The 57,671-nt window shown below is 38.4% G+C and carries 50 protein-coding genes, 3 tRNA genes, 1 rRNA gene and 1 pseudogene (1 of these 55 running past the window's edge); 41 read left to right on the forward strand and 14 right to left on the reverse strand.

All coding sequences use genetic code 11. The annotated features are described in order from the left end of the window. The 8 genes from M3182_RS20675 to dnaA form a co-directional block, all read right to left on the reverse strand. Positions 1-258 (reverse strand): 16S ribosomal RNA (locus M3182_RS20675); the annotation flags it as partial. A 395-nt stretch (positions 259-653) separates the two neighbouring features. Beyond that, positions 654-3,203, reverse strand: coding sequence for a DNA gyrase subunit A (gyrA, locus tag M3182_RS20680; RefSeq protein WP_251428453.1), 2,550 nt, complete (start codon positions 3,201-3,203; stop codon positions 654-656). A gap of 215 nt (positions 3,204-3,418) precedes the next feature. Continuing rightward, complete coding sequence (gene gyrB / locus M3182_RS20685) at positions 3,419-5,347, reverse strand: DNA topoisomerase (ATP-hydrolyzing) subunit B (RefSeq protein ID WP_251559846.1); 1,929 nt, start codon at positions 5,345-5,347, stop codon at positions 3,419-3,421. A gap of 53 nt (positions 5,348-5,400) precedes the next feature. Beyond that, positions 5,401-5,655 carry an extracellular matrix regulator RemB gene (gene remB, locus M3182_RS20690; protein ID WP_251428448.1) on the reverse strand — a complete coding sequence of 85 codons (255 nt, stop codon included), beginning with the start codon at positions 5,653-5,655 and terminating at the stop codon, positions 5,401-5,403. A gap of 9 nt (positions 5,656-5,664) precedes the next feature. Beyond that, positions 5,665-6,783: a DNA replication/repair protein RecF gene (gene recF, locus M3182_RS20695; protein WP_251559848.1), complete on the reverse strand. Its 1,119-nt coding sequence runs from the start codon at positions 6,781-6,783 to the stop codon at positions 5,665-5,667. Positions 6,784-6,802: 19 nt separating this feature from the next. Further along, positions 6,803-7,018 carry a S4 domain-containing protein YaaA gene (yaaA, locus tag M3182_RS20700; protein WP_251428442.1) on the reverse strand — a complete coding sequence of 72 codons (216 nt, stop codon included), beginning with the start codon at positions 7,016-7,018 and terminating at the stop codon, positions 6,803-6,805. Positions 7,019-7,125: 107 nt separating this feature from the next. Beyond that, a complete protein-coding gene (dnaN, locus tag M3182_RS20705) occupies positions 7,126-8,262 on the reverse strand; it encodes a DNA polymerase III subunit beta (RefSeq protein WP_251428439.1) in 1,137 nt (378 codons plus the stop codon). A gap of 188 nt (positions 8,263-8,450) precedes the next feature. Then, positions 8,451-9,797 (reverse strand): chromosomal replication initiator protein DnaA, encoded by a 1,347-nt coding sequence (gene dnaA / locus M3182_RS20710; RefSeq protein ID WP_251428436.1) that lies wholly within the window; start codon positions 9,795-9,797, stop codon positions 8,451-8,453. A gap of 599 nt (positions 9,798-10,396) precedes the next feature. On the opposite strand from dnaA, the gene rpmH reads away from it, so the two are divergent. From rpmH to M3182_RS20765, 11 genes are all read left to right on the forward strand, one after another. Continuing rightward, positions 10,397-10,531 carry a 50S ribosomal protein L34 gene (gene rpmH, locus M3182_RS20715; RefSeq protein ID WP_066059809.1) on the forward strand — a complete coding sequence of 45 codons (135 nt, stop codon included), beginning with the start codon at positions 10,397-10,399 and terminating at the stop codon, positions 10,529-10,531. Between the two features lie 104 nt (positions 10,532-10,635). Further along, positions 10,636-10,998 carry a ribonuclease P protein component gene (gene rnpA / locus M3182_RS20720; protein WP_251428433.1) on the forward strand — a complete coding sequence of 121 codons (363 nt, stop codon included), beginning with the start codon at positions 10,636-10,638 and terminating at the stop codon, positions 10,996-10,998. A 185-nt stretch (positions 10,999-11,183) separates the two neighbouring features. Further along, the gene (spoIIIJ, locus tag M3182_RS20725) at positions 11,184-11,975 is read left to right on the forward strand and encodes a YidC family membrane integrase SpoIIIJ (protein WP_251428430.1); all 792 of its coding nucleotides are present in this window, start codon (positions 11,184-11,186) and stop codon (positions 11,973-11,975) included. Continuing rightward, entirely contained in the window at positions 11,972-12,595 is a 624-nt protein-coding gene (gene jag / locus M3182_RS20730; RefSeq protein ID WP_251428427.1) for an RNA-binding cell elongation regulator Jag/EloR, read from the forward strand. The genes spoIIIJ and jag overlap by 4 nt, the downstream gene beginning before the upstream one ends. Positions 12,596-13,098: 503 nt before the next feature. Beyond that, complete coding sequence (mnmE, locus tag M3182_RS20735) at positions 13,099-14,484, forward strand: tRNA uridine-5-carboxymethylaminomethyl(34) synthesis GTPase MnmE (protein ID WP_251428424.1); 1,386 nt, start codon at positions 13,099-13,101, stop codon at positions 14,482-14,484. 27 nt (positions 14,485-14,511) lie between these two features. After that, positions 14,512-16,404: a tRNA uridine-5-carboxymethylaminomethyl(34) synthesis enzyme MnmG gene (mnmG, locus tag M3182_RS20740; protein ID WP_251559850.1), complete on the forward strand. Its 1,893-nt coding sequence runs from the start codon at positions 14,512-14,514 to the stop codon at positions 16,402-16,404. Between the two features lie 237 nt (positions 16,405-16,641). Continuing rightward, a complete protein-coding gene (gene rsmG, locus M3182_RS20745) occupies positions 16,642-17,358 on the forward strand; it encodes a 16S rRNA (guanine(527)-N(7))-methyltransferase RsmG (RefSeq protein ID WP_251559906.1) in 717 nt (238 codons plus the stop codon). A 106-nt stretch (positions 17,359-17,464) separates the two neighbouring features. Continuing rightward, entirely contained in the window at positions 17,465-18,322 is an 858-nt protein-coding gene (gene noc / locus M3182_RS20750; protein WP_251428418.1) for a nucleoid occlusion protein, read from the forward strand. Positions 18,323-18,485: 163 nt separating this feature from the next. Continuing rightward, the gene (locus M3182_RS20755) at positions 18,486-19,247 is read left to right on the forward strand and encodes a ParA family protein (protein ID WP_251428415.1); all 762 of its coding nucleotides are present in this window, start codon (positions 18,486-18,488) and stop codon (positions 19,245-19,247) included. Then, positions 19,240-20,085, forward strand: a complete 846-nt coding sequence (locus M3182_RS20760; protein WP_251428412.1) for a ParB/RepB/Spo0J family partition protein — start codon at positions 19,240-19,242, stop codon at positions 20,083-20,085. The genes M3182_RS20755 and M3182_RS20760 overlap by 8 nt, the downstream gene beginning before the upstream one ends. Positions 20,086-20,164: 79 nt before the next feature. Then, positions 20,165-20,869, forward strand: coding sequence for a DUF554 domain-containing protein (locus tag M3182_RS20765; RefSeq protein ID WP_251428409.1), 705 nt, complete (start codon positions 20,165-20,167; stop codon positions 20,867-20,869). A gap of 234 nt (positions 20,870-21,103) precedes the next feature. Here M3182_RS20765 and yyaC read toward each other — a convergent pair whose 3' ends face one another. Then, positions 21,104-21,721 carry a spore protease YyaC gene (gene yyaC / locus M3182_RS20770; protein WP_251428407.1) on the reverse strand — a complete coding sequence of 206 codons (618 nt, stop codon included), beginning with the start codon at positions 21,719-21,721 and terminating at the stop codon, positions 21,104-21,106. Positions 21,722-22,177: 456 nt separating this feature from the next. Between yyaC and M3182_RS20775 the strand changes: the two genes are divergently transcribed. The 27 genes from M3182_RS20775 to rlmH all read left to right on the forward strand — a co-directional run bounded on the left by M3182_RS20775 (position 22,178) and on the right by rlmH (position 49,909). Further along, complete coding sequence (locus tag M3182_RS20775) at positions 22,178-22,375, forward strand: DUF951 domain-containing protein (protein WP_251428404.1); 198 nt, start codon at positions 22,178-22,180, stop codon at positions 22,373-22,375. A 263-nt stretch (positions 22,376-22,638) separates the two neighbouring features. Continuing rightward, positions 22,639-24,642, forward strand: coding sequence for a molybdopterin-dependent oxidoreductase (locus tag M3182_RS20780; RefSeq protein ID WP_251559852.1), 2,004 nt, complete (start codon positions 22,639-22,641; stop codon positions 24,640-24,642). 175 nt (positions 24,643-24,817) lie between these two features. Continuing rightward, positions 24,818-25,918 carry a redox-regulated ATPase YchF gene (gene ychF, locus M3182_RS20785; protein ID WP_251428398.1) on the forward strand — a complete coding sequence of 367 codons (1,101 nt, stop codon included), beginning with the start codon at positions 24,818-24,820 and terminating at the stop codon, positions 25,916-25,918. 222 nt (positions 25,919-26,140) lie between these two features. Continuing rightward, positions 26,141-26,428 carry a 30S ribosomal protein S6 gene (gene rpsF, locus M3182_RS20790; protein WP_251559854.1) on the forward strand — a complete coding sequence of 96 codons (288 nt, stop codon included), beginning with the start codon at positions 26,141-26,143 and terminating at the stop codon, positions 26,426-26,428. A gap of 75 nt (positions 26,429-26,503) precedes the next feature. Beyond that, positions 26,504-26,998, forward strand: a complete 495-nt coding sequence (gene ssb, locus M3182_RS20795) for a single-stranded DNA-binding protein (RefSeq protein ID WP_251428379.1) — start codon at positions 26,504-26,506, stop codon at positions 26,996-26,998. Positions 26,999-27,048: 50 nt separating this feature from the next. Then, a complete protein-coding gene (gene rpsR / locus M3182_RS20800) occupies positions 27,049-27,285 on the forward strand; it encodes a 30S ribosomal protein S18 (RefSeq protein WP_251428484.1) in 237 nt (78 codons plus the stop codon). Positions 27,286-27,535: 250 nt separating this feature from the next. After that, positions 27,536-28,480, forward strand: coding sequence for a YybS family protein (locus tag M3182_RS20805; protein WP_251559856.1), 945 nt, complete (start codon positions 27,536-27,538; stop codon positions 28,478-28,480). A gap of 30 nt (positions 28,481-28,510) precedes the next feature. Further along, a complete protein-coding gene (locus M3182_RS20810) occupies positions 28,511-30,484 on the forward strand; it encodes a DHH family phosphoesterase (RefSeq protein WP_251428373.1) in 1,974 nt (657 codons plus the stop codon). Next, positions 30,481-30,930 (forward strand): 50S ribosomal protein L9, encoded by a 450-nt coding sequence (gene rplI, locus M3182_RS20815; protein ID WP_251428370.1) that lies wholly within the window; start codon positions 30,481-30,483, stop codon positions 30,928-30,930. Before M3182_RS20810 ends, rplI begins: the two co-directional genes overlap by 4 nt. Positions 30,931-31,275: 345 nt before the next feature. Continuing rightward, the gene (gene dnaB / locus M3182_RS20820; protein WP_251559857.1) at positions 31,276-32,640 is read left to right on the forward strand and encodes a replicative DNA helicase; all 1,365 of its coding nucleotides are present in this window, start codon (positions 31,276-31,278) and stop codon (positions 32,638-32,640) included. Between the two features lie 411 nt (positions 32,641-33,051). Beyond that, positions 33,052-34,236 carry a galactokinase gene (locus M3182_RS20825; RefSeq protein WP_251559859.1) on the forward strand — a complete coding sequence of 395 codons (1,185 nt, stop codon included), beginning with the start codon at positions 33,052-33,054 and terminating at the stop codon, positions 34,234-34,236. A gap of 18 nt (positions 34,237-34,254) precedes the next feature. Continuing rightward, the gene (gene galE, locus M3182_RS20830; RefSeq protein ID WP_251559861.1) at positions 34,255-35,244 is read left to right on the forward strand and encodes a UDP-glucose 4-epimerase GalE; all 990 of its coding nucleotides are present in this window, start codon (positions 34,255-34,257) and stop codon (positions 35,242-35,244) included. Positions 35,245-35,255: 11 nt separating this feature from the next. After that, positions 35,256-36,743 (forward strand): UDP-glucose--hexose-1-phosphate uridylyltransferase, encoded by a 1,488-nt coding sequence (gene galT, locus M3182_RS20835; protein ID WP_251559863.1) that lies wholly within the window; start codon positions 35,256-35,258, stop codon positions 36,741-36,743. 81 nt (positions 36,744-36,824) lie between these two features. Continuing rightward, positions 36,825-37,811 carry a LacI family DNA-binding transcriptional regulator gene (locus M3182_RS20840; protein WP_251428355.1) on the forward strand — a complete coding sequence of 329 codons (987 nt, stop codon included), beginning with the start codon at positions 36,825-36,827 and terminating at the stop codon, positions 37,809-37,811. Between the two features lie 396 nt (positions 37,812-38,207). Then, positions 38,208-39,500 carry an adenylosuccinate synthase gene (locus M3182_RS20845; RefSeq protein WP_251428352.1) on the forward strand — a complete coding sequence of 431 codons (1,293 nt, stop codon included), beginning with the start codon at positions 38,208-38,210 and terminating at the stop codon, positions 39,498-39,500. A gap of 176 nt (positions 39,501-39,676) precedes the next feature. Continuing rightward, positions 39,677-39,752, forward strand: a tRNA-Lys gene (locus tag M3182_RS20850). A gap of 11 nt (positions 39,753-39,763) precedes the next feature. Further along, positions 39,764-39,835 (forward strand) — tRNA-Glu (locus M3182_RS20855). Positions 39,836-39,864: 29 nt separating this feature from the next. Then, positions 39,865-39,937: transfer RNA gene (locus tag M3182_RS20860), tRNA-Phe, on the forward strand. A 470-nt stretch (positions 39,938-40,407) separates the two neighbouring features. Continuing rightward, a complete protein-coding gene (locus M3182_RS20865; RefSeq protein WP_251559864.1) occupies positions 40,408-41,877 on the forward strand; it encodes a peptidoglycan DD-metalloendopeptidase family protein in 1,470 nt (489 codons plus the stop codon). Between the two features lie 210 nt (positions 41,878-42,087). After that, the gene (yycF, locus tag M3182_RS20870) at positions 42,088-42,798 is read left to right on the forward strand and encodes a response regulator YycF (protein ID WP_251428481.1); all 711 of its coding nucleotides are present in this window, start codon (positions 42,088-42,090) and stop codon (positions 42,796-42,798) included. Positions 42,799-42,807: 9 nt separating this feature from the next. Beyond that, positions 42,808-44,646: a cell wall metabolism sensor histidine kinase WalK gene (gene walK, locus M3182_RS20875; RefSeq protein WP_251428347.1), complete on the forward strand. Its 1,839-nt coding sequence runs from the start codon at positions 42,808-42,810 to the stop codon at positions 44,644-44,646. Further along, a complete protein-coding gene (locus M3182_RS20880; RefSeq protein WP_251559867.1) occupies positions 44,643-45,950 on the forward strand; it encodes a YycH family regulatory protein in 1,308 nt (435 codons plus the stop codon). The genes walK and M3182_RS20880 overlap by 4 nt, the downstream gene beginning before the upstream one ends. Next, entirely contained in the window at positions 45,950-46,753 is an 804-nt protein-coding gene (locus M3182_RS20885) for a two-component system regulatory protein YycI (protein WP_251428341.1), read from the forward strand. Before M3182_RS20880 ends, M3182_RS20885 begins: the two co-directional genes overlap by 1 nt. Before the next feature lie 6 nt (positions 46,754-46,759). Next, the gene (locus M3182_RS20890; RefSeq protein WP_251559869.1) at positions 46,760-47,554 is read left to right on the forward strand and encodes an MBL fold metallo-hydrolase; all 795 of its coding nucleotides are present in this window, start codon (positions 46,760-46,762) and stop codon (positions 47,552-47,554) included. A gap of 253 nt (positions 47,555-47,807) precedes the next feature. Continuing rightward, the gene (locus tag M3182_RS20895) at positions 47,808-49,037 is read left to right on the forward strand and encodes a S1C family serine protease (RefSeq protein ID WP_251428335.1); all 1,230 of its coding nucleotides are present in this window, start codon (positions 47,808-47,810) and stop codon (positions 49,035-49,037) included. Between the two features lie 139 nt (positions 49,038-49,176). Beyond that, on the forward strand, positions 49,177-49,338 hold the full coding sequence (locus M3182_RS20900; protein ID WP_251428330.1) for a CxxH/CxxC protein: 162 nt from the start codon (positions 49,177-49,179) through the stop codon (positions 49,336-49,338). Positions 49,339-49,429: 91 nt separating this feature from the next. Beyond that, positions 49,430-49,909: a 23S rRNA (pseudouridine(1915)-N(3))-methyltransferase RlmH gene (rlmH, locus tag M3182_RS20905; RefSeq protein ID WP_251428329.1), complete on the forward strand. Its 480-nt coding sequence runs from the start codon at positions 49,430-49,432 to the stop codon at positions 49,907-49,909. Positions 49,910-50,015: 106 nt separating this feature from the next. On the opposite strand, the gene M3182_RS20910 is transcribed toward rlmH, so the two are convergent. The 4 genes from M3182_RS20910 to M3182_RS20925 all read right to left on the reverse strand — a co-directional run bounded on the left by M3182_RS20910 (position 50,016) and on the right by M3182_RS20925 (position 54,309). Then, positions 50,016-50,267: a hypothetical protein gene (locus tag M3182_RS20910; RefSeq protein WP_251428326.1), complete on the reverse strand. Its 252-nt coding sequence runs from the start codon at positions 50,265-50,267 to the stop codon at positions 50,016-50,018. Positions 50,268-50,592: 325 nt separating this feature from the next. Further along, a complete protein-coding gene (locus M3182_RS20915; protein ID WP_251428323.1) occupies positions 50,593-51,720 on the reverse strand; it encodes a Ger(x)C family spore germination protein in 1,128 nt (375 codons plus the stop codon). Positions 51,721-51,724: 4 nt separating this feature from the next. Next, positions 51,725-52,819 (reverse strand): GerAB/ArcD/ProY family transporter, encoded by a 1,095-nt coding sequence (locus M3182_RS20920; RefSeq protein ID WP_251428321.1) that lies wholly within the window; start codon positions 52,817-52,819, stop codon positions 51,725-51,727. A gap of 8 nt (positions 52,820-52,827) precedes the next feature. Then, on the reverse strand, positions 52,828-54,309 hold the full coding sequence (locus tag M3182_RS20925) for a spore germination protein (protein WP_251428319.1): 1,482 nt from the start codon (positions 54,307-54,309) through the stop codon (positions 52,828-52,830). Positions 54,310-54,885: 576 nt separating this feature from the next. Here M3182_RS20925 and tnpB point away from each other — a divergent pair. Both tnpB and tnpC read left to right on the forward strand, forming a co-directional pair. Next, positions 54,886-54,981, forward strand: a complete 96-nt coding sequence (tnpB, locus tag M3182_RS26530; protein WP_432806589.1) for an IS66 family insertion sequence element accessory protein TnpB — start codon at positions 54,886-54,888, stop codon at positions 54,979-54,981. Positions 54,982-55,155: 174 nt separating this feature from the next. Beyond that, positions 55,156-56,728, forward strand: a pseudogene (tnpC, locus tag M3182_RS20935) (IS66 family transposase). A 254-nt stretch (positions 56,729-56,982) separates the two neighbouring features. Here tnpC and M3182_RS20945 read toward each other — a convergent pair. Beyond that, positions 56,983-57,501, reverse strand: a complete 519-nt coding sequence (locus M3182_RS20945; RefSeq protein WP_251428308.1) for a DJ-1/PfpI family protein — start codon at positions 57,499-57,501, stop codon at positions 56,983-56,985. 135 nt (positions 57,502-57,636) lie between these two features. Between M3182_RS20945 and M3182_RS20950 the strand changes: the two genes are divergently transcribed. Next, positions 57,637-57,671 carry the 5' end (the start) of a winged helix-turn-helix transcriptional regulator gene (locus tag M3182_RS20950; RefSeq protein ID WP_251559871.1) on the forward strand. The gene runs 346 nt beyond the window's last position, so 35 of the gene's 381 nt are visible here — the first part of the coding sequence; it begins with the start codon at positions 57,637-57,639; its stop codon lies off the right edge, out of view.

The raw sequence follows: 57,671 nt of genomic DNA on the forward strand, positions 1-57,671 counted from the left end.
ACTAGCTAATGCGCCGCGGGCCCATCTGTAAGTGACAGCCGAAACCGTCTTTCAGCATTTCCTCATGAGAGGAAATGAATTATCCGGTATTAGCCCCGGTTTCCCGGAGTTATCCCAGTCTTACAGGCAGGTTGCCCACGTGTTACTCACCCGTCCGCCGCTAACCTCAGGGAGCAAGCTCCCATTGGTTCGCTCGACTTGCATGTATTAGGCACGCCGCCAGCGTTCGTCCTGAGCCAGGATCAAACTCTCCAATAAAGAGTATGAGTTAAGCTCATAAAATAAAACGTTGGCTCATGTTCTTCATAAGAAGACATGATAATATTGTTTGTTGACGCTTGTTTGTTTAGTTTTCAAAGAGCAATGTTTGTTCGCTTGTAAGCGACTTTTATAATATATCATTGTTTGATTTCATTGTCAACACTTTATAAAATAAATTTTATCGAAATACTATTCTTTGTTGCTGACTTTTAAGAGTATACCAGTCTCATTTGTCTTTGGCAAGACTTTTTTACCATTAACACATAAAATGTTGTTATCCTCCTATACTAGTACGAGTCATGTGCTCTTATTAAATTAATCAGCTTTTCAAATAGGAAATGATAAAGAGTAAAAAAAGAGAAGCATATTGCATGCTCCTCTCTTCTTTTACTTCACTCATCGCTTGGGTTTGCATCTTGTTCTTCAGTAGATTCAATCTGATCTTCAGAAACTGTTGAATCATTTTCTGGTGAATCATCAGTTTCTTCATTTTCCTCTGGAGTTTCTTCTTCCTTCTCCACAACTGCAACAGTAGAGACAAACTCTTCTTTTTCATTATCTAGACTAATAAGCTTAACACCTTGTGTATTTCGCCCTGTGATTGAGATGCTGTCAACCGGGATTCGAATGATTACTCCACCAGTCGTAATAACCATTAAGTCTTCTTCTCCTTGGACGACTTTCATTGCCACAAGGTCACCATTCTTTTCCGTGATGTTAATAGTTTTAATTCCTTTTCCTCCACGGCCTTGTCTTCGATATTCAGTTGCATGAGTTCGTTTACCGAATCCATTTTTTGTAACAACAAGAATATCAGCACCTTCCTCAAGCACTTCCATGCCAACAACGACATCATCTTCAGCTAGAGTAATTCCTTTAACCCCCGTCGCTGTTCGTCCCATTGATCGCACATCTGTTTCAGGGAAGCGTATCATCAAGCCATTCTTAGTTCCGATAATAATTTCTTTTTCGCCATCTGTATGTTGAACAGAAATTAATTCGTCCCCTTCACGGAGATTTAACGCAATCAAACCGTTATTTCGGATATTTGCAAAAGAGGTAAGTGGAGTACGTTTTACAACTCCCTCTTTTGTAGCAAAGAAAAGACTATGATCCTCAATAAATTCTTCAACGTGAATGATAGCATTTACCCATTCATCCTTTTCAACTCCTAAGAGATTGATGATTGGGATTCCTTTAGCTGTACGGCTAAATTCTGGTACTTCATACCCTTTCGTACGATAAACCTTCCCTTTATTTGTAAAGTAAAGAATTGTATCATGAGTGGAAGTAGTGATTAAATGCTCAACAAAGTCATTTTCATTTGTTCCCATTCCCTGTATACCACGACCCCCACGTCTTTGGGCACGATAGGTTGAAACCGGAAGTCGCTTAATATACCCATTGTGAGTTAAGGTAATCACAACATTTTCGCGTGGAATTAAATCTTCATCTTCTATGTTTTCAAGACCCGCTGAAACGATTTGAGTCCGACGCTCGTCATTAAAGCGTTCTTTTACCTCGAGAAGCTCTTCACGAATGATTTCTAGAATCTTTTCATCATCAGCAAGGATTGCTTTAAGTTCACTGATTAATTCAACTAGTCCTTGGTATTCTTCTTCAATTTTCTCACGTTCTAAGCCTGTTAAACGTTGTAAACGCATATCGAGAATCGCTTGCGCTTGTTTCTCTGATAAGTTAAATTCAGTCATTAAACCTTCGCGCGCAATGTCCGTTGTACGGGAGCCTCTAATAAGGGCAATCACTGCATCTAAATGATCTAGTGCAATTCTTAAGCCTTCTAAAATATGGGCTCTTGCTTCTGCCTTGCGAAGTTCAAACTCTGTTCTACGGCGAATGACAACTCGCTGGTGATTTAGGTAATGCACTAAACATTCTTTTAAGTTTAAAACTTTCGGTTGACCATCAACAAGTGCAAGTGTATTAATCCCAAAACTTGTTTGAAGTGCTGTTTGTTTATACAAATTGTTTAATAAGACATTTGCATTAGCATCTTTTCGAACTTCTATAACGATTCGCATACCATCACGGTCAGATTCGTCACGTAAGTCGGTAATACCATCAATTTTCTTATCACGAACTAAGTCAGCAATTTTCTCAATTAGACGCGCTTTATTTACCTGGTAAGGAAGTTCATTAACAATGATAACCTCTTTACCATTTGTCTTCTGCTCAATTTCAACTTTCGCTCGAACCGTTATTGAACCACGGCCAGTTTCATAAGCCTTCCGAATTCCACTGCGACCAAGAATAAGACCGCCAGTTGGGAAATCTGGCCCAGGAACAATCTCCATTAGTTCTGGAATGGTTATTTCTGGGTCCTTACTTACCGCTAAGACCCCATCAATGACTTCTCCAAGTTGATGGGGTGGGATGTTAGTTGCCATCCCAACGGCAATTCCAGACGTACCATTAACAAGAAGGTTTGGAAATCTGGCCGGTAACACAACTGGTTCTCTTTCAGAACCATCATAGTTATCTTGATAATCAATCGTATCTTTATTAATATCACGGAGTAATTCCATTGATATTTTTGACATCCGTGCCTCTGTATAACGCATCGCCGCCGCTGAATCTCCATCGACTGAACCAAAGTTTCCATGGCCATCCGCTAACATATAGCGATAGTTAAAATCCTGAGCCATTCGGACCATTGTTTCATAAACAGCTGAATCTCCATGTGGGTGATATTTACCGATTACTTCCCCAACAATACGAGCTGACTTTTTATAAGGTTTATCAGCATGCATTCCAAGGTCGTGCATTGCATAAAGAATTCTACGGTGTACAGGTTTTAAACCATCACGGACATCTGGCAATGCCCTTGCCACAATAACACTCATTGCATAATCCAAGAAGGATGATCGCATTTCTTGACTAATATTTATTTCTTTCACACGAGGATTAGGCGTTTCTGCCATTTATTTGGAACCTCCTTTAATTAGAAAGCGAATGCACCACACTTTCATACGTTCCACAATGTTTCATCAAGATGTAAAAGACTAAAGAAGTCTTTTTACTGGACTCGAAGAACTAGGTGCATAGACTGAACTGTTTGTAGAAAATACAAGCGCCTTCCAGCACTTTGTGCATAGAACCAAAAACAGCAAAGCAGGATAGATGAACATCTATCCTGTTAAATATCTAAGTTTTTAACGTAAACAGCATTTTCTTCAATAAATTGACGTCTTGGTTCGACTCGGTCCCCCATTAACATCTCGAAGGTTTCATCTGCCTCAATCGCATCTTCAAGACTTACTTGAAGCAACAAACGATTATCAGGACTCATAGTTGTCTCCCAAAGCTGTCCTGGATTCATCTCTCCAAGACCTTTATAACGCTGAATACCAGGCTTTGGACTTTCTGAAAGTTGTCCTAAGATTTCCTCCAGTTGCCTGTCATTATATGCATACTCAATCCGTTTTCCTTGTTGGACTTTATATAAAGGTGGCTGAGCAATATATACATACCCTGCCTCAATAATTTGTCTCATATAACGATAGAAGAATGTCAATAATAAGGTTCGAATATGCGCACCATCGACATCGGCATCTGTCATGATGACAACCTTATGGTAACGAGCTTTGGTGATATCAAAATCCTCTCCAATTCCCGTTCCGATTCCTGTGATGAGAGCTCTAACCTCATTATTTGATAGAATCCGGTCAAGGCGGGCTTTTTCCACGTTCAATATTTTACCGCGAAGTGGGAGTATTGCCTGGAAGTGGCGGTCACGTCCTTGCTTAGCTGAACCACCTGCAGAGTCACCCTCAACGATGTAAAGTTCACTAATCGAAGGGTCCTTTGAAGAGCAATCCGCTAACTTCCCTGGTAAATTTGAAATTTCTAAAGCGCTTTTCCTTCTAGTTAACTCACGTGCTTTCTTAGCAGCAAGTCTAGCTCTAGCAGCCATTAACCCTTTCTCGACAATCTTACGAGCGACAGAAGGATTTTCAAGCATAAAGCTTTCAAACCGTTCCGAAAATGCAGCATCGGTTACATTTCGAACTTCTGAATTCCCCAACTTCGTTTTCGTTTGTCCTTCAAATTGCGGGTCGGGATGCTTAACAGAAATAATTGCTGTTATCCCTTCACGAACATCATCACCAGACAAATTCGCATCATTTTCTTTAAAAATACCACTTTTTCGTGCGTAATCATTGATCACCCTTGTGAGCGCGGTTTTAAACCCTGACTCATGTGTTCCACCTTCATACGTATGAATATTATTAGCAAAAGAATATATACTGCTAGTAAAGCCGTCATTGTATTGAATCGCTACTTCAACACTAATCCCGTCCTTTTCACCCTCAATATAAATTGGCTCTTCATGCATGACCTCTTTCGTTCGGTTCAAGTGCTCAACGTATGACTTAATTCCACCCTCATAGTAGTACTCATTCTTTTTTCCATTCGGTCGCTTATCCTCAATTGTGAGTTTTAATCCTCTGTTCAAAAATGCCAGCTCACGAATACGAGTCGCAAGGGTTTCAAAATCATATTCCAAAGTTTCTGTGAAAATTTCACCATCAGGAATAAAGTGGACGATTGTCCCTGTTTCTTCCGTTTCCCCAATTACTTTTAATTCTGATTTAATTGCGCCACGTTCAAAGGAAATGTAATGGACTTTTCCATCACGGTGCACAAACACTTCCAGTAAAGTAGATAAGGCGTTCACTACAGAAGCCCCTACACCATGAAGACCTCCAGAGACTTTGTAGCCGCCGCCGCCAAATTTCCCTCCAGCATGAAGCACAGTCATGATGACTTCAACAGCAGGTCTTCCCATTTTTTCATGCATACCAACTGGAATTCCACGTCCGTTATCCTTGACTGTAATACTATTATCCTCTTCAATAATTACTTGAATTTCATCACAGTAACCAGCAAGTGCTTCGTCTATACTGTTATCGACAATTTCCCAAACGAGGTGATGAAGGCCTTTTACACTCGTTGAACCGATATACATCCCCGGACGCTTTCTAACTGCCTCCAAACCCTCGAGGACTTGTATTTGGTCTGCCTCGTACGATTGTCCTTGCATGGCTTCTTGTTCCAATGCCATATCAATCACCCACACTTTCCATTTTGCAATCAATTTATCGTGACATTAGCAATTTATAAACCCAACTCATGTGCAGATAGTTTCTGCGTACGTTTACTCAATGTGCCTGCTGCTAAAGGCGAATAATAAACTTGGTCCTTTGTAATAACAATGGATTTGTACTCTTTCTTTGATAGATTCACAACATCCCGTTTTCGATGGATGAGAAATTCCTCTAGTACGTCTGAGAAACCAGCGCTCTCCTTGTCCAAAATCGCAATGATTTCACTCGTCCGGACTAAGGTATCTTCACCAATATGCAAATACATATTTTCACCTCATTGAATTTTAGTCATTACTCCGGATTGTACGTGATACGTAGCAGCTTCCTTAAGCGTTCTATGATCAATCCCATCAACACTTGTGGTGGTTACAAAGGTTTGAACCTTTCCCTGGATGGTGTTTAATAAATGGGATTGACGATAATCATCAAGCTCGGATAAGACATCATCCAAAAGCAAGATGGGATATTCGCCTATTTCTTTATTGATTAACTCAATTTCAGCTAGTTTTACGGATAGAGCCGTAGTTCGTTGCTGACCTTGAGATCCAAATGTTTGTACATCGCGACCGTTGACTATAAACTCTAAGTCATCGCGATGAGGTCCAAAAAGCGTCGTTCCCCGCTCAATCTCTCGAGTTTTCACTTTATGAAATTTATTTTCATAGACTTCTATCATTTTCGACAAGTCTTGGTCTTCTGATACCTCTGCGGACGGTTTATATTGAATTTTTAACGTCTCAAGACCTCGAGAAATCCCTTCATGGATTGGAAAAGCCCATTGTTCAAGCAACTGGATAAACTCATATCGTTTAAAGATAATTTTTGCCGCCATTTGAATGAACTGATCGGTTAAAATATCAAGCATCGTTAAATCAGTTTGTTTTTTAATTTGCAATTGCTTCAAATAATGATTTCGCTGCTGAAGTATTTTTTGATATTGGCTAATATCATGCAAATAGACAGGGGATACCTGTCCAATTTCCATATCAATAAAACGGCGCCTTACTTGCGGACTTCCTTTCACAAGGTTTAAATCCTCAGGCGCAAACATAACAACATTCATATTTCCAACATATTGGCTCAGTTTCTTTTGCTCAATATGATTATACTTTGCTCGTTTTCCTTTTTTGGAAACCACAAGTTGCAATGGGACCGAGCCATGGGTTTTCGTAATCCTACCTTCTATTTTAGCATAATCTTCGTCCCAGCGAATAAGTTCTTTATCATTTGATGTGCGATGAGACTTTGCCATTGCTAAAACAAAGATGGATTCCATCACATTTGTTTTCCCTTGTGCATTTTCTCCAAGGATCACATTAACTTTATTTTCAAAACTGGCCTCTAAATGACCATAGTTCCGGTAGTTTTTTAACATTAACTCTTCAATATGCATGAAAAGGACCATCCTTTAATCACTGAGTGACAAGGAATTTGCCAAACCCAGGGATATTGATTTCATCTCCGTTCCGAAGCTTTCTTCCTCTTCTCTGATCTTGTTCTCCATTGACATAGACTTCATTTTCACTAAGAAACCATTTAGCCATTCCGCCGGATTGGATTACATCAGCTAACTTAAGAAACTGGCCCAATGTAATGAACTCGGTATCAATTTTTATTTGTTCGCTCATTTTTTCACCATTTCTTTAAAAGGATTTAATACTTAATTTTACTAAATAAACTCTAAAGATACAAGTAAGGAAACCCCTTGCCAAGACTGACAAGGGGTTAAGTGTTGTTAATACGTTCGTACAGGCAAAATTAATTGTAGGATACCCTCATCATTTAGTGGACGGATGACAAAAGGTCTCATGGCTCCAGTAAAGGAAATTTGGATTTCGCTTCCTTCGATGGCTTTTAATGCATCCATCATATATTTTGCGCTGAAAGATATTTTTAATTCTTCGCCTTCAATTGACTGAGTTGAAATTTCTTCAACAACTTTCCCAATTTCAGGTGTGTTGGAAGAGATTTCAATGGAGTTGTTTTCAATTGTCGAGAATTTGACTACGTTGTTTTTCCCTTCTTTCGCAAGTAAGGAGGCACGATCAATGGCATGCAAGAATTCCTTTGTATTGACTATTACATCTGTTTTGCGTTCTGTTGGAATCAATCTTGCTGTATCTGGGTAATTTCCTTCAAGCAATCTAGAAAAGAATAATAAATGCTTTGTTTTGAATAAAACTTGATTTTCAGTAATAACGATATCAACCATCGTTGACGAGTCATCCAGTATTTTGCTTAATTCGGTTAAACTCTTACCAGGGATGACTACATTATGTTTCGTTTCTGAGTCTGTTTCTAACCGCGCTTTACGTAAAGCCAATCTGTGACTATCTGTTGCAATACAGATGAGTTCGTTGTTTTCAACCTTCCAGTTTACACCTGTCAAGATAGGGCGTGTTTCTGAGGTGGACACTGCAAACACAGTTTGACGAATAAGTGATTTTAGAAGGTCTGTAGGAATTCGAAAAACGTTCTCTTCAACGATCTGTGGTAAATGCGGATATTCTTCAGCATCTAACCCGTTTAAATTAAACTCTGAGTTTCCAGACCGAATTACGGTTTGTAAATGGTTTTCAACATCAATTTCAACTGTAGCAGTCGGCAACTTTCTTACAATTTCACTAAAGAATTTTGCTTGAAGTACAATTGAACCAGGTTGTTTGATCTCTACAATTTCATTGCCTTCTTCTTCTTTAGGAATAAACGACTCAATCGAAATATCTGAGTCACTTCCAGTCAATGTTACTCCGTCCTCTGAAGCAACAATTTTAATTCCTGTTAAGATTGGAATTGTTGTTCTGCTGGTAACTGCCTTCATAACATCTTGGACACTTTGCAATAAAGCATCCCTCTGGATGACAAACCTCATGTTAAAAAATCCTCCAATTTGGTATAAGTTTCGAGCTTAAAGCATATATATATTTATTTTAAAAAAATAATAAAAGTACTAATAGGGCCTGTGGATTTGTGGATAACTTAGTATTCGACAAGGAAACACAGCCTATCCACATGTGGACAGACTGTGTGTAAACTAGTTGAAGTTATTCACATTATTCTTTAAACCTTAAGCTGCTCATGAATTTCTTTTAACTGTTTTTGGAGAGCTGAATCTGTCGCAAGGAGTTTCGAAATCTTCTCATGAGCGTGAATCACAGTCGTATGGTCACGACCTCCGAACTCTTCCCCAATTTTCGGAAGGGAAAAATCAGTTAACTCACGTGAAAGATACATAGCAATTTGGCGCGGAAAAGCAACTGATTTTGTTCGCTTTTTAGCCTTAAAGTCCTCTAATTTTACATTATAATGTTGGCCAACAATCCTTTGTATATCAAGAATTGTAATGACTCTAGGTTTCGAGCTAGGAATAATGTCCTTCAAAGCCTCTGCAGCCAAATCTGCATTTATATCCTTATTGATTAACGATGAATATGCAACAACTCTTATTAATGCCCCTTCGAGCTCTCTGATGTTCGAGTCAATTTGGTTCGCAATGTAAAGCATAACCTCATTCGGAATATCCAATCCTTCTGCCTTGGCCTTTTTCTTTAAAATCGCAACCCTAGTTTCGAGATCCGGAGGAGTAATATCTGTTATCAAACCCCATTCAAATCGTGATCGTAGCCGGTCCTCAAGTGTAGGAATTTCCTTTGGAGGCCGGTCACTTGAGATAATGATCTGTTTACTTTCTTCGTGAAGCGTATTAAAGGTATGGAAAAATTCTTCTTGAGTTGATTCTTTTCCAGCTAGGAACTGAATATCATCAATAAGAAGAACATCTACTTTCCGATATTTATTGCGAAATTCAACGGCTTTATTGTCCCGAATCCCGTTAATAAACTCATTTGTGAACTTCTCGGAAGTTAAGTAGACAACTTTCGCGGAAGGGTTATGTTCTTGTACATAATGGCCAATTGCGTGCATTAAATGCGTTTTCCCAAGTCCAACTCCACCGTAAATAAATAGCGGGTTATATGCTTTCGCAGGGGCCTCCGCAACAGCTAAAGATGCAGCATGAGCAAAACGATTACCCGAACCAATAACAAAGGTATCAAAAGTATACTTTGGATTAAGCATATTGTTAGGTAAGTCATGCTGGTCCTCATCTTTGTTTACCTTTCTTGGTGGTACGGGTAAATTGATTTCTTCTTCACTTTGGTTTTGCGGAATAATGAACTTTATCGCAAGATTTTCTCCTGTTATGTCATATAAAATTCCGCTTATCAGCTGAGAATATCGTTCCTCGAGCCAATCGCGGGCGAATTCGTTCGGGGCTGTAATGGTTAATGTGTCTCCCTGGAGTGAGTGGGCCTTGGTAGATTTCAGCCAAGTGTCATAACTAGGTTTGCTGATTTTTTTTTCAATTTTCGACAAAGCCGTATTCCAGAGATCCGCGATATTTTCCAATCCATAACCCTCCTTTTGCATGATTTACAACGATGCATAACCATTGCATAAGCCTATTTGTGGCAAAGTTTATAATTATACAAGTCTATTAATGTGGAAAAATATATAATAGGAAATAAAGCGGATTTTCGACAATATCCACGGATTGTGGACAAAGTTTAAATCACAGGTCTGAATAACCTATCCACACGTTATCCACATTTTGTGGATAAGTGGAATTATCTACACTAGTTGTTAAGAGTGAAAACACAAATATAATATCAGATAATCCATTATGGTGCAACGGTTTTTAATACTTTATCCACAATGCTGTCTTCATGTGGGTAATATTTGTCCACAGGATATGTTATTGTGCAAAAACTGTGAGTAGAGGATGTGGATAAAAAAATCATGTCGATTTTTGTCCACAGTCGGGCTGTAGATAGGATTATTATGTTAAATAAAGAAGAAAATTAGTCACAAATGAAATTTAACTGGGAAAATCTACACAAGAGAGATAAGGTAGATTTCTGGTAGCTGCTATTGACATTTTCCTAACTCACTCTTTATAATTAGTAGGACTGTCTGATAGCAGCTAATTCCTCAGGGAGGTGTCATATATGAAAAGAACTTATCAACCAAATAAGCGTAAGCATAGTAAAGTTCACGGCTTCCGTAGCCGCATGAGTAGTGCGAACGGCCGCAAGGTACTTGCTCGTCGTCGTCGTAAAGGAAGAAAAGTATTATCAGCTTAGGCCACTGAACTGTCAGTGGTCTTTTTTCTCTTTAAGCTGTTTTATAGAAGAGATTATGTGAAAGAATAATGAGGTTCGTACCACTGAGTTGAAGGTGTGTTTAAATGAAAAAGGAATTAAGGATAAAAAAAAATAAAGAGTTTCAGGAAGTTTTCCAAAAAGGAAAATCTTTTGCGAACCGCCAATTTGTTGTTTATGTCTTGAAGAAGGAAGACCAGCCATGTTTTCGAATCGGTTTATCTGTTAGTAAAAAGCTAGGAAATGCCGTAAAAAGGAATCAAATTAAACGTTATATTCGCCAATCATTTCTAGAATTAAAGGATCAGGTCAAGCAAGGGCATGATTATGTTATTATTGCACGAAAACCTACGGCCGAGATGGACATGCACGATGTTAAGAAAAGCCTCGAACATGTTCTTAAAGTGGCACGCGTTTTGAAAAAAAAGAACTATGGTCATAATGAATAGAAGAAAATTGGTTGAAGCGTATATTTTTTAAAGCGCTTTTTTATGAAAGATGATAAAATACACTTGGACTAGCCACTCAGCATGAAATTTTCTTTACTTTTCTGGAATTTACATAGAATAGTCGAGAATTGCTTATAAACATAACAATAGAAACGAAGTGTGAACAGGTTAGGAGGAAACAGGGATTGAAAAATAGAATGTTATTAGTAGTAGGTCTAATCTTACTAGTGACCTTACTAACGGGTTGTACAGAGTACGACCAGGCCATTACAGCTGAAAGTGAAGGATTTTGGAATGAATATATTGTTTATCCACTTTCATGGTTGATCGTTAGCATGGCCGGCTGGCTTGGAGGCAGCTACGGATTATCCTTAATTGCTGTTACAATTTTAATTCGTTTAGCTATTTTGCCACTGATGATTAAGCAAACAAAAAGTTCAAAAGCGATGCAAGCCATTCAACCTGAATTGAAAGAATTACAAGCAAAGTACAGTTCAAAAGACCAAAAAACGCAACAAAAACTCCAACAAGAAACAATGGCATTGTTCCAAAAGCATGGAGTTAATCCACTTGCAGGATGTTTACCGATTTTTGTGCAAATGCCAATTTTGATTGGTTTTTACCACGCAATTGTTCGAACAAGAGAAATTGCTGGACATAACTTCTTATGGTTTGACTTAGGTTCTCCAGACCCAATCTTCTTGTTACCGGTATTAGCCGGAGTGACGACTTTCTTACAACAGAAAATCATGATGATGGGAATGCCTGATAATCCACAAATGAAAATGATGCTTTGGATGATGCCAATTATGATTCTTGTATTTGCAGTTACACTTCCTTCAGCATTGTCATTATACTGGGTTGTCGGAAATCTTTTCTCTATGGCACAAACCTATTTTATCAAAGGGCCGGACTTAAGAAAGCAATCTGAGCCAGCAGCAGCTACCGGCAAAGCGGGAGGAGCAAAGAAAAAGTGAAACAGATAACTGCTACAGGACAAACTGTCGAAGAAGCAGTAGAATCAGCACTAGCTCAATTACAAACAACTAAGGACCGCACCGACATTCAGATTATTGATGAGGGGAAAAAAGGGATCTTTGGAATATTTGGTTCCCGTCCTGCCGTCATTAAAGCTACTTTAAAAATTGATCCTTTTGAAGAAGCGATTAACTACTTGAAAATGGTATCGAAACAACTCGGTGCTCCAGTGGACATAGAAGTAAAGCAAGAGGGGAAACAAGTTCATTTTCTATTATCCGGCGAAAAATTAGCTTTACTAATTGGAAAACGAGGACAAACACTAAACTCCCTTCAATATTTAACACAACTTGTCATTAATCGACATTCACGTCAATTTTATACGGTTTTGTTAGACGCTGCGGATTATCGGAAACGTAGGTATGATACACTGGTTCAGCTTGCTGAACGCCTAGCTGAAAAAGCAGTACGCACAGGGAAAGAAGTTGCATTAGAGCCAATGCCTTCATATGAACGAAAAGTTATCCATACCGCATTGATGGCAAACAAACAGATTAAAACTTATTCTGATGGCAGTGACCCACATCGACATATTGTGATTTCGCCTGTCAAAAGATAACAACAAGCCAATCTCTTTAGAGGTTGGCTTGTTTGTTTTTAGAAGCCTACTTGCCTTTTAGTAGGTAGGTTGAAGAGTAAAGGACAAAAACTTCTGCGTAGAAGGTAAGGCGAAAGGAGCAGAGAGGAAAGAAGTAAGATTCTTTCAGGTGAAGTTAGAGAGGCTTCAAGGACTGTCGGCTATAAGCGGAGTGCTTGGAGGGGAAATGAACATCCATGTACTTTTTACAATTTAGGTAGATTGGATCTAGCTCTAGGTATTATTATACATTTTTTTATAAAACGTTAGAAAAAGCTTGGATTTTAAATGTTTTTTGAAGCATCTGCGAGAATTTGTTTTATTGTTATTCACATGTGGATAAGTTAAAATAGTAAATACTTGATTTTACGTGTGGATAAGTTAAACCTGAAAGATATTTTTTTCATAATAGATGTGTTAGTCTATAAAATTGGTGAACGATATTCGAATATAGATTGTGATGATAGAAGAAATGAGGTGAAGGCATGGAGTTTGATACAATTGCAGCGATATCTACTCCAATGGGAGAAGGAGCCATTGCAATTGTCCGCTTAAGTGGAGATGATGCATTTAAAATTGCGGACAAGTTATTTAAAGGGGTAGGAAATAAAAAAATTGTAGACGTAGCTTCTCATACCATTCATTATGGACATATAATCGACCCGAAGACAGGAGAAATTGCTGAAGAAGTGATGATTTCTGTTATGAAAGGGCCTAAAACTTTTACTAAAGAAGACGTTGTTGAAATTAATTGTCACGGGGGACTCGTTTCAGTGAACAGGGTATTGCAACTTGTGCTAAATGAAGGTGCGAGATTAGCTGAACCAGGTGAGTTTACTAAACGGGCATTTTTGAATGGTCGAATTGATTTGTCTCAAGCTGAGGCCGTAATGGATTTAATCCGTGCCAAAACAGATCGGGCAATGAACATGGCGCTTGGCCAAATGGACGGTCGGTTATCACGTTTAATCCGCAAACTTCGACAAGAAATCCTAGAAGTGTTGGCACATGTAGAAGTGAATATTGACTATCCTGAATATGATGATGTCGAGGAAATGACCCATCAAATGCTTCTTGAAAAATCTAGTTATGTCGAAAAAGAAATTGGGAAACTGTTGCAAACATCGCAACAAGGAAAAATTCTACGTGAAGGCTTGTCAACGGTAATTGTCGGTCGGCCAAACGTTGGAAAATCTTCGCTTTTAAATAGTCTTGTTCAAGAAAATAAGGCAATTGTTACAGATATCCCTGGGACAACTAGGGATGTAATTGAGGAATATGTAAATGTACGTGGAGTTCCATTAAGGCTGTTAGATACAGCTGGGATACGTGAGACAGAGGATATTGTCGAACGAATTGGGGTTGAAAGGTCACGTCAGGTTCTTAAAGAGGCAGACTTAATTCTTCTCGTCTTGAATTATTCAGAAGCCTTGTCAGAGGAAGACCGCAATTTATTTAAAGCGGTTGAGGGTATGGATGTAATCGTCATTGTCAATAAAACAGACTTGCCGCAACAGCTGGATCTCGTAGCGGTGACGGAACTAGCAAAAGACGCAAAAGTCGTGACAACTTCATTAAAGGAGGATCAGGGTGTCGATGAGCTTGAGGAAGCTATTTCATCCTTATTCTTTACTGGCGCGATTGAAGCTGGCGATATGACTTATGTTTCAAATAGTCGTCATATCGCGCTTTTAACTCAAGCGAAAAATGCAATTGAAGAGGCTATTAATGGGGTAGAAGCAGGGACACCAATTGATATCGTCCAAATTGATTTAACACGTTCTTGGGAGCTTCTTGGTGAAATCATTGGGGATAGTGTTCATGAAAGTTTAATTGATCAGTTATTTTCACAGTTTTGTTTAGGAAAGTAATTTTTAACAATAAAAGGAGGCAGCCAAATGCCATTTGAAGCCGGAAATTATGATGTTATTGTGATTGGCGCAGGTCATGCCGGCAGTGAAGCCAGTCTTGCGGCGGCACGCATGGGTGCCAAAACATTAATGATCACCATAAATTTAGATATGATTGCATTTATGCCATGTAACCCTTCGATTGGTGGTCCAGCTAAAGGTATTGTCGTAAGAGAAATTGATGCTCTAGGCGGCGAGATGGGACGGAATATCGATAAAACGTATATTCAAATGCGGATGTTAAACACAGGAAAAGGGCCTGCGGTGCGTGCCTTGCGTGCACAAGCTGATAAATTCGCTTATCAACATGAAATGAAAAAGACGATGGAAGAAGAGCCTAATTTAACCATGGTTCAAGGAATGGTTGAAAGGTTGATTGTTGAGGATGATGAATGTAAGGGAGTTGTCACAATGACAGGAGCAGCATATCGCTCCAAAACGGTCATTATCACAACTGGAACCTTTCTACGAGGAGAAATCATCCTTGGCGAGTTAAAGTACTCAAGCGGTCCTAATAACCAACAACCATCTATCAAGCTTTCAGAACATCTTGAAGAGTTGGGGTTTGACCTAGTTCGCTTTAAAACTGGAACTCCTCCTCGAGTTCATAGTAATACAATTGATTATTCTCAAACAGAGATTCAACCTGGTGATGATGTGCCTCGAGCATTTTCGTACGAAACGACGAAATACATTACCGATCAGCTTCCTTGTTGGTTAACATATACGAATGAAAACACTCATCAGTTAATTGACCAAAACCTGCATCGTTCTCCGATGTTTTCCGGTATGATAAAAGGAACAGGTCCACGATATTGTCCGTCTATTGAGGATAAAGTTGTTCGCTTTAACGATAAACCTCGTCATCAAATTTTCCTTGAGCCAGAAGGGCGTAATACCCAGGAAGTATATGTTCAAGGTTTGTCTACAAGCTTACCGGAAGATGTTCAACATCAAATTTTAAAGACGATTCCAGCGCTCGAAAACGCAAAAATGATGCGCCCTGGTTATGCAATTGAATATGATGCGGTTGTTCCTACTCAATTATGGCCAACATTAGAAACAAAGGTAGTAAAAAACCTTTATACTGCTGGGCAAATTAATGGTACTTCTGGATATGAAGAAGCAGCTGGTCAAGGATTAATGGCAGGGATCAATGCCGGTAGACGTGCGTTAGGCAAAGATGAAGTCATCCTAAGCCGCTCCGAAGGGTACATTGGTGTTATGATTGATGACCTTGTAACGAAAGGAACCAATGAACCGTACCGCCTTTTGACTTCAAGAGCAGAATACCGTTTGTTGCTTCGCCATGACAATGCAGATTTACGTTTGACTGAAAAAGGATATGAACTCGGATTGATTCCTGAAGATCGTTATCAGCGATTCATGCAAAAGAAGGAAGCGATTGAGGCTGAAGTGAAAAGGTTAAAGACTGTAATCATAAAGCCTTCGGAACAAGTTCAGAGCTTAATCCGTTCTCTTGGTGGAAGCGAGCTCAAGGACGGTATTCGTGGCGCTGACTTCCTAAGACGTACTGAGATTTCATATGACCATATAAAGCAAATTATTCCATCTGAGTTTGAGTTGGATTCTGAAGTGGAAGAACAAGTTGAAATCCAAGTGAAATATGAAGGATATATTGAAAAATCATTGCAGCAAGTCGATCGTTTAAAGAAAATGGAGGAAAAGAAGATCCCAGAAAATATTGATTATGATGCGATTACGGGAATTGCGACAGAAGCGCGTCAAAAGCTTAAAAATGTCCGTCCACTCTCGATTGCACAAGCATCGCGTATTTCTGGGGTTAACCCGGCTGATATTTCCATTTTACTTGTTTATATTGAACATGGGAAAATTGCCCGAGTATCCAATGAAGGATAGAGTGAAAACTTCTTCAATGGTTTTTTCATCCGCAACTGAATGTTAGTTGCGGATAGCCTGATTGATTTTTCAAAAGGCTAGTGCCCTAAGAAAAACCTTATTTCATCAATCGGGCTTTTGACTTTCAGTTGAACCCCCACTTATCCTTTTCGGGTCTTTCTCAACTTTAAGTAGGGGGCATACTGCCAGTTAATGCGGGATAAAGAAATTTTTGCAGTTTGCAGAAAGGAAAAGCCTATGAATCCAGAGCAATTTCAAGCTGCTTTATTGGAAAAAGGAATTGAATTAACAGAACAACAAATGAAACAATATGAAATGTATTTCAATACGCTTGTTGAGTGGAATGAAAAAATGAATTTAACCGCTATTACAGAGAAGGAAGAAGTGTATTTAAAGCACTTTTATGACTCTATATCAGCTGCTTTTCATTTTGATTTTTCTCAATCCACAGCAATTTGTGATGTCGGTGCTGGGGCAGGTTTTCCAAGTATCCCATTAAAAATCGCATTTCCTGATTTGAATGTTACAATTGTTGACTCGCTAAACAAGCGAATTACATTCCTTGACCATTTAGCAAACAAACTTGAGTTGGAGAATGTCCAATTCATTCATGACCGTGCGGAAACCTTTGGGAAAAATCCAAATTATCGTGAACAGTATGATCTTGTTATGGCACGAGCAGTTGCCCGCTTATCCGTCTTAAGTGAGCTTTGTCTACCATTAGCAAAAGTTGGTGGCAATTTTATTGCGATGAAAGGTGGACAAGCGGAAGAAGAGGTCCAAGCTGGAAAAAAGGCAATTAGTGCTCTAGGTGGTAAGTTAACCAATGTGTATTCTTTTCTTTTGCCAGTTGAGGAAAGCGAACGAAACATTTTGGTGATTGAAAAAGTGAAACCAACACCTAAAAAATATCCGAGAAAACCAGGTACTCCGAATAAGAGTCCAATTGAATAGGGGTACCTTCTCTCTAAAATTAGGTTATAATAATACTTAGTAGCAGGAACTTGTCTTTAAATAGAGAATAGGTTAAAAGGGAGTTTCATAAAGGTGGTGCAGGGGAATGAAGCCTTCTTTTTCACGCTTTTTTGGTCTGGGTGAAAAGCAGGAACAGGAACAGATAGAAGCAGAGAAACCTGAAGAACGAGATGAAATAAAAAAAATCCCAATTGATGATATCGTTCCAAATCGATTTCAGCCAAGAACGGTATTTGACGATGAAAAAATTGAGGAACTAGCCCGTACAATCCATATCCACGGAGTAATTCAGCCCATCGTCATTAGGGAATTTGAGGGTGGAAAGTACGAAATCATCGCTGGAGAACGCCGTTACCGAGCGATGAAAAAACTTGGATGGGAAGAAGTTCCGGCCATTATAAATAATTTAGATGATGCAGAAACCGCGTCTATCGCTTTAATTGAAAACCTTCAACGTGAAGAACTATCCCCAATCGAAGAAGCGATTGCTTATGGAAAACTATTAGAAATTCATAGTTTAACTCAAGAAGCATTGGCCCAGCGTTTAGGAAAAGGCCAATCCACGGTTGCGAATAAACTTCGACTTCTTAAGTTGCCTCAAGAAGTTCAAGATGCACTTCTAAATAAAACGATTTCTGAACGACACGCAAGATCACTGATTCCTTTAAAGGATCCTGAAAAACAAGTTCAGCTCCTAGAAGAAATCATTGAAAAATCCTTAAATGTGAAGCAGACAGAGGCAAGAGTTGAAAGAATTCTTAATCAATCAAATGAAAAGCCAAAACCAAGACGCAAAGCGTTTAGCAAGGATATGCGAATTGCCGTTAATACGATTCGACAATCTTTGTCTATGGTTTCTGATTCAGGGATTAATTTAAAGTCGGAAGAAGAGGAATTTGATGACTTTTATCAAATTACGATTCAAATACCGAAAAAGAAATAACTAGAAAATGTGAGGAACTAGAGTTTCTCACATTTTTTGTAGATTTTTATATAGCTAGTTTATGTTTATGATAAAATAATAGACATGGTTATTTTTTTTGAAAATCTATGACGAGTAGTTCATTTTTTTACTAGAAGTTAAAGGTTTGAAGGTAGGTGACAATGTGGGCAAAATCATTGCAATTGCGAACCAAAAAGGGGGAGTTGGCAAGACGACAACTTCTGTTAATTTGGGTGCCTGCTTAGCATATATCGGGAAAAGGGTATTAATGGTTGATATCGATCCCCAGGGAAATGCAACAAGTGGCGTAGGAATAGAAAAGGCAGACGTAAACCAATGTATTTATGATGTCCTTGTGGACGATGTGGCAGCAAACGATGTTATTCTCCCAACATCTGTTGAAAATTTATTTGTGATCCCGGCGACCATTCAGCTAGCAGGAGCAGAAATTGAATTAGTACCGACTATTTCCCGGGAAGTTAGACTGAAAAGGGCTCTTGAAGAGGTGAAACAGGACTTTGATTATATCCTCATTGATTGTCCACCTTCACTTGGGTTGCTGACACTTAACTCATTAACGGCATCGGATGCTGTATTGATTCCTGTACAGTGTGAATATTATGCACTTGAAGGGTTAAGTCAGCTATTAAACACAGTCCGTTTGGTTCAAAAACATTTAAATCATGACTTGAAGATCGAAGGAGTTCTGCTTACCATGTTAGATGCACGAACAAACTTAGGAATTCAAGTCATTGAAGAAGTGAAAAAATATTTTCAAGACAAGGTGTACAAAACCATTATTCCTCGCAACATTCGGCTGAGTGAAGCTCCAAGTCACGGAGAGCCGATCATTATCTACGATCCAAAGTCTAGAGGCGCTGAGGTTTATTTAGATCTTGCAAAGGAAGTGCTTTCACATGGCTAAAGGGTTAGGAAAAGGCTTAAATGCTTTCTTTAATATGGAAGTTGGTAAAGAAGAAAGCGTAAAGGAAATTACGATTTCGGAACTACGTCCGAATCCTTACCAACCACGTAAAGTATTTGAAGAAAAGGCGATTGATGAGTTGAAGGAATCAATTATTGAACATGGTATACTTCAGCCGCTAATTGTAAGGAGAAGCATTAAAGGATATGAAATTGTTGTTGGTGAGCGGCGATATCGTGCTGCCAAAGCAGCGAAATTGGAAACTGTTCCAGCTGTTGTGCGTGAATTAAATGAACAACAAATGATGGAACTTGCGGTTTTAGAAAACTTGCAACGAGAAGACTTAAATCCGATTGAAGAAGCGGCAGCTTACCAAACATTAATGGAGAAGCTGGGATTGACGCAAGAGGAGTTATCGAGGCGTTTAGGGAAAAGTCGTCCTCACCTTGCCAATACGATTCGTCTATTAAGTTTGCCACCTAAAATTCAAGGATTCATTTCTGAAGGAAAAATCTCGATGGGGCACGGCCGTGCTTTATTAGGGTTAAGAAATAAGGATCAGCTTCAAGCTGTTGCAGAAAAGGTATTGAGAGAAGGTTTAAATGTAAGACAGCTAGAGTTACTAATTCAAGAGTTGAATAATAAGGCTCCAAAAGAGAAAAAGAAAAAACCTGTTAAAGATTTGTTTATTCGCGAACAAGAAACACACCTGCGGGAACGGTTCGGAACAACGGTTACGATTAAACAAGCGAAGAACAAAGGGAAAATCGAGATTGATTTCTTTTCAAAAGATGACCTTGAACGGATTCTTGAATTAATTGGGAAATCCCAGTCTTAAGCTATCTTTGCAGATGGCTTTTTTTTTCGATAAATTTACATTTTAAAGTGTAAAATCCAGTTAAATAAAGGTGAAAAGTATGTTTTTATTAGGAACGATTGTTAATGGTTTATTGATTATCGTCGGAACACTTCTCGGTAAATGGTTACACCGGATTCCAGAAGGTATGAAAACGACGGTTATGCATGGAATTGGATTATCTGTTATTGTTTTAGGTTTACAAATGGGTTTTAAAAGTGAGAACTTTTTAATTGTCATTATCAGTCTTGTATTTGGTGCAGTGATTGGAGAGTATCTTCAATTAGATGATAAATTAAATGCGGTTGGGCATTGGTTGGAGAAGAAAATTGGCAATACCGGGGAAGGTAGTATTTCACAAGGGTTTGTGACGGCTACTCTGATTTTTGTGATTGGAGCAATGGCAATTATTGGTGCACTCGATAGTGGGATACGAGGAGATCATGATGTTCTCTATACAAAAGCAATGATAGATGGCTTTACTGCCCTTATTTTGACCACTACTTTAGGAATCGGGGTTTTATTTTCAGCTATACCTGTTGTTCTATATCAAGGACTAATTGCCACATTTGCCACCCAAATCGACCGTTTCGTGCCAGCTGCACTAATGGATAGCTTTATTTTGGAGCTTACTGCATCAGGTGGTGTAATGATTTTTGCAATTGGCTTGAATTTATTAGGGGTTACCAAAATTAAAGTGGCGAACCTTTTACCTGGAATTCTTGTAACAGCTATATTGGTCACAGGGGTATATTTATTTGCTTGATTGATAGGAGTGGCGCTGGGTAGAAGGACAGAAAAGTGGGAAAGGCTGTTTAAACTGTCTAAGAACGGGCGATTGAGGGACAGAAAAGCGTGAAAAGCAAGTTAATCTGTCTATCAACGTTTTGTTGAAGGACAGAGAAGCGATTGACAAATAGCAAAACCTCCCCAAAGTGACTGTATTGGAAAGCAGTGGGGGAAAAGACATCACCTTGACTTCCTTTCGCCCCTTTGAAGTTTAATTCGTTTGTTCTTGATCTAAGTTCCATTTGATTTCTGACCATGTTGGATTCTCCGGGAAATGGGTGCTAGTTTCATGGAGACCATTGGCGATTGTTTTTGCCATATTCAAAACAAGGTTTAAGCGGGTGTTTTGCAGTACGAAAAATTCCATAAAACCACTCACATTGACGATGCCTGTAATGTGAATATCCCCTACTTCTGGGAGGTCCTTATTTACGCCTGCGCCAGGCTTAACTGGTCCAGTGCCGACTTGGATATAACCAACGCTCTTCATGCGTCCAAGGCAGGCGTCAATGGCAATAATAAAAGGATTAAAATGAACTTCTTTAATTTCGCGCAATTTCTCTTCAAGGTTAACTGCATGGATAGGATGCTCCAAGGTACCGTAAACATGGAAAGGAGCTGTATCCTTCTCTTTAAGAAAAGTTCCGATAAGTGGGCCTAATGAATCTCCAGTGGATCGGTCAGTTCCAATGCAAACAATAACAATCGGGCGACTCGTGACAGGTGGTAGCAACGTAAGGATATTTTTGGACAACTTTGAAGCTGCTTGTTGGTCCTCATGGTTCACTTTAAAATCGCTACCTTTTCGATCAAAAAAGTTAAGATTCATTGACTCCACTCCCTTAAATTCATAATAACAGTATACGGAAAATCAAGCGATTCTATACATTGAATGAAAACTCATGTCTGATGAGCATGAAGGAGAGTGACAAGGTCTGATTAATTAGCTATGAGCTTTGTTCTTTAAGGCTGTTTTCGTAGCGATTGTTGTAAAAATCTTAAAGCGAAGAATCAGCCATTTTGTGTGTCCGTACTAAGTTTGCTGGCCCTTTTCTCTTAATCTAAAAAGTCCTTTCAAGTGGAAATAAAGTGATTTCTCTTCAATTTATCTCGAAAAATAACAAAGTTTGAGAAAAGGGCCTTCTTTAACAACTGGAGTCATTTACTTTTGAATTGAGCCGAAACTTGTTAAAATAAAACAAATGCAATCAGTGGACGTTTGCTCACATGTTTGGAAAGGTCACTTAGTAGAAAGAATTTGATTGCTAAGTAGGAGGTCAGATTGTTGGAACAAAAAGAATTTCAACTTAATGATATTGTCGAAATGAAGAAGCCTCATCCATGTGGCACAAATCGGTGGAAGGTTATTCGGCTAGGAATGGACATAAGGATTAAGTGTGAAGGTTGCGGCCATAGTGTGTTAATCCCACGTCGAGATTTTACACGTAAACTGAAAAAGGTTTTAGAGAGGCAGGAGGATTAATCCTGCTTCTTTTTATAAAGGTTGTTTTTTCGTAGAGTTGTTGTTAAAATCCTAAGCCGATTTTAACAAAATAGTAGTCATTTCGTTTGTTTAAAATTATTTTGCAAGCTCTTTTCTCATAAATGTAGTTATTTTTTAAATAACTTAGCTTATTCAGACGTATTTTTTGGCCAAAAGCAACATGAGAAAAGGACCTTATAAAAAAACATTTATAGTTTATATGGATAAAGAGAGTCGGAAAAAGATAAAAAGGGATGAGGAGATTGGCAAAAGTTGTACATGCAGCATGCCCATTAAACTGTTGGGACAGTTGTGGGTTTAAAGTGACCATTGAGGATGGGCGTGTCACTAAGGTTGAAGGTGATGACGAGCATCCGATCACAAAAGGGAAAATCTGTGGCCGTGGTCGGATGCTGGAAAAGAGAATCAACTCAGGGGAACGAATCCTACATCCACTAAAAAAGATAAATGGTGAATTTCAGCAGATTTCTTGGGAGCAAGCACTTGATGAGATTGCTATCAAGTTAACAGAATATAAAGAGCAGTATGGAACAACCTCCGTCCTTCACAGTCATGATTATGCCAATGGAGGCTTGTTAATTAATCTCGACCAACGATTTTTTAATTGTTATGGTGGCGTGACGGAAGTAACTGGTTCTATTTGCTGGGGGAGTGGGATCGAAGCACAAAGTTGGGACTTTGGTGATGCGTATAGTCATGCCCCTGGGGATTTAATGAACAGCAAAAGCATTGTTGTTTGGGGACGGAATGTTGCAAGAACAAATATGCATTTATATGAGGAGTTAAAGAAGGCACAAAAATCAGGTGCGAAACTTTATGTGATTGACCCGATTTATAATGCAACAGCGAAAATTGCAGACCAATATATCTCGATAAAACCCGGCTTTGATGGCTTTTTAGCTGCTGGGATTATTAAAGAAATTGTACGTTTAGAACTTGAAGATCGTGAGTTTATTCATAACTACTCACTTGGATTTGAGGACTTACTGTCAACATTAGAAAAAGTCTCGTTAACAGAAATCAGTCAGTTTACTGAAATACCGGAAGAAACAATTACCCAACTGGCTCGGATCTATGCTGAGCGTCCGGTGGCGACTATGTTTGGGTTAGGAATGCAACGTTATGCAAATGGTGGGAATACGATTCGATTAATCGATGCGCTTGTAGCAGTGAGTGGAAACGTTGGTATTCCAGGCGGCGGTGCAAATTTTGCGAACAGGCAGGTCGGCCAAAGTTTTCAAATTGATACCTTAACCTTGTCTGAGCGGAAAACAGCTTCTCGCAGTTTTACGATGATGAAACAGGCTGAGGGGATTTTAACAGCAAAAGACCCTGAAATAAAAATGGCTTTTGTGACATGTGGAAATCCGTTGACTCAATTGCCTGATACAAATAAAGCTAGAACAGCATTTTCTTCATTAGAGACTTTGGTTGTTATGGATCAATTCATGACTGATACGGCAGAATTAGCTGATTATATTCTCCCGGTAACATCTGCTTTTGAAACAGAAGATGTCTATTATGCTTCAATGTATCATCACTTTGTGAACCATGGTCCAAAACTTGTGGAGCCACGAGGTGAGGCAAAGACAGATGAAGAGATATGGCGCGGGCTTGCTAACCGCCTTGGGTTTGGGGAGGATTTTGCTTATACAAGAGAAGAGTGGCTAAACCTTGGTTTATCCTCGCTTAAAGACTATGGAATTACCATTGAGCATCTAAGAGAAAACAAGTTTGCGGAGTTGCCAGTTGATAAAATACCGTGGCAGAATCGGAAGTTTAAAACCCCAAGTAAAAAATACGAGTTTACTTCGGGTTTAGGAAAAGAGGCTGGTTTTACAGGTGAAATTACTTTAAAGATGCCGGCGGAGTCTACTTGGTCAAATCAATCGCTTGCAGAAAAGTACCCTTACTCTTTGCTTTCCATCCACCCCCTTCGGTCAAATCATTCACAACACTTTCACGTATTAGGGACCGTGCCTGAAGTCAAAGTGGAAGTATCAGAAGATATTGCGAATGAAAAGGGTCTAGAAAATGGGGACATTGTAAAGGTTTGGAATAATCGTGGCAACATTCACGGGAAAATTTCCATTCTTAAAATGGCACATCCTAAAACCATCAATATTGATGAAGGCATGTGGAGAAGATTTGGAGGCTCAGTTAATCAACTTACTTCCGACCGTGAATCAGATAATAAATTAGGCAGCACAGTGTTCGATTGTTTAGTCAATATCGAAAAAGTTTAGTTTTGATAAGCTGTTAAGAACGTGTTTTATTTGGTGAGACTCTTATCTAAACCATTAAAAGACGTTATAGGGACAGCTTGTCTTTTTTTTTCTTACTCTCTATAATTGTGGGAGGCAAATTGATTACTGTTTATTAATCTGCAAAATAATAGATCTTTTTAGAGGAGTGACAAGGATGGCCTTAACAGCAGGTATTGTCGGGCTTCCAAACGTTGGGAAATCGACCTTGTTTAATGCGATAACACAAGCTGGTGCGGAATCAGCAAACTATCCGTTTTGTACAATTGATCCGAATGTTGGGATTGTAGAAGTTCCTGATCATCGATTAACAAAATTAACAGAATTGGTGCAACCAAAAAAGACGGTACCAACGGCATTTGAATTCACTGATATTGCTGGAATCGTAAAAGGAGCAAGTAAAGGAGAAGGGCTAGGAAACAAATTTTTGGCACACATCCGAGAAGTGGATGCGATTTGTCAAGTTGTTCGTTGTTTTGCGGATGACAATATTACACATGTTTCCGGAAAAGTAGACCCAATATCTGATATCGAAGTGATTAACCTTGAGTTGATCCTTGCTGACTTAGAGTCAGTTGAGAAGCGAATTGGACGTGTTGAGAAGCTAGCCAAACAAAAAGATAAAGACGCTTTGGTTGAATTCCCAATTCTATCAAAGTTAAAAGAAGCATTAGAAAGTGAAAAAGCTGCCCGTACGGTTGAATTAACCGACGAAGAAGCGAAAGTTGTAAAAGGTCTTCACTTGCTCACGACAAAGCCGATGCTTTATGTGGCCAATGTTGGAGAAGATGATATCGCTGATCCATCTGATAATGAATATGTACAACGAGTGCGTGATTTTGCAAAAGAAGACAATGCGGAGGTTATCGTTGTCTGTGCAAAAATTGAAGAAGAAATTTCTGAACTTGAAGGCGAAGAAAAAGAAATGTTCTTATCCGAGCTTGGTATCGAAGAATCAGGGCTTGACCAGTTAATTCGAGCAACTTATAGTTTGCTAGGTCTTGCGACTTATTTCACAGCGGGAGTACAAGAAGTTCGTGCTTGGACATTCCGTCGTGGAATGAAAGCTCCACAATGTGCTGGAATTATTCACTCTGATTTTGAAAGAGGGTTTATCCGTGCAGAAACGGTTTCTTATGATGATTTAGTTGCAGCTGGTACAATGACAGCAGCGCGTGAAGCCGGAAAGGTTAGACTTGAAGGAAAAGAATACGAGGTAAAAGACGGAGATATTATCCACTTCCGCTTTAACGTTTAAAAAATAGCCCGCAAAATTATTTGCGGGTTTTCTTTGGTGATAAAATGGACAAGAATACGAACGTATGTTAGTATTTAATTAAGGTTATAGAAGTATAAAATTCCAAACTGACTCTCAAGTTGCTTTTGGATTTTTAATATGCTATAATCTTTACCTGTGAGTAATGAATAATTGCTCCTTGCCCATTAATATGGGCCGTTAGTCCAAAAGGAGGTGAAAGTGATGAGAAAGTACGAAATTATGTACATCATCCGTCCAAACATTGAAGATGAGGCAAAGAAGGCTCTTACCGAGCGTTTCAGTAACATCTTAACTGAAAATGGTGCGGAGGTTGCTGAAGCAAAGGACTGGGGTAAGCGTCGTTTAGCATACGAAATCAACGATTTCCGTGATGGTTACTACCAAATCCTTCAGGTGATTGCTGCTCCAGCTGCGGTAGAAGAATTCTCCCGTCTAGCTAAAATCAGCGAAGATATCATTCGCCACATCGTGATTAAAGACGAAAAATAATTTTTGATAGATAAATCTTTCAGCTAATTGTGTTCCACGTGGAACTTTTACTGGAAGGAAAGGGGTTGATTGCTGATGATGAATCGTGTCATTCTTGTTGGTCGTTTAACCAAGGATCCGGAACTAAGGTATACTCCTAATGGAGTAGCAGTTGCTTCGTTTACTCTTGCTGTTAATCGAACGTTTACTAATCAACAAGGTGAGAGAGAAGCGGATTTTATTAACTGTGTCGTTTGGCGACGTGCTGCTGAAAACGTTGCAAACTTCTTGAAAAAGGGTAGTCTTGCAGGTGTGGACGGCCGCGTCCAAACACGTAGTTATGAAGGTCAAGACGGAAAACGTGTTTACGTTACAGAAGTAATGGCTGAAAGTGTCCAATTCCTTGAGCCTCGAGGACAGAGTCAAGGATCTGATCGAGGAGACCAGTTTGGTTCTCGTCCTAATGGTGGACAAGAATACCCATTCGGTAATCAGAATCAACGCCAACCGCAACGAACCACAAAGGTAGACGATGATCCATTCGCAGGTGGCGGTCAAATCGACATTTCGGATGATGATCTTCCGTTCTAGTTTTGTATGAACGATAAAATAAAATACAAAGGAGGGAAACACTCATGGCAATGGGAGGACGTAGAGGAGGACGCGCTAAGCGTCGTAAAGTTTGCTTCTTCACAGCAAACGGAATCACACACATCGATTATAAAGATGTAGATCTTCTTAAAAAATTCATCTCAGAACGCGGTAAAATTTTACCTCGTCGTGTAACTGGAACAAGCGCGAAATATCAGCGCAAATTGACAGTTGCAATCAAGCGTGCACGTACAATGGCATTATTACCATATGTTTCAGGTGAATAATATGTAAAAAAGGCAGCGGGGATTCCCGCTGCCTTTTTTCGCTAAATAGGGAATTGTTTTTTGACGTATTCATTCTAAAGGTTTTTTCTTTGTCTTACTCTCAAAAAACTTTCGAGACTGTACACAAATTTGCTTTTATAGGCTTGCAACATTGGCTTTCTATTTAAAATACTAGTGTATTAGTTGAATCTCTCGTCCCTACTAGCTAAAATAGTTTTTGTGTTGGTCTATTCTGTTAAGAGGTGACAATTTGAATAAGAATACTTTTCGTTTGACTGAAGGAGCGATTTTACTCGCTATTTATACAATCTTAATGTTAATTACTTTGTACATACCAGGTTTAGGTCTTGTTGTAAATTTCTTCTTACCAATCCCATTTATGATGTTTGCAGCTAAACATCAGTGGAAACAATCATTGATTTTTTTCATCGCAGCTGTTATTCTCTCTCTCATCGTTGGAACTTTTCTCGCGATTCCACTCACTCTGTTGTACGGTCTGACTGGAGTTGTGATGGGGGCAATGGTCAAGGCAGGGAGGAGCCGCCTGGCGACTTATGTAGCAGGCTCTATTGTGTTTCTAGCAGTTACATTAGCTCAATATGCTGTTTCAATCGTCTTGTTTAATATGAATATGATTGAAGAGTTTATTGTGACATTTCAACAATCGATTGATACGTCGGTGAATATGCTCGAAGGCATGGGACAAACAGTCGACGAAGCGGTTATTGAGCAATTTGAAAGTTCAATCGCTTTATTAGAAACATTAATGCCTAGCATGTTCGTAATGGCGTCGTTTATGATTGTATTTCTCATTCAACTGGTTAGCTTTCCGATTATGAGACGGTTTGGTTTGGATGTTCAGAAATGGATTCCATTCCGAATGATGACTTTACCAAAAAGCCTCTTATGGTATTATTTGCTTTCGTTGTTGGCTTCCATGCTAATTCAACCTGAGGTTGGGAGCTACTGGTATTGGGCATTAACCAATCTTATTTTTATTTTACAATTTCTCATGCTGTTTCAAGGCTTTACCTTTATCGCTCATGTTTCCTATATAAAAGGGTATTCTAAGGCAGTCTTGATTGTAGCCATTATCCTATCGTTCTTGATTCCAATTGTACTTTATATTATTAGGATATTAGGTATAATTGATTTAGGGTTTGACCTACGTAAACGCTTTGAAAAAAAAGGTTGATGAGAAATTTAGACTTTAGGAGCTGAGTACATGCCTTCTTATTTAGAAAGACGGCAAATTAAGTATCCTTTATATGGGCTAATAGCTGTGCTCCTTATTCTTCTTGGTGTTCTATCCTTTTATAATTGGTGGATTGGAGCCATTGGCTATGTCCTTACCGGATTATTAATTTTCTTTATCTTTAACGTCTTTTATCGTATGAAGAAAGAAACGGCAGATTATATTACGACATTATCCTATCGGGTTAAAAAAGTTGGCGAGGAAGCCTTAATGGAAATGCCGATTGGGATCATGTTAATTAATGACGATTACACGATCGAGTGGACAAATCCATTTATTGCATCTTGTTTTAATGAAGATACACTCGTTGGGCGCTCATTATATGATGTTGCAGATGCCCTAATTCCCCTTATTAAACAAGAAGTAGAGACCGAGGTTATCTCATTACATGAACGTAAGTTTCGCGTTGTTCATAAAGCTGAGGAAAGGTTATTGTACTTCTTTGATGTAACCGAGCAAACAGAAATAGAGAAACTCTATTACGACGAAAGACCGGTTATTGCCTTTATTTACTTGGATAACTATGATGAGTTAACTCAAGGAATGGATGACCAGATGAGAAGTAGTTTAAACAATCTAGTCACATCGATTCTAAATACATGGGCAACAAATAATGGAGTGTTTTTAAAGCGAGTATCTTCTGAACGTTTTATTGGCGTCTTTAACGAACATATTCTACAATTATTAGAAAAAGGGAAGTTTTCCATTCTTGATGAAGTACGAGATACGGCTTTAAAGCAAAATGTGCCGTTAACGCTGAGCATTGGTGTAGGAACAGGGGTCTCTTCTTTACCTGAATTAGGTATTCAAGCACAGTCAAGTCTTGATTTGGCTTTAGGGCGCGGTGGTGACCAAGTTGCCATTAAAGTTCCAAATGGTAAAGTTAAATTTTATGGTGGAAAAACGAATCCAGTTGAAAAGCGTACCCGTGTTCGTGCAAGAGTCATTTCCCATGCTTTACGTGATCTAATTAGTGGAAGTGATAAGGTCCTTATAATGGGACACAAGTATCCGGATATGGACGCGATTGGCTCTTCCATTGGAATTTTAAAAGTAGCAGAAATGAATAAGCGTGAAGGGTATGTGGTGGTGAATCAGCAGGAAATTGATACAAGCGTTCAAAGAATGATGGAGGAAGTGAAGAAGAACGAAGAGTTATATTCACGGTTTATCACTCCAGAACAAGCTTTTGAAATCGCTACTGATGATACTTTATTAGTTATTGTTGATACCCACAAGCCTTCACTCGTTATTGATGATCGATTATTAAATCAAGTGGAAAACATAGTGGTTATTGACCACCATCGCCGTGGCGAAGAATTTGTGCGAAACCCACTGCTTGTTTACATGGAACCTTATGCGTCTTCAACAGCAGAATTAGTGACAGAACTCCTGGAGTATCAACCGAAAAATAGCAAGATTAAAATGTTAGAAGCAACAGCGCTCCTTGCAGGAATTATTGTTGATACAAAAAGTTTTACGTTAAGAACAGGTTCTCGGACTTTTGATGCTGCATCTTATTTACGAAGCCATGGGGCGGATACCATTCTTGTTCAGAAGTTCTTAAAAGAAGATGTCAATACGTATATTAAACGTGCGCGAATCATTGAAAATGTTTACTTTTTCCATGAAGGAATTGTGATTGCTAAGGCTAATGATGAAGAACTAAGCAATCAAGTTATCATAGCTCAGGCGGCTGATACACTGTTAACAATGGATCAAGTTAGTGCTTCCTTTGTTATTTCAAAACGCGCCGACAATCTTATTGGCATTAGTGCCCGGTCACTAGGAGAAGTGAATGTTCAAGTGATTATGGAGAACCTTCAAGGCGGTGGCCATTTGACGAATGCAGCCACACAATTACAGAATGTGTCTCTTGAAGAAGCTGAAAGGATGTTACAAGAGGCGATAACAGATTATCTCGAAGGGGGAAATAAAGAATGAAAGTCATTTTTTTGAAAGATGTTAAAGGGAAAGGGAAAAAAGGGGAAATAAAAAATGTTTCAGACGGTTATGCACATAACTTCCTTATTAAACAAGGGCTAGCTGTAGAGGCAACATCTGCAGCAATGAGTTCACTCAATGCACAAAAGAAAAAAGAAGAAAAACAAGCCCAAGAGGAGTTAGAACAAGCGAAAGAATTAAAAGAAAAACTTGAAAACTTAACTGTGGAATTGCTTGCAAAATCGGGCGAAGGTGGACGCTTATTCGGATCAATTACTAGCAAGCAAATTGCAGAAGAACTGCAAAAGAAGCATAAAATTAAAATTGATAAGCGCAAAATTGAGTTAAGTGATGCCATCCGGGCACTTGGAGTAACGAAGGTTCCGGTTAAGTTACATTCTGAGGTAACAGCAACGTTAAATGTACATGTAAAAGAAGTAAGCTAAATTTGGCAGTTCATTTACAATCAAAACATGTTATGATAAAGACATCGGCAGGAATGCAGCAATGCTTTCTGTCCTTTCTATTTTAAAATCGATGTGATTAGTTTTTTAGCTGATCACTTTTTTCATTAGGGCTTTTACTTGAACTGTATGTGAAGGATTGTTCCTGGCAAGCGAAGTCAGCAGTTCAGTTTTTTTGTAAATATCTAAACATTTCTGAGATGTTAACTATACTTTTTATCAAGCAGCTTTTCACAAGAGGGTTTGCTCCTTTAATATGCCACTTCAAGTGAAATCAGTGAGGGGTTTTAGGCTTTAACCTATTATTCTCTTATGGGAGGTTTATAGATGAACGAATTAATAGCCGATCGGATGCCACCGCAAAATATTGAAGCGGAACAGGCAGTGTTGGGTGCCATTTTTCTAGAGCCTTCGTCTTTAACTGTAGCTTCAGAGGTCCTTATTCCTGAGGATTTTTATCGTGCCGCGCACCAAAAAATTTTTGAAGTGATGTTAAACTTAAACGATAAGGGGAAAGCGGTCGATTTAGTAACGGTAACGGAAGAACTAGCAGCAGCTAAACTATTAGAAGACACAGGCGGAGTTAGTTATTTAAGTGAACTTGCCGCTTCTGTCCCAACGGCAGCGAATATTGAGTATTATGCTCGTATTGTAGAAGAAAAATCCTTACTTAGAAGATTAATTCGTACAGCGACTACAATTGCCTCTGACGGTTATCAAAGGGAAGATGAAGTTGAATCCCTTCTTAGTGAGGCAGAAAAAAGCATTCTGGAAGTTGCTCAGCGTAAAAATGCGGGTGCTTTCCATAATATTAAGGATGTACTTGTCCGAACTTATGATAATATTGAAACTTTGCACAACCGTGTTGGTGATGTCACGGGGATTGCTACTGGGTTCTCAGAACTTGATCGCATGACAGCTGGATTCCAACGAAATGATTTGATTATTGTTGCCGCTCGTCCATCTGTTGGTAAAACGGCGTTTGCCTTAAATATTGCTCAAAACGTCGCCACTAAAACAGGCGAAAATGTTGCCATCTTTAGTCTTGAGATGGGAGCTGAGCAGCTTGTTATGCGTATGATTTGTGCGGAAGGGAACATTAATGCCCAGAATTTAAGAACAGGTTCTCTAACAGACGAGGACTGGGGAAAACTTACGATGGCAATGGGGAGTTTATCGAATTCTGGTATTTTCATAGACGATACACCTGGTGTAAAAATCGGTGATATTCGCTCTAAATGCCGTCGATTGAAGCAAGAACATGGCTTAGGAATGATCCTTATTGACTACTTGCAACTTATTCAAGGGAATGGCCGCTCTGGCGAAAACCGTCAGCAGGAGGTATCAGAGATTTCTCGTTCCTTAAAGGCTTTGGCGAGGGAATTAGAAGTACCGGTTATTGCCTTATCCCAGCTTTCTCGTGGGGTGGAACAACGTCAAGATAAACGTCCAATGATGTCTGATATTCGTGAATCGGGAAGTATTGAGCAGGATGCAGATATCGTTGCCTTCCTTTACCGTGATGACTACTATGATAAAGAGTCAGAAAACAAGGATATCATTGAAATTATTATTGCCAAACAACGTAATGGTCCCGTTGGTACGGTCCAACTTGCGTTTGTTAAAGAATATAATAAATTCGTAAACTTAGAGACAAGGTTTGACTCGTCGGCAATTCCACCAGGGGCATAAAAGCATAGTGGGAGGTGCTTGTCTCCTCCAGAATCAACAGGAAGGGTGAGGAGGCTCGCCATCCGCATCGCTGAGTAATGCCTTGAGTGGATTCAATGTTGTATTTATATATCTTCAAAAGAAAAGAGGGTGCCCAGAAGTAAAATTCTTTTGGACAGCCTTTTTTTTGTTTTTGGTGGTGAAAATTACGAGGGAGAAAACGGTATAGCGGTTTAGAGGCTAAGGGCTGTAACCTAGATACATAAAAATTGTTAGTAAATCAGGTAATTTGCTACTCGGGATAATTTAGTTCGTATATTGGTGGGAGTAATGCTTTTAGTAAAAATTTTAGTAAAAACATTGAAATACATTACTAATGAATATAAACTGTTTTATATAAAGCAGTTTATTACGTCGTGGGAGGCTACACGGATGCAACTCAGTCAACTTTCAGATAAATTTAGAGCAGTATTTAACGAAAGCGATTACAGAACCTTTTTTGCGCCAGGGAGGATCAATTTAATAGGTGAGCACACTGATTACAACGGTGGTCACGTTTTTCCTGCTTCCATTACGAAGGGAACTTTCGCGTTAGCAAGAAAGCGTGATGATCAGAAAATTAGAATGTATTCCATGAACTTCGAACAGGTTGGTGTGATCGAATTTGAATTGAACAACCTTGAGTACGATAAGCAACACGATTGGGCTAATTATCCGAAGGGAATGCTTCGTTACCTTTGTGAAAAAGGATATGACATTCAAACAGGAGTAGATGTCCTATACTACGGCAATATTCCGAACGGCGCGGGGTTGTCATCATCTGCCTCCATTGAACTTGTTTCAGGGGTTTTGTTTAAAAAATTATTTAACCTCACTATTGACCGAGTTGAGTTGGTGAAGATTGGTCAACTAGTTGAGAATAAGTTTATTGGTGTGAATAGTGGGATTATGGACCAATTCGCAATCGGCATGGGGAAAGAAAACTCCGGAATTTTACTTAATTGTGATACATTGGCGTATGAATACGCACCGCTCGATCTTGATGAGCATTTCATTCTAATCATGAACACAAACAAACGCAGAGAGCTTGCTGATTCGAAATACAATGAGCGCCGTAGTGAATGTGAACAGGCCTTAAAGCAATTGCAACAGAAGTTAGATATAAAAGCATTAGGTAATATGTCAACTACGCAATTTGAACAACACAAACATCTTATTACGAATGAAATTTTGCAAAAACGTGCCAAACATGCTGTGTATGAAAATGAAAGAACACTTCAGGCGTTAGTGGCATTAAAAAGTGGAAATCTAGCGGAATTTGGTCGCCTGCTAAATGCTTCTCACACTTCACTACGTAATGATTATGAAGTGACGGGGATTGAGCTTGATACGCTAGTGGAGGCTGCTTGGGCACAAGAGGGTGTCCTTGGTGCCCGTATGACAGGAGCCGGATTTGGTGGCTGCGCCATTGCGTTTGTTGAAAAAAACAAAGCACCAAAAATCATCAAGGCAATTGAAGAAATTTATGAAAAAACTATGGGTTACAAAGCTTCCTTCTATGAGGTGAGCATTGGCGATGGTGCAAAAGAATGGGACGGGGGACCTCCCACTGTCTAACAATAAGGAGCGGTTGAAATGAGTATTTTAGTTTTAGGTGGGGCAGGTTATATTGGTTCTCATGCAGTTTATCAGCTAATTGATGCAAATGAGGAGGTTGTGGTTGTTGACAATCTTCAGACAGGTCACCAAAAGGCTGTACACCCAAAAGCGAAATTCTATAAGGGTGACATCCGTGACCGCGCCTTTTTACAAGCTGTTTTTGAAAAAGAAACAATAGACGCAGTGATTCATTTCGCGGCAAATTCACTTGTCGGAGAATCCATGATTGATCCATTAAAATACTACGACAACAATGTATATGGAACACAGGTTGTGCTTGAGACAATGAAAAATAACAATGTGAAATACATTGTCTTCTCATCAACGGCGGCAACATATGGTGAGCCAAAGCAAGTGCCTATTACAGAAGATATGCCAACAGTGCCAACGAACACATATGGTGAAACAAAACTGACGATGGAAAAAATGATGAAATGGTCAGAAATGGCGCATAACATTAAATTCGTATCGTTACGATATTTTAATGTTGCTGGTGCACGTGCAACAGGTGAAATTGGGGAAGACCATGATCCTGAAACACACTTAATTCCAGTTGTTTTACAAACGGCCCTTGGGAAGAGAGAGTTCATTACAGTCTTCGGTGAGGACTACGATACGCCAGATGGCACATGTATCCGCGATTATATCCATGTTGAGGATCTAATTCACGCGCATCTCCTTGCTCTAAATTACCTTAAAAATGGCGGTTCAAGTAACTTTTTTAACCTTGGAAGCAATAGTGGTTTTTCAGTCAAAGAGATGATTGAGGCAGCAAAAGCGGTGACAGAACGTGATATCCCGGTGAAGATTGGTGAACGTCGAGCAGGGGACCCTAGTATTTTAATTGCCTCATCAGGTAAAGCAAAGGAAGTATTAGGATGGGAGCCCAAACGTACGTCTATACAAGAAATTATGAAGGATGCGTGGAACTGGCATGTAAACCACCCAAATGGGTACGAAAGCTGAAGGGGGATAACATGAATATTTATGAAACCGTACAACAGCTAACAGAAAAAGCTGTCACAGTGGGACTGATTCAACTAGAAGACCGTATTTATGTGCGAAATCAGATCCTTTCCTTGCTCAATCTCGAGGGCTTTTCATTAACCAATCAAGTTTCAACCGATAAGGACATTCCTACCTTACTTGAAGAACTAATTGAGTATGCATGTGAACACGGAGTAATCGAGGACTATTTTGATGCGAAGGAGATACTCGGTAGTAAACTCATGAACACAATGATGCCACTACCTTCTGCTGTTACACGTCATTTTTACGATCTATATAAGAAGGACCCAGCTACTGCAACAAACTATTTCTATGAGCTTAGTAAAAATAGCAATTATATTCAAATGAAGCGAATTGAAAAGAACATTGAATACAAAGTTGAGACGGAGTATGGCCAGCTTGATATCACAATCAATTTATCAAAGCCTGAAAAGGACCCTAAACAAATTGCATTGGAAAAAGAAATGAAAACTACTAATTCTACTTATCCAAAGTGCTTGCTATGTGTAGAAAATGAAGGGTATGCGGGCAGAATTGGTCACCCAGCTCGCTCTAACCACCGAATCATCCCCGTTCCGCTTGAGGATGAAACTTGGTATTTGCAGTACTCACCATATGTGTATTACAACGAACATTGTATCCTGCTGTGTGAAAAGCATCGTGATATGAAAATAAGCAAAGACACGTTTATACGCTTACTAGGTTTTGTTGAAAGGTTCCCGCACTATTTTATTGGCTCAAACGCAGATCTCCCAATCGTTGGGGGCTCCATCTTAACTCATGATCATTACCAGGGGGGGAACTATGAATTTGCGATGGCAAAGGCGGAAGATGAGATCACCTTTGCATGTGACCGTTTTGCAAACGTTGAATTCAGTACTGTAAAATGGCCAATGTCCGTTCTTCGCTTAAAAAGCAAAGATAAGGAAGAGCTAATTGAAGCAGGGGACCATATTTTACAAGCCTGGAGACAGTATAGTGATCCTGGAGTTGACATTCTTGCTTTTACCGGTGAGACGCCGCATAACACGATTACACCAATTGCGCGAAAAAGAAATGGCAAATACGAGCTGGACCTTGTGCTTCGAAACAATCGAACGAATGACGAGCATTCATTAGGTATTTTCCATCCTCATGCAGATGTACACCATATCAAAAAGGAAAACATCGGTTTAATTGAAGTGATGGGGTTAGCTGTTTTACCAGCACGACTAGAAATGGAACTAGGGGAAATTGTAAGATACCTAATAGGGGAGCAGAATGCAATTAACCCCATTCATCAGTCATGGGCTGACGAACTAAAATCATGCAACCCAACAAAAGAAAACGTTCAGGATCTTGTAAAGACTGAAGTGGGGAAGAAATTCATGCGTGTATTAGAGGACGCTGGTGTGTATAAGCGTAATGAAGCGGGACAAGCAGGGTTTAGAAGATTTATAGAGCATATTAAAAGTTAAGAATTAAATAGGAGAATTCCGTACTCGTTTTAGAAAAGAAACAAATAGTTTAAGTGCGATGGCACTGAAAGGAAGTGAAACATGGCGACCATTAAAGACATTGCTGAAAAAGCAGGTGTTTCAATTGCAACAGTCTCGCGAGTCCTTAACTATGATTCAACATTATCTGTTGGCGATGAAACCAAAAAGAAAATTTTTGAAGTTGCAGAGGCACTTTCGTATAAAAAACGCCCTTCTAAAAAAGCCAATTCAGCTCGGGTTGGAATTCTCCTTTGGTATACAGAAAAAGAGGAATTAAATGATCTGTATTATATGTCAATTCGGCTAGGGATTGAACAGCGCTGTGAGCAGCACGGAGTTCAGGTGGTCAATTTCTATAACAGTATTGAGAGTATGAAGCAGGAAGATATCCAGGGGATTATTGCAGTTGGGAAGTTTAGTAACGGACAGGTTGAAGAATTATCGAAAATTGCCGAGCATCTCGTTTTTGTTGACTCAAATCCTGAAGAAGATAAATTTGATGCAATTGTCATCGACTTTGAAAAAGTAACAAGGACGGTTCTAAAGCATTTTATTGAGCAGGGACATTCTAAAATTGGCTACTTAGGTGGTCGTGAAGAATTTAAGGATCATTCCGCTGAGATTGAGGAAATCAGGGAGAAAACCTTCAAGTCCTATCTATTAGAAGCAAAACGACTAGATGAAAGCAATATGTGGATTGGAACGTTTTCAGTTGAAGATGGTTACAGGATGATGAAACAAGCAATTGAAGAAAAAGGAGACTCACTTCCTACAGCCTTCTTTGCAGCAAATGATCTGATTGCTATTGGTGCTTTACGAGCGTTAAATGAAGAGGAAGTCAAAGTACCAGAACGTGTAAGCTTAATAGGGGTCAATGACATCAGTGTTTCCAAATATGTATTTCCTGCTTTGTCTACAGTCAAAGTCCATACAGAGGTAATGGGTGAAACGGCAGTAGATACTATCTTGGAACGCATCGCTGGTAGACAAGTTGCGAAAAAAATATTTATTAATACAAAACTTGTAATCCGGAGGAGTAGTAACTAAATGGAGAAACAGTTGGGCGCATGAAAAAATTCATGCGCCTCTCTTTTTTCTTTTGCGCTTTGCTCAAGGCACTTTTCTCAAAGATTGTTGCTTATTATAAGGAAATATAAAATGAATTGGCTAGATTCCATTCCAAAGTTTTGTTTACAAGGTTTTAGGATTTTAAAAACAAACTTCACGAAAACAGCCTTTTCTTTTCAGGAAAAATAATTTTTATAAGAGCAATTGATAATAGAATCTTTACTTATCGGGGAAACTATAATGTGAACATATTAATCGATTTTATTTAAAAATGTTCGTATTTTAATGGAATTTTACGGATAAAACTGTTAAAATTGACTTAATTGGTTAGTAAACAGGAACTTTTACATAATATTATTGGAGGTGCTTTCGGAAATGTCATCAGTTGTTGTAGTCGGAACGCAATGGGGAGACGAAGGAAAGGGAAAGATTACAGACTTCCTATCAGAGAATGCTGAGGTAGTTGCCCGTTATCAAGGTGGAAATAATGCAGGACATACAATTAAATTTAATGGTGAAACATATAAGCTGCACTTAATCCCATCTGGTATCTTTTATAAAGATAAAGTTTGCGTCATTGGAAACGGAATGGTTGTCGATCCGAAAGCGCTAGTACAAGAACTAGCATACCTCCACGACAAAGGGGTTTCGACGGAAAACCTTCGAGTTTCAAATCGAGCACATGTCATTTTGCCTTATCACTTAAAGCAAGATGAAGTGGAAGAGGCAAGAAAAGGTGCTAATAAAATTGGAACGACGAAAAAGGGGATTGGACCTGCTTACATGGATAAAGCAGCGCGTATTGGGATACGGATGGCCGATCTTCTTGATCGAGAAGTATTTGAAGAGAAACTCAGACGAAATTTAGAAGAAAAGAATCGTTTGTTTGAAAGAATGTACGAAACTGAAGGGTTCAAAATAGAAGATATTTTCGAAGAGTATTATCAATACGGTCAACAGGTTGCAAAGTATGTATGCGATACTTCGGTTGTTTTAAATGATGGGCTAGATGAAGGTCGACGTGTCTTGTTTGAAGGGGCACAAGGGGTTATGCTGGATATTGACCAAGGGACCTATCCATTTGTTACATCCTCTAACCCTGTGGCAGGAGGGGTAACCATTGGGTCTGGTGTAGGCCCAAGTAAAATTAATCATGTAGTAGGTGTCTGTAAAGCTTATACGACTCGAGTCGGGGATGGACCATTTCCAACAGAGTTAGACAATGAGATTGGCCATCAAATTCGTGAAGTGGGGCGTGAATATGGAACAACTACGGGAAGAGCACGCCGTGTTGGTTGGTTTGATAGTGTTGTTGTCCGTCATGCCCGGCGCGTTAGTGGTTTAACAGACTTGTCTCTTAACTCCATTGATGTTTTAACCGGCATTGATACATTAAAAATTTGTGTTGCATACCGTTATAACGGAAAAGTGATGGAGGAATTTCCAGCGAGCCTGAAAGTTCTTGCTGAGTGTGAACCAGTTTACGAAGAACTCCCAGGTTGGAAGGAAGATATCACTGGTTGCAAAACATTGAGTGAATTACCTGAAAACGCTAGACATTATGTTGAACGGGTTTCACAGTTAACGGGAATTCCGTTATCAATTTTCTCGGTGGGACCAGATCGGAATCAAACAAATGTCGTGCGTAGTCCTTGGAGACAGATTTAATCCGAATATGAAAAAATGGCCTCCTATCTTGGAGGTCTTTTTTTGTTTATAGCGGCAAGGTAAAAGGCCTTTAAAAAAGTTTTTAAAAAAACATGTACAAAGGTTAATCACTATGTTAATATAAAAAAGTCGTTCAAGGACGACGAAAATTGTCGAATTATGACAAGTTATAATGAGAGCCATTAGCTCAGTTGGTAGAGCATCTGACTTTTAATCAGAGGGTCGAAGGTTCGAGTCCTTCATGGCTCACCATTTCTTTAACTGGCCCGTTGGTCAAGCGGTTAAGACACCGCCCTTTCACGGCGGTAACACGGGTTCGAATCCCGTACGGGTCACTTTACATATTAAATTCTGCTTGTTGTTTGGCTCAGTAGCTCAGTCGGTAGAGCAATGGACTGAAAATCCATGTGTCGGCGGTTCGATTCCGTCCTGAGCCATTAAAAAAGGGAGCGTGTAGATAGCTACACGTTCCTTTTTTTGTTTATTTTTATGGTTTAAGGAAGTTTTTTAGGCGACTGTACCTGTAAGGGGGCAACGCTTCGCTACTTGAAAAGTGGCAAAGCCTGCAAAAATCTCCTTAATTGTTGTTTAGATTACAGAAATGTTACAGAAGATAAATGTGGCCTATTTTTACTATTTTAGTAATGTAAAAGAACATGTTCTGCAAAGCGGTGGTCGAGGGATCCTTTATTTTTCAAGGTTTTGACATCGCTTTGGAGAGAAAGACTTACTAGTCAAGGTGCAGAAAAAACCCGTTGTATTGTAGTAAAATGTCAGTTATTATACATTTTTGTTACATTATGAAATCAAATAATCTTTTTTTTACCAAATATGGTACCCTTAAAAAGGTGATTTACTAGAATTATAAACTATGGTACTAGTTCTTATGTACCTGCAGGAGGATATCATGGCAAAGAGAGGAACGACATTACTAGGGTTTATGCGAAAAGGAATACCAGTAATGAAAAATACAATCGTAGCCGCAATAATCGGAACTGCGCTTACATTCGGAACAGGAAATGCAATGGCTACTTCAAATCCAGAATTAACGACATTCTATCATGTATACATACAAGATGAATTCATTGGAACAGTAGCGGATCAGCAAGAAGTCGAAAAAGTCATTGAAGAAAAACTAAATAAATTTAAAGAAAAATATAAAGAGATTGAGTTAGATGCTTCATCAGAAATAGCTTTCATTCCAGAGCAAACTTTCTTAGCGGAAGTTTCCCTTAATACTGAGGAAGTATTAGAGAAAGTAGAAGAAAAAATGGAAATTCAGGCTAATGCTTCTGCATTGATCATTGATGAAAAGGAAGTTGCTTATGTAAGCAATCAGGATTCTGCTGAGAACGTCATCAATGAATTATTATTACAACATATGAGTGAAGAAGAATTGGCTGAGTATAACCAAAGACAGGCTATGCCTAATGAATCTTTACCACAATTAAAAGAAGATCAAACCCGAATTTTAGATGCTAAACTGTCAGAAGAAGTGGTTGTTAAAGAAGCAAAGGTAAATCCTGAGGAAGTTTTATCTATTGAAGATGCTGTTCAGCTTTTTAATAAAGGTACGTTAGAAGAAAAGAAATATAAAGTGAAATCAGGAGATGTTCTTGGAAGCATTGCAACAGATCATGATTTAAATTTAAAACAATTAGTCTCACTTAACCCTAAACTTGGTGAAGATACCCTTATCAAACCAGGTATGGAACTGATTGTAACGTATCAGAAACCATTAGCGGTCGTGGAAATTACGAAAGAGGTATATCAAACCGAAACAGTTTCCCACGAAAAGAAAGTCGTGGAAGACGATTCGATGTTTAAGGGAGATACAAAAGTTAAACAAGAAGGAAAAGATGGAAAAAAAGGTGTAACGTATTCCATAACAGAAAAAAATGGCGAAGTTGTCGATAAGCAGGCTATTGAAACAAAGGTTCTAGAAGAGCCGGTAGAGGAAATAGTGATTAAAGGAACCAAAGTAGTTCCATCCCGAGGAACTGGTGATTTCGTTTGGCCAACAAACGGCGGCTACGTTTCTAGTAATATGGGCTACCGTTGGGGAAGCTTCCATAAAGGAATGGATATTGCGAGGCCAAGTGAACGCTCCATTAAGACGATTGATAATGGCGTAGTCGTTTCAGCAGGCAATCAAAATGACGGATATGGAAATAAAGTCATTATTGACCATCAAAATGGGTATCGCACATTGTATGCACACCTTAATTCCATCTCCGTTAAAGCTGGACAAACAGTGGCTAAAGGTTCTAAAATTGGAGTAATGGGTTCTACTGGAGACTCAACAGGAGTTCATCTTCATATTGAAGTTCGCAAAAATGGCAAAGTGGTTGATCCTCGGTCAGTGCTTAGCCGTTAATATAATAGGAAAAAAGTCTCTAGAACGGCTAGAGGCTTTTTCCTATTATTGGCCTATTTTCCACGGATGTTTTGCATAACCTATGCTAGATGAATTTAGTTTTTCGTTAGAATACAGTAAAATAGATAAGATAGAACATTTTTATGAAAACGAAAAATGTAAGTTTAAAATGAAATAGACTATAGAAGGACGAAAAGGAGAATAGAGATGATGGAAAAAAAGATCCTTGTTGTCGATGATGAAAAGCCGATTGCAGATATTTTACAATTCAATTTAAAAAAAGAAGGTTATGAAGTTTATTGTGCTTATGATGGAAATACAGCCCTAGAGATGGTAGAAGAGATTCAGCCTGATATCATTTTACTGGACATCATGCTGCCTTTAAAAGATGGAATGGAAGTATGCCGTGAAGTCCGAAAAAAATATGAAATGCCGATTATTATGCTTACAGCCAAAGACTCTGAAATTGATAAGGTCCTTGGTCTGGAGCTAGGTGCAGATGATTATGTGACCAAGCCATTTAGTACGCGTGAATTAATTGCCAGAGTGAAAGCGAACCTACGCCGACACCAGCAAATTGCTGCACGCGTAGAGGAAGAAGAGCAGACAAACGAAATAACGGTTGGTTCATTAACGATTCACCCAGATGCATATGTTGTCTCCAAGCGTGGGGAAACAATCGAGCTCACACATCGTGAATTTGAACTGCTCCATTATTTGGCGAAACATATTGGACAAGTCATGACGAGAGAACATTTGCTTCAGACTGTTTGGGGATATGATTATTATGGTGATGTCCGTACAGTCGATGTCACAGTGCGTCGCCTACGTGAAAAGATAGAGGATAATCCTAGTCATCCTACGTGGATTGTAACCCGTAGAGGAGTTGGCTATTACCTAAGAAACTCTGAACAGGAGTAAATAAGGTTCATGAAAAAGGTCGGTTTTTTTCGTTCGATTCATCTAAAATTTGTCATTATTTATGTGCTATTAATTTTAATCGCCATGCAAATCATTGGTGTGTATTTCGTACGGACTTTAGAAGATACGTTAATGACGAACTTTCAGAACTCACTTGAACAACGCGTCGATATGCTTGTATTTGATATTGAAGAGGAAATGGTGAAAGAGAGAGGGAAAGAGGATCCGACGAAAGAAGAAGCCATTCGGCAATTGTTAAAAGATTATAAGCCTTCAGCTTCAGATATCTCAGAAGTCCGTGTGATTGATGCGAGTAATTTTCGGATACTCGGCACGTCGGACCCAAGTAAACAAGGGATCGTTGGTCAACGGATCACAGAATTAAAAATTAAAAGGTCCATTGCCCTTGAAAAAGATGAGGGAAGTATTCAGGTAGATAAGCAAACCGTAAAGCCAAATCGTGTTTGGGTTCAGTCAACCCCAATCTTCTCAGAAGGGGAAGTAATTGGCGCTGTTTACCTCGTTGCAAAGGTTGAAAATATCTTTTCCCAGATGAAAGACATTAATCGAATTTTGTTTACGGGTACAGGGATTGCTCTTGTTTTCACCGCGCTGTTAGGAATTCTGCTAGCCAAAACCATTACGAGACCGATTGCGGATATGAAGAAACAAGCTCTTGTCATGACAAGGGGAAACTTTTCTCGGAAAGTTAAAGTGTATGATAACGATGAAATTGGTCAACTTGCAATGACATTTAATGTGTTGACGAAGAAACTCCAGGAAGCAACAGCAACAACTGAGGGAGAAAAGCGGAAGTTAAGCTCTGTTATCTCGAACATGACAGATGGTGTCATTGCAACAGACCGCAAAGGAAAAATTATATTAATCAATAAACCGGCAGCGGATATGTTGGATGTTTCACGTGAAACAGCTCTCTCGAGTGAAATTGTTTCGATTCTAGGATTAGAAGAAGATTACACTTTTGAGGACTTATTACTAGAACAGGAATCAGTTATTCTTGATTTTAGTACAGAAAAGAAGCCTCTCATTTTACGTGCCAACTTTTCTGTCATTCAAAAAGAAAGTGGTTTTGTGAATGGGTTAATTGCCGTTCTCCATGATATAACCGAACAAGAAAAAATTGAAATGGAACGGCGTGAGTTCGTAGCAAATGTTTCCCATGAATTACGCACGCCACTGACGACAATGAGAAGTTATTTAGAAGCTTTGGCAGATGGGGCGTTGGATGATAAAGATATTGCTCCTCAGTTCTTGCAAACGACTCGTACAGAAACAGAAAGAATGATTAGACTTGTGAATGATTTATTGCAACTTAGTAAAATGGATCGAACGGATTATCACTTAGCAAAGGAATGGATTGACTTCTCCCTTTATTTCAATAGGGTGATTGACCGCTTTGAACTTACTAAAAATCAAAACGTCACGTTTGTTCGAGAAATACCTGAGGCCGCTATTTTCGTAGAGATTGATAATGATAAAATTACACAAGTACTAGATAATATTATTTCAAATGCAATGAAGTATTCACCTAAAGGGGGACAAATTACTTTTAGAGTGAAGGAAGAAGATAGTGAGATTGTCATCAGCATTTCTGACCAAGGGATGGGGATTCCTAAAGAGAATGTGGGTAAAATTTTTGACCGCTTCTATCGAGTAGACAAAGCGCGAACACGTAAGCTTGGCGGAACAGGTCTAGGTCTGGCAATAGCCAAGGAGATGGTTCAAGCACATGATGGAGATATATGGGCGGAAAGCGTGGAAGGAAAAGGAACGACAGTCTTCTTTACCCTTCCTTATGACCGAACAGCAGAGGATGAGTGGTCATGAAGTTTGAAACGATAAAAACCTTTATTTTAACGTTCTTAATTGGTCTAAGTGCAATCCTAACTTGGAACATTTGGACCTTCCAACCGAATTACGAACTGATTGGAAATGAAGATACAGTAAATGAAGTCGCCCTAGGTTCAAAGATGGAAATTAAAAATGTGGTTAAACCTCAACAAGTGGTGTTCCATGTTGCTGGCGAAAAGTATGGTACACAGGATAGTCAGGAAATTGATGAATTGATCATTATGCTTGGAAAATGGAAGTTCTATGATATTAGACGATATGCTGATCATAGCTCAGAGTTAATGGATCAGTTAGCAAAAGGAAAATATACGGAATTTATCTTTCCAGATGAAATTCCTATCGAAATTTATCGGAAGGTATTAAACTTCGAAGATCCTGATATGCCTAAATTTGATTTTGACCGAATGATTATTGATGTTGTGGCCGGTGAGGGTTCAGAAGGCAAGGTTTACTTTTACTCTTCAACCAGTCAGCAATCTTATATTGGAAATGTCAATTTAGCAGCAATCAATGAGCTGTTTCGAAATTATTTTCAAAAGGCTACGTCCTATGATTCCTATATAACTTTTGAAGGCAAAGACAATAAACAAATTTACTTGCCGAAGTACGCTACTGAAATGAAAAAGTATACGTATCTACGAAACCCAATTGAAACGGAATTATTAAGGGATGCGATTTTCACAGACCCAAGATTTGTCCAAAGGAACTTCGTTTCGGATGGAGAAGAGTATATTGCTGAGGCTAGTAAATTAACGGTGAATAATAAAACAAATATTATTACGTATGTTAAACCGTTTCGGGAAAATGAATCGGTGATAGGAACCAGTAATTTAATTCAGAGAAGCATTGATTTTGTAAATGGTCATAGTGGGTGGACCGATCCTTTTCGGTTTGTTCATAAAGATGATTTTAATCAACAGGTTGTCTTTCGTATGTATAGCGATGAGGGATATCCAATCTTTAATCAGGTGGGGTTATCTGAAATTGTTCAAGAATGGGGACAGTCGGAGGTTAAACTTTATGAAAGACCAGGCTTTCAGTTAGAAATGCTTTTGAACCGCGATGTTCAAAAGATAAGCTTATCTACTGGCAGTGAGGTAATTTCAACGATCTTACAAAAAACTGGGCTCGATGCGGAGGTAATTGAAGATATTACGCCAGGGTATTATATGCTGAAAAATGCACAGGATGTTTCCGTTGTTACGCTTGAACCAGGCTGGTTCTATTTATATAATGGCGAATGGTATGAGTTGACGGCAGATGAAGGGAGCGGTGTTTAATGGATTGGAGCAGAATCAAAACCATCTTTATCATCAGTTTCCTTCTATTAGACATCTACCTCATTTTTCAGTTTACCAATACACAAAGTGAGTCGAACTACGAGGCAATTGAAGAGGCTTCAATTGAGGAAATGCTTGAAAACAATGAAATTAAATTAACCTATAGTCAGCCAGCACAAGAAATAAAAAAGGATCGTTATATTAGCGTAAAACCTAAAGTTTTTTCAGAGGATGAGGTTTTGCCTAATAATGTTCAAGGAATTAGCAATAATGAAGACGGCTCCTTGATGATTGGGCAACTTGACGAACCAATTAAACTCAGTGAAAAGTTTAATCCAGAAGAGTTTGCTGCTATCATTGCTGGAATTGTCCCAGCGGGAGAAAAGTATCGTTTTTGGGAAAAAGATGATTCGAACGGGACGATTACTTTCTATCAAGTTTATGACGGAAAGATGATGTATCATAACTTAAATGGAAAGTTGACTTTTTATATCAACGAAAAGAACGAAGTTGAAATTTATGAACAAACCTTTCTTGAAGAAATCGAAGAAATGTCGAGAGAGGAAGAGATTTTGGCTCCTTTAGGGGCAATTGAAATCTTATATAAAAAAGGATACCTAGAACCTAAAAGTGAGATTACAAAAGTGGAACTAGGTTATTCTACGCTCATACAATTAGCTGCGTCTCAAGTGCTTGCCCCAACATGGAGAATTGTTGTCAATGGGGAAGAAAATCTATTCGTCCATGCTTTTGAAGGGCAAGTAATTGAGTTTAATCGTGACAAAAATAATATAACGGAGTGAATAGAGATGACCATGCATTTTAGTGTTCTCGCAAGTGGGAGTACGGGAAATGCGATCTATGTGGAGACGGAGGACCAGAGATTTTTGGTTGATGCTGGCTTAAGCGGGAAACAGATGGACGCTTTATTCCAGCAAATCGGCCGGGAGATGAAGAGCCTCAACGGTTTATTAGTGACGCATGAACATAGCGATCATATTAAAGGCATAGGAATCGTTGCCCGTAAATATAACTTGCCAATTTACGCAAATGAAAAAACGTGGAAAGCAATGGATGGCTTAATTGGAGAAGTACCGATTGAGCAAAAGTTTACCTTTGATATGGAGACGGTAAAAAGTTTTGGTTCGTTGGATATTGAATCTTTTGGTGTTTCCCACGACGCCGCTGAACCGATGTTTTACGTATTTCATCATGAAGGAAAAAAGCTTGTGTTAATCACCGATACCGGATATGTGAGTGATCGGATGAAGGGGATTATTGCAAATGCGGACGTCTATGTATTTGAAAGCAACCATGATGTACAGATGCTTCGCATGGGGCGCTACCCTTGGAATATTAAACGTAGAATATTGGGTGACTATGGACATGTTTCCAACGAAGATGCCGCAATTGCAATGAGTGAGGTCATTGGAGATCAAACAAAGAAAATATATTTAGCGCATTTAAGTCAGGATAATAATATGAAAGACCTTGCTAGAATGGCTGTTTCACAAACGCTGGAAAGCCGGGGAATTCGAGCAGGAGAGCAGTTCCACCTATTGGATACGGATCCTAAAAAGCCAACTGCATTAACGGCTGTATAATAAGTTTGATAAAAGGATGAAGGCAGCCGCTTTTATCCTTTTTTCGTTATCTGGGTATAAAAGGATGAAAAGTCCCTTATAGCAAAGTCCAGATCATGGTTAGTATCCTCGAGTTTACATTGTGAAATAGGCATTTTTAAAATTTTTAGATCTGGACAAATGCTTAAAATTAAAATTCTGCTAGACAATGGTTATAATGGATTTATAAGAATGAAAGACTGAAATTCAATTGCTTAGTGAAAGGATTGATATCATGGGCTATTATGATGGTGATCAAACAACCCGTTATGAACGACAAAAAGGGTCTAAAGGAAAAATCTTTTTTGCAAGTATAGCTGGTGCAATTATTGGTGGTCTTATCGTTATTTTTAGCATTCCAGCTTTAGCAAACCTTGGAGCTCTTCCGTATAATGTTGGGCCGAAGAATGGAACTGAGACAGTGACACAACCAGAGAATAATGGAACGAAAGCTTCAAAAAGTGTTTCCGTTAATGTTCAGACCGCGATAACTGAAGCAGTTGAAAAAACAAGTGAAGCCGTAGTAGGGATTACAAATATTCAATCAGGACGTGGATTTTGGTTTGAAACGAATCAGAGTCAAGAGGCTGGTACCGGGTCTGGTGTCATTTATAAGGTTGATGGTGACAAAGCATTTGTTGTTACCAACTTTCATGTCATTGAAGGTGCACAGGATTTAGAAGTGACTTTTAGTGATGGAACAAAATCCCCAGCGAAATTGGTTGGTGGAGACCCATGGACGGATTTAGCGGTAATTGAAATGAACGCAGAAAATGTAAAAACGGTGGCTGAATTTGGTGACTCAGACCAATTACAAATTGGTGAACCTGCTATCGCAATTGGGAATCCACTTGGGTTAACGTTTTCCGGTTCTGTTACTCAAGGAATCATTTCAGGCTTAGAAAGAAGCATTCCAGTTGATATTGATCAAAATGGATCAGCAGATTGGCAAGCCGAAGTTCTCCAAACAGATGCAGCAATCAACCCTGGAAACAGTGGAGGTGCCCTAGTAAATATTGAAGGCCAAGTAATTGGCATCAACTCGATGAAAATTGCTCAATCATCAGTAGAAGGAATCGGATTAGCGATTCCGATTAATTATGCCATTCCTGTCATTGAAGATTTAGAACAATATGGGGAAGTAAAACGCCCTTATATGGGAGTAAGTTTAAGTTCAGTGAGTGAAATTCCGGTCCGTTACCAACAGTCTACATTGAACCTTCCGGAAGATATCAATTATGGAGTAGCGATTTTAGAAGTTGCACCAAATTCACCAGCGGGTAAAGCTGGACTACAAGAGTTTGATGTTATAGTCGAGATGGATGGAGAGAAAATAGAAGACTCCGTTGACTTACGTAAGCATTTATATAATGAAAAAGAAGCTGGAGATGAGCTAAAGATTAAATTTTATCGAAACGGAAAGTTACAAGAGGCGACATTGTTGCTAGTTGAGGAAAATCTATAGATTCTCTTTAAAGGCGGTTGAAAGCAGTAGCTTTCGATCGCCTTTGTTATTTATTTCTTGCATGGAAGCTAGGACTGTGGATAAATTATAAAAGGCTGATTATACTTTATTAGTAAGAATGTGAAATGGAGATGAAAAAATGATTTATTGTTGTTCAGAACATGTTGACCTAGCCTTAGATGATATAGTGGATGAGCATGAAGTTGCTCCAAGGTTAGAAAAGCTCGAAAATGTGGAAAACCTCCCAAATATCTGTGGATATTGTGGAAAACCCGCAATATATATGGTAGGGAACGAATGATCTCATACTAAATGTGGATGGTATCTGTGAATATGTGGATAACTCCTGTGGATATCTTGTTTGTAAAATGTTTATAAAGTGGGGATGAATTGTGCATATCTCAATTGTTACCGTTGGGAAATTAAAAGAGAAATACTTAAAATTAGGGATAGAGGAGTATGTAAAGCGTTTAAATAGCTATGCAAAAATCGATGTAATCGAAGTAGCAGATGAAAAAGCGCCGGAAGAATTAAGTGAAGTGGAAATGATTCAAGTGAAGCAAAAAGAGGGAGAGCGACTATTAGCTAAAATTAGTCCCGACACCTATGTCATTGCTTTAGCCATCAATGGAAAGCTAAAATCGTCAGAGGAACTTGCGGACAGTCTTGATAAATTAGCCACCTACGGAAAAAGCAAGGTGGCTTTTGTCATTGGCGGATCACTAGGATTGAGTGAAGAAGTATTGAAGCGCGCGGATGAAAAATTGAGCTTTTCAAAAATGACTTTCCCACATCAATTAATGCGCTTAATTTTAGTCGAACAAATTTACCGGTCATTTCGGATTAATCGTGGTGAACCATATCACAAATAGTGGTAAAGCAGAGGTTTGAGTTAATCATTGATAATTACATGATGTAATTGTTTAATTTATAGGTTATTGTGAGAAATAAAACGGCAGCAAGCGCAGCCGTTTTATTTTATTCTTGATTCTCAGATTTAATTGCTTCAGCTTTTGCAAGGTAAAAACTATATTCTAGTCCTTTTTGCTTTTGAGCAACTACCGTAAATTCAATAATGTCACCAAACTTAAATTCTGGAATCTTCCCACTACCAAAAAATTTATGTACTTCTCCATTCACTTGAATATTTAAAATGCTCATTTTTTTATTGTTAATTTTAGTCGTAAAATGTCCACAAGAGATAACTCGACCTTTACCATTTAAAAACATATAATCACTCCTATCTAAACTTTAAACACAAATATAGGATAATACATTATTTGGTTTTGTGTTAAAAATAGAAGAAAAGTTATGTTTCGGCTTAAATGAAGAAATAGAATTTATTATTTTAGATGTATTGATTACGGAAAAGAAGATGAATTTCCAGATTATGTTGTAGAAGAATTTCATTTTGACTTGGAAGAAAATGAAGAAATGGAAGTAGTCTGTCCTTTTTGCAATGGTACCATGCGACAAGCGAGAAAAAAGACCCAGTGAATAATGAACACTTGGGTCGTGGTTAAGTCGAGTTAGCGATTTTGTTCCTAAAAACATGTTAATCAACTGATCCAGTTCGCTTAATTTCCACCTTTATATTTGGTTTTATCTTTAGTGCTGAATATTTTTGTCTTAAATCTCCCTCAGTTAAATGGGAATATTTTCTAACACTTCTTATTTTTCTTCCGATGCCAATGGGATCCGTATTTAAATTTTTTAATTCCTCAAGTATATATCCAAATTCTTTGTTTAGGGCTTCACCAATTAGTTGCTCCATTTTGTTTAGTGAATCTTTATTTTTCACAGAAATAGATGGTTGAAATTCTAATGTTGAAACGGAAATCGTTGCATTTAAATGAACCAATTCTTCGTTCTTTATTTCAATGTTTCCTTTGTACTTTATTGGATGAAGTGTAATTTTATAAATATCACTTTTAGGAAGGTTGAGTTCGGCCATCCCCCTTTTCTCTAGTTCTTCAGCAGCAATCTCTACAGTTATATCACCTAAAAATGCCTTATTATTTGTGAATAATTTTATGTAAAGGGTGTTTATCAACGAAATAGACCCAACAATTTTATCTTCTTTGAATAATGCAACACTATCTATAGAAGGTGCTACCCCATTTGCATTTTTTATAATGGGTAGGGTAGGATCGATACCGATTTCATATTGTGTGGTTATAAAATCATGTAAGTTGGAGTTGACTAACATTTCTTTCTTTTCGTGTTTATCCAATAGTTGATAAATATAGGATCCCATTTCGGGATATTCTTCATAGTTTGTATTGTTAATCGTCTCCTCAGCATTATCAGTAATGGCCAAAAAGATTAAAGAACTGATAAGGCTATCTCGTTGCATTGTATCCAGAAAAGAAGAAATTCCTGTTTCTGCCATATTTTTATTAAACAGTATGGTCCTTAATTGACCAGACGTAATGTCATGGCTTGTCTGTTCCTCTAGTTTTTGTCTGATTTGTTTACTAGTCGTTCCGTCAGCAGAAAGGGTTACACTCGTCTTTTCTTCTTTTCGGTCAAATTGTAACAAACTGATAGTGCCTTTGTATGTATTGTCATCAAGCAAGTCAAAACCAATAATCGTTGAAATCCCTTGCATTTCTATTATTTTTTCAGGGGCCATACATGCAGTACAAAGAAGAGAACACAGCAGAATAACAATTTTTTTCATTCTTTCAACTCCGTCTGGAACGAGTATTGATTTTTGATTTTATAATGGTTATTCCATACAAGAAAATCGGATAGATAAACCACAGGAAAAATCCTATTTTGCCAATTTGATCAAAAAAATAATTATTATCTACTCTTTTAGTAATTAAAAAACTGCAGATAAAAAGGATAATGGAGATGAGCCATATTCCATATTTCTGTTTTATATAAAAAATCTGTTTAATACCCTTGGAAGAAATATATAGAGTGATACATAGGTTTGGAAAAATAACTAAAATCCAAAATGGAACCGCAACAAATTCAAAGCGCTCAATAAATGGAAAATGGACCGTGCTAATCATGCTGACAACAGGCCATACATTCTTCTCTAATTCTTTCGCGCTAAAAAATAAAATAGAAACAACAGTTGTTATTAAAACAAGAATGGTCGTAAACCAGACAGCTATTTGACTAAACAGCTGTAGTTTATTTTTCTCCTTTATAAATGGAAAAATAAAAAGTAAAGTCTCGAAACCTAACATTGTATAACTGCTCTTGAAAACTCCTTTCATAATTTCTGAAGGAGTTGTCGTCATAATAGGTAAAATCCTAGTTAGGTTTATGTTTTGAAGTGGTTGGTACACAACAAATAGCAGCCATATAGTCAATAAAAAGGATAAGAAACAAACACCGGTCACTACTCTAAATCCGCCGGATACAGCATAAATGGATAATATTAATAAAGCCAATACTCCGACCCATTCATAGACACCTTCATATCCCCATGTTAGTGACAACTCGACATAACTAATGGTGATCGAATAATTTACGGCAATAAAGTAAATGACAATAAGGAAGTTGAAAATACTACCAATCAAGCGTCCGAATATATGTTCATGAATTTCAAAAAGAGTATCACCTTCATTTTTTTTTAGGATAGAAATCATTAACCATGTAATCAAGCTAACGAATAAACCAGATAGTAAAATGGATATCCAAGCATCTTTTTTTGATTCTAGATACATAATTCTTGGAACTCCAAGAATTCCCATACCAATTTGCGAAGTGTGTATGATATAAAACGCCATAAAGGCGTTAACAAAACGTATATTTGATTTCATTTTGCACCTCAAAATTCATCTAAATCTGTTATATTTCTTAATCGCTCCTTTAGGCGAATGGAGTCTTTTGGTCGATTTATTAACGGCCGCCTCATATAAAAATGGTGGGGGAGACGTATTAAAAAATATTGCAAATCTTTCATTCTTAGCGGATATAGAGGTGCAAGATAAGGTTTATTTAAAGAAGTTAATTTTAACAAGTGAACCATTAGAATACATATACCGAAAATGATTCCATTTAACCCCCAAACACCTGCTAAAATAATGATTGGAAATCTAGCAATTCTGACTGCAGTGCCCATTTCATAAATAGGAGCCGAAAATGCCCCTAATGCACTAAATGCAACAATGATAATTAAAATATTGCTAGTTAACCCTGCCTCAACCGTTGCTTGGCCAATGACAATACCTCCTACAATACCCATTGTTTGTCCTACCTTTGAAGGAAGGCGGGCTCCAGCTTCTCTAAGTAACTCAATTAACCCTTCTAGTAAGAGTGCTTCTAACAAGGGAGGAAAAGGAACTTGTGAACGTGATTGTCCAATGATAATTAACAATTTAGATGGTATGAGTTCAAAATGATAAGTCATGGCAGCCACATAAATGGCTGTTAAAAAAAGAGAACCTACCATAGCAAATAATCGGATAAAACGAATAAATGTACTTAAAGACCATCTCAAATAGATATCTTCTGTTGATTCGAAAAATGAGAAAAAATTAGCAGGACCTATAATCCCTACTGGGCTACCATCTATAAAAACACCAATTCGCCCGTTTAAAATCGAGTAGATGAATCGATCGGGCAGCTCTGTTAATATAAATTGTGGAAATAAAGAGTAATGATTATCTTCTAGGCATTGAGCCAAAACGGAACTGTCAATTATATTATCCGTACTTAATTGTTTAATCCTGTCCTTAAGTGTCTGAAGAGTGTCATCGTTCGCAATATCTTTTATATATACAATTCTTATTTGCTTTTGAACGCGTTCCCCAATCTTTATTTCATCCGTGCACAAATTATAATCATTTAGATTTTGTCTGATTATCTTAACGTTAGAAGTTAATGATTCAGTGAACGAAATTTTAGGTCCATATACTAACGATTCTGTTTCTGCTTTCTCAATAGAGCGTTCAATGGGGTTTGCGCAGTTCACAATGAATGCCTTTTTCTCATCTAAAAAATAAATATAAGCAAATCCATTTAATAGGGAAGAGATTACCTCTTGTTCCTCTAAATTTACCTTTATTTCTTCTATAGGTATGTTTTTCATTAAATAGGTGTAATGTAAGTATTCTATAGAAAGTTCTTCAATATATTTAATGACATATTCATTTAGAATCTCTGGCTTAATTAAATTCTTCATGAAAATAATATGAATCCCCTCTTGTCCAACTTCAAGCTTTCGACACATCAAATCGGGTGATTCATTAAGAATGGTTTTAATTTTTTCATAACCTGGGAAGTTATCATTATTATGACGCTCTGTCATTCGTAACATATCCTTTAACCGTTTTTAATAGTGTCTGTAAAAACAATTAATTTATACAGAATATGGACAGAGGGTCAGTGAATCATTACATCATCTTGGACAGCGTTAAACATTATCGTGTCTAGATTAAGTTGATTTTACTTATATAGTAATGCTTCATCCTTATTCAACGGGAGCGATTGTTCAATAGAGCAGTCGCTACTTTCGCTAACTAGTTAGTGGAATAAGGGATTATCATTTCGGAAGAATAGTCCAGAAGTGGTAATAGTTCATGAAAAGAATAGTAATAGTATTTGTTGGATTACTCTTAGTAGGATAGCCACGGATGCGAATGTTCAACACGGATATTTAGCTATTGATGAGGATTGGTCAGTATTGCGTTTCAAATCCGTTAATAAAAATAAGAAGATGACTAGAAAAGTGCGGTAACTGAAAAAGGCATACAGCGAATTGGAAAGTATTTAGTTAATGCCAAGTAAATTAGATGTACTCCTGTAAGACAAAATTATTTGCTGCGCAGTACAAATATACTATACTAGCGTGAAAAATATCTACATCATTTGTGGAAAGACGGATATGCGGAAAGGTATTGATGGATTAGCCACTTTGATTCAGGATTCTTTTGAACTCGATCCCTATAGCGATTCAATTTTCTTATTTGCTGGAAGATGAACAAGAAGTACGGCATCTGTCTCAAAAGGAACTTCGATGGTTATTAGAAGGGTTATCGATTCAGCAGCCAAAGGCAATTCAACCTTCGGCAAAAGGAACTTTTTAAATACGCCATTTTTTCTTTATCTCACTGATTGAACTCGTTATAATAGGAGGAGCGAAATCGAACGGAAAGTGGTGAATGTTGTGGGAAACGATTCTTCTTCAAATGAAAAATTAATTCGACTACTCGAAGAACAACTGGCTCATTCAAATCAACAAAATCAAGAATTGATGAAACAGATTGATTCCTTGTCACAACAAGTTCGCCAATTAACGAAACTTTTATATGGGTCTAAAACTGAGAAATCCAGGTACAATGTGCCCGATGGACAAGGTTCATTATTTGAAGATGATCCATCTTTTAACGATTCTGAGCACACAGAAGAACAAAGCCAACAGACTATTTCCTATACTGTTGTTCGTAAAATACAGAAGAAAAAGAGAAACGATTCATTGCGTGATGATGTGGAAGTAGAAGAAGTCCATCATCTTCCGGCAAATATAGCCTGCGAATGTTGCCAACATCAAATGGTGGAGATCAGTGGTACGGTTGTCCGTGAAGAGGCTAAATTTATTCCTGCAAAAATGGTGAAATTGCAGCATATCGAACATGCCTATGAATGTAAGAATTGCAAAAGTGATACTGCACAACCGACAAAAATTAAACGTGGAAAAGCTCCGCAACCTGCCATTCAGCGTAGCATCGCAAGTCCTAGCGTACTTGCCAAAGTCATCTATGACAAATTCGCGCAATACCTGCCACTTTACCGTCAGGTAAATGAATGGAAACGTTATGGATTGGATACGAATGATAAAAACCTTTCCAATTGGGTTATTCGAGCATCGCATGATTGGCTGATGCCGCTTTACGAACGCATGAAAAAATTGATGATGGCTAAATCTGTTTTGCATTGCGACGAAACATATTCACAAATTATCAATCGTTCTGATGGTAAATCGGGTCAATCGAACGCATACAACTGGGTATATAGAAGTGTACCTACCCAAGGGCCACCCATAACTCTCTTTCAAAGCTCATTATCACGAGCTCGATCTGTCCTTGAAAATTTCACCCAAGGATATAGAGGGACCATCGTTTGTGATGGTTATTCTGCATACGGTAAGTTAGAAGGTGTTACGTTTGCCAACTGTTGGGCGCATGTGCGTCGTTATTGGTTGAAAGTGGATAGTAAAAAATGCCAGATTGGTGTGAGCTATTGTGATGAGTTATATCGCCTGGAAAGGCAATTTAAACACTTGTCGCCGAGCAAGCGTAGAAAAAAACGCCAAAAGCACTCACTGCCAATCGTGGAAAAGTTCCTGCATTGGGTTGACACATCACCTTTCTTCGGCAAAAACGCTCTGGCAAAAGCAGCGGAATACACACTGAACAGAGCAGATGGGTTAAAAGCGTTCTTATATGATGGTCGCGTTGAAATCGATAATAATCCAGCCGAAAACGCTATCCGCCCCAATGTCATAGGAAGGAAAAATTGGCTTTTTTCCGTCAGCGAAGCCGGTGCAATGGCAAACGCCATTTGTCTGAGCGTTGCAAGAAACAGCCAAAAGCAATGGCATCAATTTCTACGAATACATAAAGAAACTTTTGACGGACCTACCGAATCTCGGAATCCATCAAAACCCTGAAATTTTGGACCAATACATGCCCTGGTCAAAATTGATCCAGGTAGAATGTAGCAAATAAATGAGAAAAGCCGTAATTCTATTAAAAAGATTAGAATTTACGGCTATTTATGATGCGTACCGGAAGGTACGCTTATTTTTTTATAATTCGGGCTTACGAACCGTATCACAAATAGTGGTAAAACAAAGAGTAGAAATTGAGCTTGAAAATCAGTGGTTAGATAAGTTATTTACTAACATAAAATAAGGAATAAGAGAAGATTAAACATTGAAAAAGCCTCCGGTATACACCAAAGGCTTATATCATCTTTTAAGTTAGTTTATTGCATTAACTAGGGCTTTTCCAAATTCTTCGGCGCCATCTGGGCCGTCACCTGTGATAATGTCACTATGTGCAATAACATGTTTCTCGACATATTTTACATCATTTTCTTTCAGTTGGTCTTTTTGTACGTCAACAGGGTAGCAAGTTGCCTCTCTACCCTCAAGTAATCCGGTTTTCACAACAGTGACTGCACCAGCACAAATTCCGGTAACTAGAACATTATCTTTATATGCTTTCTTTAAATAGGTGGATAATTCCTTGTTTTCCCAAAGATAATCATTTGTGCCAGATCCGCCAATGACAGAAATAACGTCAAAGTCGGTTGCTGTAGTATCGGAGAAGACCTTTTCGGAAATTGCCTTACCTTCAAAGTCGCCAATAATTTCGCCAGTTTTTGTGCTTGCAATTGTTACTTCTATTCCTGCATTTTCAAGTGCCTCTTTCGGTTTAAATAATTCATCTTCATTAAATCTTTCTGGTGGTATAATTAAAAGTGCTTTTTTACTCATAATTGTTATTCCTCCTAAAATAGTTTATCTTTAACTCACATATTTATATTACAACCTGTTTGTAATTCTGAGAAGAATGCACTTTTTTGTAACAGAGTAACCTTAAAGTAACAATTGAAAGCGGAGGCCGAAGATATGTTGGATACACTTAGAGATGAAATTAAAGAGAA

This window comes from Mesobacillus maritimus (assembly GCF_023715205.1).
GTDB classification, from domain to species: Bacteria; Bacillota; Bacilli; order Bacillales; family Cytobacillaceae; genus Mesobacillus_B; species Mesobacillus_B maritimus_C.

Bases quoted from the DNA above. Each gene is read 5' to 3' on its own strand.
- ssb (WP_251428379.1), top strand. From the start codon at position 26,504: ATGATGAATCGTGTCATTCTTGTTGGTCGTTTAACCAAGGATCCGGAA.
- mnmE (WP_251428424.1), top strand. From the start codon at position 13,099: ATGGAGTTTGATACAATTGCAGCGATATCTACTCCAATGGGAGAAGGA.
- dnaB (WP_251559857.1), top strand. From the start codon at position 31,276: ATGAACGAATTAATAGCCGATCGGATGCCACCGCAAAATATTGAAGCG.
- M3182_RS20890 (WP_251559869.1), top strand. From the start codon at position 46,760: ATGACCATGCATTTTAGTGTTCTCGCAAGTGGGAGTACGGGAAATGCG.
- M3182_RS20895 (WP_251428335.1), top strand. From the start codon at position 47,808: ATGGGCTATTATGATGGTGATCAAACAACCCGTTATGAACGACAAAAA.
- M3182_RS20900 (WP_251428330.1), top strand. From the start codon at position 49,177: ATGATTTATTGTTGTTCAGAACATGTTGACCTAGCCTTAGATGATATA.
- yycF (WP_251428481.1), top strand. From the start codon at position 42,088: ATGGAAAAAAAGATCCTTGTTGTCGATGATGAAAAGCCGATTGCAGAT.
- dnaN (WP_251428439.1), bottom strand. From the start codon at position 8,262: ATGAGGTTTGTCATCCAGAGGGATGCTTTATTGCAAAGTGTCCAAGAT.
- M3182_RS20910 (WP_251428326.1), bottom strand. From the start codon at position 50,267: ATGTTTTTAAATGGTAAAGGTCGAGTTATCTCTTGTGGACATTTTACG.
- M3182_RS20810 (WP_251428373.1), top strand. From the start codon at position 28,511: ATGCCTTCTTATTTAGAAAGACGGCAAATTAAGTATCCTTTATATGGG.
- rnpA (WP_251428433.1), top strand. From the start codon at position 10,636: ATGAAAAAGGAATTAAGGATAAAAAAAAATAAAGAGTTTCAGGAAGTT.
- rsmG (WP_251559906.1), top strand. From the start codon at position 16,642: ATGAATCCAGAGCAATTTCAAGCTGCTTTATTGGAAAAAGGAATTGAA.
- M3182_RS20865 (WP_251559864.1), top strand. From the start codon at position 40,408: ATGGCAAAGAGAGGAACGACATTACTAGGGTTTATGCGAAAAGGAATA.
- walK (WP_251428347.1), top strand. From the start codon at position 42,808: ATGAAAAAGGTCGGTTTTTTTCGTTCGATTCATCTAAAATTTGTCATT.
- M3182_RS20915 (WP_251428323.1), bottom strand. From the start codon at position 51,720: ATGAAAAAAATTGTTATTCTGCTGTGTTCTCTTCTTTGTACTGCATGT.
- tnpB (WP_432806589.1), top strand. From the start codon at position 54,886: ATGCGGAAAGGTATTGATGGATTAGCCACTTTGATTCAGGATTCTTTT.
- M3182_RS20825 (WP_251559859.1), top strand. From the start codon at position 33,052: ATGCAACTCAGTCAACTTTCAGATAAATTTAGAGCAGTATTTAACGAA.
- M3182_RS20920 (WP_251428321.1), bottom strand. From the start codon at position 52,819: ATGAAATCAAATATACGTTTTGTTAACGCCTTTATGGCGTTTTATATC.
- rplI (WP_251428370.1), top strand. From the start codon at position 30,481: ATGAAAGTCATTTTTTTGAAAGATGTTAAAGGGAAAGGGAAAAAAGGG.
- gyrA (WP_251428453.1), bottom strand. From the start codon at position 3,203: ATGGCAGAAACGCCTAATCCTCGTGTGAAAGAAATAAATATTAGTCAA.
- M3182_RS20845 (WP_251428352.1), top strand. From the start codon at position 38,208: ATGTCATCAGTTGTTGTAGTCGGAACGCAATGGGGAGACGAAGGAAAG.
- remB (WP_251428448.1), bottom strand. From the start codon at position 5,655: ATGTATTTGCATATTGGTGAAGATACCTTAGTCCGGACGAGTGAAATC.
- yaaA (WP_251428442.1), bottom strand. From the start codon at position 7,018: ATGAGCGAACAAATAAAAATTGATACCGAGTTCATTACATTGGGCCAG.
- galE (WP_251559861.1), top strand. From the start codon at position 34,255: ATGAGTATTTTAGTTTTAGGTGGGGCAGGTTATATTGGTTCTCATGCA.
- noc (WP_251428418.1), top strand. From the start codon at position 17,465: ATGAAGCCTTCTTTTTCACGCTTTTTTGGTCTGGGTGAAAAGCAGGAA.
- M3182_RS20760 (WP_251428412.1), top strand. From the start codon at position 19,240: ATGGCTAAAGGGTTAGGAAAAGGCTTAAATGCTTTCTTTAATATGGAA.
- M3182_RS20765 (WP_251428409.1), top strand. From the start codon at position 20,165: ATGTTTTTATTAGGAACGATTGTTAATGGTTTATTGATTATCGTCGGA.
- mnmG (WP_251559850.1), top strand. From the start codon at position 14,512: ATGCCATTTGAAGCCGGAAATTATGATGTTATTGTGATTGGCGCAGGT.
- M3182_RS20840 (WP_251428355.1), top strand. From the start codon at position 36,825: ATGGCGACCATTAAAGACATTGCTGAAAAAGCAGGTGTTTCAATTGCA.
- galT (WP_251559863.1), top strand. From the start codon at position 35,256: ATGAATATTTATGAAACCGTACAACAGCTAACAGAAAAAGCTGTCACA.
- rpsF (WP_251559854.1), top strand. From the start codon at position 26,141: ATGAGAAAGTACGAAATTATGTACATCATCCGTCCAAACATTGAAGAT.
- M3182_RS20925 (WP_251428319.1), bottom strand. From the start codon at position 54,309: ATGACAGAGCGTCATAATAATGATAACTTCCCAGGTTATGAAAAAATT.
- ychF (WP_251428398.1), top strand. From the start codon at position 24,818: ATGGCCTTAACAGCAGGTATTGTCGGGCTTCCAAACGTTGGGAAATCG.
- rpmH (WP_066059809.1), top strand. From the start codon at position 10,397: ATGAAAAGAACTTATCAACCAAATAAGCGTAAGCATAGTAAAGTTCAC.
- gyrB (WP_251559846.1), bottom strand. From the start codon at position 5,347: ATGGCATTGGAACAAGAAGCCATGCAAGGACAATCGTACGAGGCAGAC.
- recF (WP_251559848.1), bottom strand. From the start codon at position 6,783: ATGCATATTGAAGAGTTAATGTTAAAAAACTACCGGAACTATGGTCAT.
- yyaC (WP_251428407.1), bottom strand. From the start codon at position 21,721: ATGAATCTTAACTTTTTTGATCGAAAAGGTAGCGATTTTAAAGTGAAC.
- rpsR (WP_251428484.1), top strand. From the start codon at position 27,049: ATGGGAGGACGTAGAGGAGGACGCGCTAAGCGTCGTAAAGTTTGCTTC.
- M3182_RS20885 (WP_251428341.1), top strand. From the start codon at position 45,950: ATGGATTGGAGCAGAATCAAAACCATCTTTATCATCAGTTTCCTTCTA.
- M3182_RS20880 (WP_251559867.1), top strand. From the start codon at position 44,643: ATGAAGTTTGAAACGATAAAAACCTTTATTTTAACGTTCTTAATTGGT.
- M3182_RS20945 (WP_251428308.1), bottom strand. From the start codon at position 57,501: ATGAGTAAAAAAGCACTTTTAATTATACCACCAGAAAGATTTAATGAA.